Origin of the sequence: Halomonas profundus, assembly GCF_020865425.1 — a bacterium.
GTDB lineage: Bacteria > Pseudomonadota > Gammaproteobacteria > Pseudomonadales > Halomonadaceae > Vreelandella > Vreelandella titanicae.
In genome coordinates this window covers 4,473,308-4,530,978 of sequence record NZ_CP086344.1, presented here as the reverse complement: position 1 = coordinate 4,530,978, position 57,671 = coordinate 4,473,308, and the positions used below count along the sequence as shown (strand labels likewise).

Genomic DNA, 57,671 nt, shown 5'->3' with positions numbered 1-57,671 from the left:
TGGAAGCCGATGCAGGCTTTATTGCGTTGCTGCATACTTCACCCCAGGGCGATGAAAATGTCTATGGGCAGGCAACGACTGTCAGCATGGTGGTTGATGGGGCTCAGCGAGAACAGCACACCTTTGCGCTGCGAGGCTCGCCCAGCGAGCAGGTAGTGTTGGAGCGTGAAGCAGTCATGCATGATGGTTCGCCGCTGTTATTACCAGGCACACTGCTACCCACAAGAGCATGGATTGGGCGGCGTTTGGATAATGCCAACGGCGAGGCCATTGGCGTGATGATGGTATTTTATCGACAGCCGCTGACCACCAATGCGTTCGCCACCTCTGTGCTGCAAATTCTTTCGACCGGTGCTGCAGCAGAGCTTGAGCGTCGGCGCGACCATCGGCACATGCACCAGTTAGCCTATACCGACAGTACCACCGGTTTACCTAACCGCGTCCGTTTTATGGAGTTGCTAGCGCAAATGTGGCAAGAAGCCCAGCAAGGCGAGCATGGGCTTTCACTGCTGTTATTGGATATCCGCCGTTTTAAAGAGGTCAACGACCTGCACGGTCACCAAGTGGGCGATCAACTGCTGGTGACAGTGGCTGATCGTTTAGCGAAGATCAGCCACTCATACGGCTCGTTGGCGCGTTTGTCAGGGGATGAATTTGCCCTGCTGGTGGCCGATACCACCCCTCGTGACATTGGCAGCCTTGTGGAGCAGCTACGCTTAGTGGTTAAGCCGCCGCTTCATCTGGAGCGGCGTGTTTTTCACCTCGATGTCAGCATCGGTTTTGCTCATTATCCGCAGCATGTGAGCGAGGCGGGCGAACTATTTAACGCTGCCAGCATTGCTCTCCACCACGCCAAGCGGCGCGAAAATAGTATCTGCCCCTACTCCCAAACGATGCGCCACGCGCTACATCGACGCCAACAGATGACCGAGCGACTCAGCGCGGCAATTACTGAACACAAGTTAGAACTCTACTTTCAGCCCCAGGTGAACCTTACCAGTGGTCAGTTGACCGGTGCAGAAGCCCTGTGCCGCTGGCACGATGCCGAGTGGGGTTGGGTGAGCCCCGGCGAGTTTATTCCCCTGGCCGAAGAGCGCGGTTTGATTCGTGCCTTGGGAGACTGGGTGCTGGAAGAGTCCGCAAGGCAGCTACTGGCATGGCGTGAACAGCCTGAGGGTGGGCTGCCAGGGAGGCTATCGATCAATATTTCCGCCCAACAGTTTGCCGATCCTGAGCTGACCCACCACATTGCGCAACTCACCGCCGGCGTTTCGTCGAGCGCTATCGCCCTGGAGCTCACTGAAAGTGATTTTATGCGCGACCCAGATCAGGCCGTTGAGATCACCCACGCCATGCGACAAGCGGGCTATGCTCTCTCTATCGATGATTTCGGCACCGGCTATTCTTCGCTTTCCTACCTACGGCGCTTCGCTGCCGACGCACTGAAAATTGATATTTCCTTTGTGCGTGAAATGCTCGAAAACAAAAATGACCGCACCATTGTTCAGGCCATCATCGCCATGGCAAAAGCGCTAGAGATGAAAACCGTGGCGGAAGGCGTTGAAACGCGCGACCAAGCGAATTTGCTTGCCGCAATGGGTTGCAATGAGGCACAAGGGTACTGGTTTGGCCGCCCGCTGCCTGCCGATGAGTTTGCGACGCAGTGGTTAACTACTTAGTCTTCTAGTTTGCTCATCGTCGTCTTCTATTAGCGTCATCGTCCTGTCATCACCTTTGGCATACCCTACGCGCCGCCAACCCGCGATGAAAGGAGTGCTCCCATGCGCCTGGCCCTGTTTGATCTTGACGACACCCTCCTGGACGGAGACTGCAGCGACCGCTGGAATTTATGGATGATAGAGCAAGGCTGGATCAGCGATGCCGAAGCGTTTATGGCGCGGGCGGAGAAAATGCACCAGGCCTATCACGCGGGGAAGCTAAAGCTTGAAGAGTATTTGGCCATGACCCTAGCACCGCTGCGAGGGCGCAGAGTGAGAGATGTGCAAAAAGAGGTCGAGCGCTTTGTTGCCACGCACCTGCAACCGCGTATTTTTGAACAAGCTTGGGCCTGTCTGGAAGCGCACCGCCAGGCAGGCGATACCCTGGTACTGATTTCCGCCTCGTCACGGCATCTGGTCGAGCCGATAGCGACCACTCTGGGTATTGAACACGTGCTGGCGGTAGAGCTAAGCGTGGAGCACGGCATCAATGAAGACGCGCGCTATACCGGCGGCAGCGAGGGTATTTTTTCTTATCGTGGCGGTAAGGTGCTGCGCTTAAAACAGTGGTTGGCCGAGCAGCAGTTCACCCCTAGCCACACTACTTTCTACTCAGACTCCCGCAACGACCTCCCGCTGTTGCAGTACGTGGATTGCCCTGTAGCGGTCAATCCCGATCCAGTGCTCGCTGAGGTGGCTAGCGTTGAAGGTTGGCGGCGCTTAGACTGGCGGGCGCCCTCAAGCGCTTCGTCACCTAATGCTCTGCCAGGAAAATCGGCGCATGTCTGATGCCTACTATCTAAAGTTAACCGAACAGCTTCGTATTTTGATCGACCAAAATGCTGCCCTGTGGGAAGGCAAGCTTCCCGCAGAGCGGTCATTGGCCGAGCGTTTTGCCACCACTCGTGTGACCCTGCGCCAAGCGCTTTCACAGTTGGAAATGGAGGGCTTAATCCACCGCAGCAACCGGCGCGGCTGGTTTATTTCTCCTGCCCGTTTAGTTTACGACCCCACCCGTGACGCGGGCTTTAACGACTATGTACGTGCACAGGGGCGGCAGCCACGCACGGCAGTATTGAAGCTGGAAACCCGTGCCCATCTGCCTGCCGCGCGGGCACTGAATCTGCCGGATGACCAGCCGTTTCAGCATATTCGCCGCCGCCGCTACGTGGATGACCGCGCGGTGCTGGTGGAGTCGCTGTGGGTGGTGCCCGAGCGTGCCCCAGAGTTGCTAGATATCTATAGTGGGCAATCGCTTTGGGGGCTGTTGCGCGAGCGCTGGGGGCACTACCTGGCCAATCGCTCTATTCGCATGGTCTCAGAAGCGCTTTCGCCAATGGATGCCGAAGAGCTATTCGTTGCGCCCGGCACTGCCGGGTTAAATATTAACCGTGCCATTTTAGACGACCAGCAGCGCCCTATTGAGTTTGATGAAGAGCACTGGCTGCACGATTCGCTGTGTATCAGTGTGGAGCTATCCGGTCAGCGCTAGCGGAAACGACCTAGTCGTGGTCATCATCAGTTAAAAAAACGGTCAAACAAGCGTCATCGCAGTGTCATTTAAAGCCTGCAGACTTCTGGTCTATACCAATTAGCCAGGAGCCCACCATCATGATGTCACGCCGTTTATTCCCCTCCACCTTGCTTGCAGGTGCCGCAGCCGTTGCACTTGCTTCAAACGCCCAGGCCACTGAATTAACCGTGTATACCGCCGTTGAGTCAGATGACCTGCAAAAATACGCCGAACGCTTCAGCGCGGCGCACCCGGATATCGAGATTAACTGGGTGCGCGACTCCACCGGCGTGATTACCGCCCGCCTGCTGGCCGAGAAAGACAATCCCCAGGCTGACGTGATCTGGGGCCTGGCCGCTACCAGCCTGCTGGTGTTGGAAGAGGAGGACATGCTGGAGCGCTACGCTCCCGCTGGTGTTGAGAATCTCGACCCCAAATTTGTCGATGTGGCCTATCGTGATGGTGAAGACCCGGCTTGGGTGGGTATGGACGCCTGGGTCGCTGCTATTTGCTACAACACCATTGAGGGCGAGCGCCAGGGCGTGCCGATGCCGACCTCTTGGGAAGACCTTACCCAGCCTGAGTTTGAAGGCCATGTGATCATGCCTAACCCCAACTCGTCGGGTACCGGCTACCTGGATGTAGCCAGCTGGCTGCAGCTATGGGAAGAGGATCAGGGTTGGGATTATATGGATCGCCTACATAACAACATTGCCCGTTACACCCATTCGGGCTCCGCCCCTTGTAGCCTGGCGGCTACCGGTGAAACCGTAGTGGGTGTGTCATTTGCCTTCCGCGGTGCGCGCTTGAAATCCCAGGGTGCGCCTATTGAAGTTATCTTCCCTGAAGAAGGGCTGGGCTGGGATATGGAAGCCGCCGCTATTGTGGCCGGTACCGACAAGCAGGAAGCCGCGCAAACGCTGATGGATTGGGCAATCTCCCGTGAAGCCAACGAACTGTATAACGAAGGCTATGCGGTGGTGGCTTACCCAGGTGTGGCACAGCCGATTGAAAACTACCCTTCCGATATTACTGATCGAATGATCGACGCCGATTTCCAGTGGGCTGCCGTCAATCGTGAACGCGTGCTAGCCGAATGGCAGCGTCGCTACGATGGTAAAACCGAACAATAAGCCGCGATCAGTTGCCCCGGCCGGTTTGCCGGGGCTTGGAGAGGTTATGCACACGACAATGACATCGCTGCTGGCGGCCGACACACCAACGGTGATGACTCCCACTACTCCCCATTTAACCATTGAAGCAGTCACTAAGCGTTTTGGTAGTTTTACCGCGCTGGATGGTATTTCCCTAACCATAAACGAGGGCGAATTTGTCTGCTTTTTGGGCCCCTCCGGATGCGGCAAAACCACCCTGTTACGCACGATTGCAGGGCTGACCCAGCAAACGACGGGCACGCTTATTCAGCGTGACAAGGATATCTCCACGCTGCCCACCCAGGCGCGGGATTTCGGCATTGTGTTCCAGTCCTATGCGCTGTTTCCCAACCTCACGGTGTTCAACAACGTGGCCTATGGGTTGCGCAACCGGCGGGTAGAGCGGTCACGCATCCAAGCACGGGTGGGTGAGCTGCTCGCGCTGGTGAACTTGACGGGCAGCGAAAACAAGTACCCGGCGGCGCTTTCCGGCGGGCAGCAACAGCGCGTGGCGCTGGCGCGGGCATTGGCCACCGAGCCTGGCCTGCTGCTGCTGGACGAGCCGCTTTCGGCGTTGGACGCCCGGGTGCGGGGCCACCTGCGCAGCCAGATTAAAGCCCTGCAGGCGCGCCTCGGGGTGACCACCATCATGGTGACCCACGACCAGGAAGAAGCGCTGACCATGGCCGACCGCATCGTGGTGATGAACCACGGCGTGATCGAGCAAGTGGGTACCCCGGCGGAGATCTACCATCAGCCTGCCAGCGCCTTTGTGGCCTCGTTCATTGGCAGCATGAACTTCCTGGAAGTGACCGCTCAGGACGATAACCAAGCGCTGCTGGGTACCATGCCCTGCGCCTGCCTATCGCATACCTTAAAAGTGGGTCAAGCCGCCCAACTGGCTATTCGGCCCGAAGCAGTGGCACTTAGCCGTCAAGCGGGAGCGCTGAACGGTGAGGTGATCGGCATCGAGTTTTTAGGTCCCTTTCAGAGGGTCACTTTGCGCCTAACGGACGTTGACCAAACGCTAATTGCCGATGTGCCTAGCCGCGATAGTACCGACTTAAACCTTTACCAGGGGCAGGTTCTAGGCATTCACCTGCCCGCCGAAGCCGCCCGTCTTTATCCCGCCGGGAGCAGTCAGCAATGATCGCCGAGAGCTTTGTAAAATCGGCGACCAAGCCGTCGCTAGAGTCGCTGATCCGCTTGTTGGCGTTACTCGCTGGCGTTGCATTGCTGGTGGTGGGGCTGCTGTTCCCACTCGTGACCATGCTGATCAAGAGCCTGCAAGACCGCGCCGGCGACTTTATCGGCCTGGCTAACTTCGCGCACTATTTTCAAACCCCGGCGCTGGTCAATTCAATTGCCAACTCGTTGCGGGTGGCGTTGATGACCACCGGTGTGGTGGTCGGATTAGCGTTTCTATGCGCCTACGGGATTACCCGTACCTGCATGCCGGGCAAGCGGCTGTTTCGCATGTTGGCGATTCTGCCCATTTTGGCGCCATCGCTGCTGCCCGCGATTAGCCTGGTCTATCTGTTTGGCAATCAGGGATTTCTGCGCGATTTACTGGCCGGCCAATCGGTTTATGGACCCATCGGCATTGTCATGGGCATGAGTTTCTGGATATTTCCCCACGCGCTAATGCTGCTGACCACCGCGCTGACCAACAGCGACGCGCGGCTCTACGAAGCGGCTGAAGCGCTGGGAACCCCTAAGTGGCGTACATTTTTGACTATTACCTTGCCCGGCGTGCGCTACGGGCTGATTTCCTGCCTGTTTGTGGTGTTTACCCTGGCGATTACTGACTTCGGCGTGCCTAAAATTATCGGTGGTCAGTTCAGCGTATTGGCCACCGACGTCTACCGCCAAGTGGTAGGGCAGCAGAACTTTCAGATGGGCGCGGTAGTCAGCGTGATTCTGCTGCTGCCCGCGGTGCTCTCGTTTATCGTTGACCGCTGGATACAGCGGCGCCAAGTGGCGCAACTCTCGGCACGGGCCGTGCCGTGGCAGCCTAGCCCCAGCCCGCTGCGGGATTGGATATTTACACTGCTGTGCTACGCGGTGGCGGGGGCCATTGTGCTGGTGATCGGCACAGCGGTGTATGCGTCGCTGGTGCAGTTCTGGCCCTACAACTTATCGATAACCTTTGAGCATTATACCTTCCAAGGCATGGCCGATGGTGGTTGGGGGGCGTGGTTTAACTCGCTCAAGTTAGCGTTTAGCGTGGCCTTGGTGGGCACGTTAGTGATCTTCTTTAACGCCTGGCTAATCGAAAAGAGTGAAGGCTTTCGCCCGCTGCGCCAAGGGCTGCACTTTATGGCCATGCTGCCCATGGCGGTGCCTGGCATGGTGCTGGGGCTTGCCTATATCTTCTTTTTCAATCAGGCGGGCAACCCGTTTAACTGGCTGTACGGCACTTTGATGATTCTGGTGCTCAACACGTTGGTGCACTTTTATACGGTGTGTCACCTCACCTCGGTAACCGCGCTTAAACAGCTCGACCCTGAGTTTGAAGCCGTCGGGGCCTCACTGAAAGTACCGTTTTGGACAACCTTCTGCCGGGTAACGCTGCCGGTGTCGCTGCCCGCGGTACTGGATATATCGGTTTACCTGTTCGTCAATGCGATGACCACGGTATCGGCAGTTGTGTTCCTCTATAACAGTGACACGCGGCTGGCCTCGGTGGCGGTGCTGCACCTGGATGAAGCCGGTTACTTTGCCAGCGCTGCGGCCATGGCCGTGCTGATTTTCCTCACGTCTCTGGTGGTGAAGCTGCTCCACACCGCACTCACCCATGTTTTATTAAATAACGCCCAGCGCTGGCGCCATGCGTGCTAGCTGACACCTAGACAGCCGCTGTGCTTACTATTAAAGTGTTTTAAAAATCTGGTATATACCAAAATGACCGATAACGTGAGCAAGGACATAAAAGACCCCTATTTACTAACCCCCGGGCCGCTGACTACTTCCCATGCGACCAAAGCCGCCATGCTGCGTGATTGGGGCTCCTGGGATGACGACTTTAACCAAGTGACTGCCGGCATTCGCACCCAGCTGCTTGCCATGGCCGAGGCAGCAAGCGACGAGTACGCCTGCGTGCCTATGCAGGGCAGCGGCACCTTTGCTGTTGAGAGTGCGCTGGCTTGCGCCACTGATCCCAACGGTAAAGTACTGGTGCTGATGAATGGTGCTTACGGCAAGCGAGCCGGCCAACTGCTGGATACCATAGGGCGCGTCTATATCACCTTGGATAAAGGCGACTATCTGCCACCCCAGCCCAATGAGGTGGCGGCGCTGCTGGAGCAATATCCTGATATTACAGCGGTATTTTTAGTGCACTGTGAAACCAGCTCGGGCATTTTGAACCCGTTAGAGGCGATTGCAGAGGTGGTGAACGCTCATGGTAAAACGCTCATCGTCGATGCGATGAGTTCCTTTGGCGGCGTACCCATCAGCCTCGCGAAAACACCCATCGATGTGCTGGTTTCCTCTGCCAACAAGTGCATCGAGGGCGTGCCTGGATTTGGTTTTGTGATTATTCGCAAAGCGCTGCTTGAAGCAGGAAAGGGGCGCGCCCACTCACTGAGCCTGGATCTGCACGACCAGTGGTCGTATATGGAACGCACTGGTCAGTGGCGCTTTACGCCGCCCACTCACACCGTGGTGGCCTTTCAGGCCGCACTTGCCCAGCACCGGGAAGAAGGCGGTGTGCCAGGGCGCTGCGCGCGCTATACCCGCAATCGTGATGCGTTGGTAAAAGGCATGCGGGCGCTAGGCTTCAGCACGCTGTTAGAAGACGAATGGCTATCGCCGATCATCACTACCTTTTTAAGCCCTACCGACCCAGCGTTTGAGTTTAACGCTTTCTACGCGGCGCTAAAGGCGCGTGGGTTTTTGATCTATCCCGGCAAGTTGACTGAAGTGGAGAGTTTTCGTATCGGCTGCATTGGTCAGCTAGGCACCACGGTGATCGCGGAACTGCTAAGCGCCATTCAAAACACACTTGCCGAGATGGGCGTTAGCCTTTTTCCAGGCCTATCTTCACAATCAGGGAGCGCCTAATGCAGTATCAATCTCCCCAATGCTTGCAAGCGGTTATCTGTGACTGGGCAGGCACGCTGGTCGACTTTGGCTCCTTTGCGCCTACCCAGATATTTGTCGAAGCCTTTGCTGAGCTGGGCGTGGCGATTAGCCTGGAAGAAGCTCGCGGCCCCATGGGTATGGGTAAGTGGGATCATATTCGGACACTCTGCAATCACCCGGACATCGCCGAACGCTTTGTTCAGGCGGTAGGCCACGTGCCTTCTGATGACGATGTAACGGCGCTTTACGAGCGCTTTATGCCGCTGCAGATTGCCAAAATTGCCAACCACTCGGCGGTGATTCCCGGCGCGCTCGACACCTTAACTACGCTGCGCGCCCAGGGGCTGAAAATCGGTTCCTGCTCTGGCTACCCGGCGGTGGTGATGGAAAAAGTCGTCGCTTTGGCTGCGGATAACGGCCTGCAGGTGGATCATGTAGTGGCTACTGATGACGTACCCAATGGTCGCCCACACCCCGCCCAGGCGCTGGCGAATGTGATTGCTTTAGGCATCAGCGATGTGGCTGCCTGCATTAAAGTGGACGACACCACGCCGGGCATTCTGGAAGGGCGCAGCGCGGGGATGTGGACGGTGGCGCTTACCTGCTCGGGCAATGCTCTGGGGCTGACCTATGCGCAGTATCAAGCGTTGAGTAATGCCGAGCGCCACGCCGCCCACGAGCGGGTGGCCGCGCAATTTGCCCCCTCAGCACCACACTACTGCATTGAGACCATTGCCGAGCTACCTAGCGTGGTCGATGCCATTAATACACGTCTTCAACAGGGAGAGCATCCTTGAGTCCAGCCGCGCTTGCTCTGGTGCTGGTCTCGGTATGCATGCACGCCGGATGGAACGTGTTGGGCAAACGCAATGCGCCGTCGCTCTCTTCTTTTACCCTGGCTTACGGCGCGGGCGGGGCGGTGATGCTGCCGCTGGTGTTGCTTGAGCCGTCGCTCACAGCATTACCAAGTGCATTCTGGGGCTGGTTGGCGCTTTCTGGGCTGTGTCAAATGCTCTACATGGGCGGGTTAGCCTGGGCCTACGCTAGAGGGGACGTTAGCGTACTCTACCCCATCGCCCGTGCATTGCCGGTAGTGTTAGTGCCGCTGGTATCCATTGTGCTGTTGGGTAGTCGGGTGCTGGATCGCTGGGACGGCCTTGGTATGGTGCTAGTCGTGGCAGGCGCGCTCTGCCTGCCGCTTAGCCATCCGCAGGCGCGCAGGTTATCCACCTATCTCACGCCCGCCATGGGGTTTGCGTTGCTGGCAGCGGCGGGTACCGTTGGCTATTCACTGATCGACAAGCAGGCCCTGGGGCTAATGCAGGGGGCAGGGCATAGCGGGTTAACCGCCGGGGCGGTGTTTATGGTGCTGCAAGCGCTGATGACGCTAACCTGGTCGGTACCGCTACTGGCGTTGCTACCGGCAGAGCGCCGCCGCCTGCCTGCACTCCGCCAACAGGGGCTGACCATGCTGGTCGTTACCGGGCTGATGATGACCTGCACCTATGGCCTGGTATTAATCGCCATGGCGCTTACCGACGAGGTGAGTTATGTGGTGGCGCTGCGCCAGCTCTCCATTCCAGTGGGGGTGCTAATGGGTGTGCTATGGCTGAAGGAGCCCGCATCCAGGGCAAAAGCCATCGGTACGCTGGTGATGTTGGCGGGGCTGGTGCTGGTGGCGCTTTAGGCCATTACGCTGGCGGCGCTATTGGCACCGCCAGCGTGAGGTGATCTAGCCAGCCATCGTCGTTGTTTTCGGCTGCCAGCGGATTGTCAGTTCTTCGATGCTACTGGGCATCCCCAGCTGATTCCGCTTGGGGGCTGTCATTTGGTTGATAAGCAGTGGAATATAAGATGGTCAGAATAATAGCAGTGAATACATATATGAATGTGTTTACTAGTGGGGTTATCAAAGCAAAGGATGTCAGGCTAAAGAATTGACCACCAATCAAGCTAGAAAAAAGTCCAATGCAATATTCAAAAGTAAATAGTAAAGCGATTAATAAGGCAAGTGAAAAGAATAGCGACCATTGGCAATTTTTAGTCATGCTCAAAGATTCTCTCAACGATATGCTCCTATCAATCGCTACACCTACAAAAATAAGTGACAGCCTTAATGTGAAAAATAAAGTGACTAAGAAAAAAGTTAAGGGAATAACGCCCATCAAGATGTTGTACATGATAAGGGTTAAAGAAGCTCCGATAAACATGCTTGGTATTATCCATAAAGCCAGAAATCCAATGCTATACAAGAGGTATTTTATTTCGCGTCTTTTAAATTTCAATTTAAAAGCTTTTGGCTGTTCGTCGAGTAAAATTGTTCGCATTGTGTTTATTGAGATAATCGTCAGAATGGCCATGTCAGCAACAAAGAAAAGCATATATAAAAGTGAGCTGGCACTGCCATATGAAAATCCTGTATAAGCTGATCCGTAGCGTACCAATTGAAGCAAGATATACAAAATTAAAGGCAAGATGACGCCTTTTAGTATAGCGCTACGATATTGGTTGATAAGATACAGTGAGCCGAGGGTGAATTTTGCAAACATGCAATTTCCTTAGTGTTTAAGATGTTGTCTAAAAGATAAGTCCCGAAAAATCAAGGCCACACTGTCGATAAAGGTTGTCACGAGAGATTTTTCTTTTCGGTCAACAGATGTTTTGAATGTTTTATGAAAATAAGTGATTGATTTTAATATCGTTGATGCTTTGGATGCTGTGCTTATTAGTTGAATTAAGGCGTTGAAGATTTTTGCTCATATCCTTCGCCACAAGTCCTTATCCGAAAAATAAGCGAACCCTAGTGTCAATGATATGAATATTTTTTGGATTTCAGAGAATGCAGTTACCAATGGTGTTGCTACGAAATAACCCCCTACTAAGCCTTCTATAACCCATAGTATCATGCTGATAAGAAGCACATTACGGAAAAAACGTGGCTTAAAACACATTCCTAGAATGCCTATGATCTCAACTATCATAATTATTATATTTAAGTTTCTCAAGCTTTCGTAATCAATAATTGAAAAATAACCTTGCCAGTCAAGTAGTCGGATATGCTCATCTGGCATGAGTTCAGCCATCTTCCAGCCAAAGTAATTCAGAGTAAGAGTGCTGAGAAATGAGGCAGCTATCAACGATCTGAAAAGAGAGCTTCTAATCATGTAAACCTAACCTTTAGTTATGATGTCACAGATATTTGCGTCATCGTTAGAGTTTTGCGTCTCATGTCTGTCAATTTCTCTGAGAGCTCTCTGAAGGTCAATAATTAATGTGTTATCCACATCATCCTCATGCTCTAATAGTCTATCGAGTGTTTCATAATAGAACATATTGTCTAAATACCTTCCTGAGAGAGCAAAGGATGAAACAAAAAACAATAAAAAAACAAGAGATGTTACTGTTATTCTAATGATTATCATTCTTGCCACCGTATAACTTTTCTTTTGCCTAGCTCATCTATTTCATTTTGTATTAATTCAATAGCAAACGCTGGGTTGTCAGGAAGAAGTTTTTCGATTTCACTGCATACTTTCTCACGTTTATTTTTAGCATTTTCTTCAACTTGCGCTTTGTGCACTTTAAATGACTCCTGTGCTTGGGAGGATGTCGTCAAATATGATGCCGCCAGACCTAATAGCAAAGCTATTAATGCCGGGATTAGTATGACTTTAGTTATTGTCACGATTTTCTCCTACTTAACCCTTGATCTATGAAGGGTGTAGCGATGAGGGCGAACTACACTCTCAGTACATTCTAATCCTTCAGGCATATCATCAGGTACCGGTGGATAGGGCTCTTGATCCAAAGGAATCAATTGCGGGTAACTATCATCTAAGTACTCAATTTCCCCTTCCCCTGCGTCATTGTCATAGGTGGCTTTAGTGCACATCATATGGTCATCCGGTAAACAGTCACCATAGGTTGCACATTTTAATTCTTCTAAAAAACCTCCCAAATAACCCCAATGCGTTTCTTTATCAGCAGTATCAGGCATCCTCTGTGAGCTATTAGGGGAAGGTTGCGTACTTGAGAGTCTCCCTCTCAACCCCCACGGATCCACCATCCCCGTCGGATTCGTCACATACCCATACAAATTCGTGCCGCCGTTAAGACCAATCGGATCCTGGCTAATATACCGCCCCTGCTGCGGGTCATAATAACGGTGGCGGTTGTAGTAGAGGCCACTTTCTTCGTCGTGCCATTGGCCCTGGAACCGGATCGGCTGGGTGAGGTTGCGCACGGCGCGTTGGTTTTTGACTGCCGCCCAGTCGTCGGGTTCGGCCAGCCAGCGGGGTTGGCCGTTGGGGGTGACCAGTTGCATCGGGGTGCCTAGGGCATCGGTGATATAGGCGCTGAGCACTTGGCCTTGTTCAGTATCATCAATACGCAGCATGGGCACAAAACTACCGGGCTCGTAGACCACGGTAGTGCGTTGGTTATCCGTTTCTTCCCGTACGATGCGATCACCGTCCCAGCCGTAGTGGGTGGTGGCGGTGGTGCCGTTGGTATGGCGTACTGTTTTGCTGATGCGTCTTCCTAGGCCGTCATAACGGTAAGTGGCTTCGCGGGTAGCTCCCAGCTCGCTGGCGTGGATCAGGTGCACTAAGCGGTTGGCGCCGTCGTAGCCAAGCGTTAGGCGTTCGCCGTTGGGCTGTTGGCGTTCGACCAGGTTACCGGCACCGTCGTAGCGGTAGCGGGTACCGTTTAACTGCCCCAGGCGATTATCAGACAGGGCCTGTTGGCCTTCTAACCGGTTACCGGCCGCGTCCACGCTATAGCGGTGGGCGTGGTCGCCGTGCTGGCTGCCGATCAAGCGACCGGCAGCGTCGTAACTGTAGGCGATGACTTTTTCTGCTGGATCGCCTTGCAGGCTGCGGAAGCTCATCCGGCCCAGGGCGTCGTATTGGTAGTCCTGCTGGCTAGTGGTGTCCGGGCTGCGCAGCGTGAGGTGGTCTAGCTGGCCCAGGTTCGTGTACCCGCGCTCCAGCACTAGCGGCTGGTTGTGCGCATTGGCACCGGTGCTAAGACGGCGCTGGGTCTCCCGGTGCAGGGCGTCGGGCTCCAGAGCAATTTCCAGATCCAGGCCGGGGGCGCTTAGGCCATGCAGGTGGCCGCTGCCGTAGGTGTGCCAATTAAGCGCGGGTAGGTCGCCGAACTGGCTGGCTTCGGGGGCGCCGTTGGCTGTGAGCGTGTGCTGGTGCTGCCACTGCCAGCCACTCTCACCTGCTAGGCCCGCATGACTCTGCTGTTCGCCGATTAAGCGCTGGGCTTCGTCGTAGCGGAATGTGACTTCACCATGATCGTTGGTGACGCTGAGGAGCTGACCATTGGTACCCCACTGGTACTGCTCCGTGCTGGTCGGGGCGTGCTCGGTGGCGGGCAGGTGTCGGGCGGTGAGGCGGCCGGCTTCATCGTAATCGTAACGGGTGACCAGCGGCTGGCCGTCCGGGCCTGGGCGGTTGGCTTCCACCCGCTCGATCAATTGACCGGCTTCATCGTAGCGGTACTGCTGTTCCCGGCCGTCGGGGCCGGTCTCGCTGGCGAGGCGATCCATCTCGTCATAGGCAAAGCGGTAGACTGCGCCGTTACCCAGGGTCAGCTCGCTGAGGCGGCCAATGTCATCGTAGGCGGTAAACTGTTGACTGCCATCGGCCTCGATGCGCTGCACCGGTCGGCCGTGGTCATCAAAGAAGAACTGCTGCCTAAACCCTTGGGGGCCTTCCAGCTCCACCAGCCGCCCAACCGCATCCACATGGTGATGCCAGTGGGTGCCGTCCGGCAGTTGCGTGGCGAGCCGCCGGCCCATCTTGTCGTGCTGGGTGCGGGTGGTCTCGCCCAAGGCGTTGGTGGCGCTGGCCAGATAGCCGTGGCGGTCGTAGCTATAAGTGGTGCGCTGCTGAGAACAATCGATCTGGGCGGTAACCTGACCCAGGGCGTTCCACTCGCGCTGGTGGGTAGCACCCACTGCATCGGTGACAGTGGTAGGTCGGTCAGGCAGGTCGGTATTGCCGTAGGCGAAGGCGGTAGTGCCTTCCGGCCCAGTGACTTCCACTGGAAGCCCCCGTTCGTTGCGCGTTATTTGCCACGTTTGATCCTCAGGCCCTTCGATACTCACCGGCTGGCCCAGGGGATCGCGCTCAATCGCCCAGCGGGTGCCGTCCGGGCCGGTCTGTGCAATCACTTGCCCATGCTCATCCCGCTCAATCAGCGTCTCGTGGCCTAGCGGATCCACGGTGGCTACCTTGAGACCCGCACGGTCGTAGCGGAACTCGATGCGCGAGCCGTCGGCGCGGGTATGGGCCGTCCAGCGGCGACCGGGCCCACTGCCCACGAAGTGGTAGCGCTCCTCCCGGCCTAGGCTGTCGGTGACCAGGGTGTGATCCATCTGGTAGCTGTACGTCCGCGCTAAACCGCCGGCTTCCTGCTGGCCGACCACCCGGCCATCCGGGGCGTGGCGATCCCAGGTGTAGTGGGCTTCCATGCCCCCGGGGACCCGGTGGGCGGTCAGCATATGATCCTGCCACTCGAACTCGCGCACCACCTCGCCGTGGCGGTGGCGCACCGCAATCAAATCCCCCGCGGGGCTAAACGAGTAGCGCACCAGCCAGTCGTCCTGGGCGCTGCCGTCGTGCGCTTGCACCAGCTTGACGCCGGTTAGGCGCTGCCCGGCATCGTCGGGCTGGGCAGGAAGCAGGCTGTCGTAAACGAATTGGTAGTGACGCTGGGCGCTGTCGATTACCGTGACCAGCAGACCGGCTTCCCAGTGGTACTGGGTGGCATAGCCGTTGCGGTCGCGCTCTTCGATTAAGGGCCAGCGAGCAGCGTTATCTTTTGAACTATCACCTGAAGGCGTATCCGTGGTGGACGCCGCGTCTGCTGGATGGGCAGAGGTTGGGCTGGCAAACACATAGTAAAGCCCGCTGGCGTCGCTTAACACGATACGCTCAGGATCACTGCGTAACGTCTCGTCCAGGGCTTGCCAGCGGGGCGCGTTGCTCTCTTCAGCGGTTGTGGCACCCCCACGACGAATCCATAGCTGCTCGGTAGGGGAGAAGCGCGTCTGGCCGGGGGCCAGTGGCCCAAAGGTAATTTGACGCCCCTGGGCATCGTGAACAATGCAGGCATCATCGTTAAGGGTAATGGCCAGGGACTCGCCTGGGAGCGACCAGCCTTGACCCAGGGCGCCTACCGCTCCGTTGCTGGAGAGATAGCCACGGCTAAACACAAAGGGCCGTGGCGCCGGTAGCGCAAAATCGGTCTCCGCGGGCAGCAACTTGGCGCCCAGCAGCGGGTTCACCGGGCTACCCACCGCGGGTTGGCAGGCGCTGCAGTCGTCGGCTAAGCCATCGGTGATATCGATATCGTCCAGCGCTAACGGCGTGGCGGCGGCAATCTCGCTGCTCAGCAGCGGCGTCTGGTGCGGTTCGAGGGTAACGTTCTCGCTCTCCTCGGGCTCGGCCTCCCCGGGTAAGCGGGGCAGTACAATCGCCTGGCCCTGGCCACGCCCGGGGCTACCGCCGGAGTTGATCTTGACCTGGGGGCCGACAATGGTCACGCCGCCGGGGTCGAGCTTGATAAAGCTGCCGCCCGCCTTCAGGGTGATCTCGCTGCCTGCTTCCAGGACGATCTGGCTGCCCGCTTTGTGGTGCAGCTCGCGGCCGGTCTCGACCAGTTGGGCTTCACCGTAGACCTCATGGCGGGTCTGATCGACCTGGAGGTGGTCATCGCCCTTGATCTGAGTGTAGCGCTTGCCGTGTACGGTGAGATGGTCGTCGTTATGGATTTCGCTCAAGCGGTTGCGGTGGAGCTTAAGGTGGCTGTCCCGACGGATCTCCTCGGTGCGGTCGTTAAGGGTGAGCAGCTCCAGGTCTTTCTGGGCATGCAGCCAGATCTGCTCTTCGCCGGTGGCGTCCTCAAAGCGCAGTTCGTTAAAGCCTTCCGACTTATGGCTCTGGGTGCGGATCACCGTGCGGGTCTTGTTGGCCGGCAGTGGATAGGGCGGGGTATTCACCGCGTGGTAGGTGCGCCCGGTGACCAGCGGCTGATCGGGGTCGCCCTCTAAAAACGAGACAATGACCTCGTGGCCGATCCGGGGGATCGCCATGCTGCCATAGCCACCGCCGGCCCAGCCCTGGGCGACCCGTACCCAACAGCTCGCCGTCTCATTAGGTTCGGCGTAGCGATCCCAGGGGAACTGCACCTTAACCCGGCCGTGTTCGTCGCAGTAGATCTCTTCACCTTCCGGCCCCACCACAAAGGCCACCTGGGGGCCGTCGACGCGAGGTTTAGGGTTGGGCACCGGGCGAAAGGTCTGATCCCGGGGCATGATCACCACGTCGTTGTGGTAGCGGGTCATCAGCTCGCCTGCCTGAGCTGAACTGGCTCCACTCCCATTGCCGCCCCGGGCCATACCATCTTCTTCCAGGGCCTGGGGCTGCTCGCCGTGGTGAACCACCGAGACCACTTGCCAGGCGCGGTTAAGGCTGTCGATATCGTGGTCGGTAAGGGTAAAGCAGATCCCCGGGGCGAGCTCGGGGAGGTCACTCTCGGCCTCGGCGGTGGTGGCGTCGGCGCGCAGTGACTCTAACCGGTGGCGAGTAAAAGGCTTACCGGAAGCGTCCTTCTTGTAGCGGCCGGGGTAATCAAAGTGCTCGTAATCCTCCCGCTGGGCGTGTTCGCCCAGCCCTGGCGCCAGGTGCTCATGGATCTGCGCATAGGGCGGGTTTTTAAAGGTGTAGTCCTTGAGCATCGCCGAGGCGGGACGCACGCGGTTGGCCTGACGCAATTTACGCACGTGGCGTCGGGGCGGCGTGCCCCCGGCGCGGCCGTGGTAGGTGCGCTCGCCCACGCTGGGCAACACCACCGTGGCGTCCGCAAATACCAGCTGGTGTTTGCCGCCCTCGGCGTTCTCGAACTCATGGAAATAGAAGCAGCCCTCTTCGGCGGCTAAACGCTCGATAAAGGCCAGATCGGTCTCGCGGTACTGAACCAGAAACTCCCGATCGGGGGGCGTGCGGGTGGTGGCAAAGCCGATATCGGTGAGGCTGCGCTCATTAGCGAGGGTGGTGATGGCGTCAAAAGGCGAGGTGTCCTGAAAGATCCGCGAATTATGGCGCAGCGATAGCCGCCACAGCGCGGGACGAATCTCGACCCGGTAAAAGCTGCGGCGGTGCCCCCTATCGCCGCGGTGAAGCTCTGAAATCATCCCATGCACGCGGCGTAGCGGCTCGCCGTCCTGCCAAATGGTCAGGGTGGCGTTTTGATCCAAGCAGTCGCTGGGCGATAGGTTGTGGGTACGGCTGGCAAACTCAACCGAGAGCGCAAACGGCTCCGACAGCGCCTCGTGATGGGTAAAGCGCACCACGGCGGTGTCATCGGCCCCGGGTAGGGTCAGGGTAAATTGCAGGCCCGTTTTGTCCGCCATCGCTCCGCTCCTTGGATCAAGTAAATGAGAAACGATCAGGGTAGCGGGCCGGGGCCAGAGAGCAAGGCCTGGAAGGCAAGTGACAGGGATCTCTTACACGTTTGTAAGAGATCGCTTACAAAATTTTAAGCGATGTCTTACAGCTTAAACGCTCAAAGAATGATCGTATGAAAAATGAGCTGCACTCCGTACTGAATACCATCCTATTTCAGCGCCTGCCAAATCAGATTAAAACCGACTAAAAACATGGCAAAAATCACCAGTCGGTAGAACAGCGTCTCGTTGACGCGGCTTTGCAGCCATAGGCCGTTGCGTACACCGATCCAGGCGATGGGTACGAGCAGCAGCGAGGCCCAGGCGCTGGTGACGTTGATTTCGCCAAGCCACATATAAGGCGCTAGCTTGATAACGTTGACTACGGCAAAGGTCACCGCACAGGTGGCAATAAACGTCTCTTTCGATAGTTTGCGCGGAAGTAGATAAACGTTTAGTGGCGGCGCGCCCGCATGGGCCATAAAGCTGGTAAAGCCGCAAACGCTTGCCGCTGGCAATGCCCAACGGGTGGAGATCGGTTTCTTGGCAACGGGCTTGAGCAGCATGTAAGCGGCGAACAGCAGGGTGATAACGCCGAGAGTCAGGCGTAAGCCCTGTTCACTCAAACCGCCAAACAGCAGCGTCCCTACCGTCACGCCGATAAATAGCCCTGGCACAAAGCGCCAGACCTCAGTGGCGTCCTGCTTGCCCCACCATGCTTTTACCGCAAACACGTCCATCACCAACAGTAGTGGCAATAGTAGCCCGGCCGCCTGGGCGGGGCTGATCGCCAGCGCCATTAGCGGCACCGAGAGCGTGCCAAAACCACCCGCAAAGCCACCTTTTGAAACGCCGGTCAGGTAAACGGAAAACGCAATTAACAACCAGGCGATGAGGGAGTAGTCGGGGAGCATAGGGCCTCTATGGTCTTTTATTAAAGGTAATGCACAAAAAAGCCCCGCATCGGCGGGGCTAGTTAGCATAGCATTAGATAAACGTTAGCGGGCGAAGTGTCGATCTATCCAGCGTTCATCAGCCATTCGTGATCGGGGTCGTTGTGGAATTGCCACGCCCGCTTGGGCCCTGCCATCACATTTAAGTAGTAGAGTGAGTAGCCATGCGCCGCGCCCACTGGGTGGTAGCCCTTGGGCACCAACACGCAGCAGCCGTTCTCCACCGCCATGGTTTCATCAAGGCTGCGGTCATCGGTATAAACGCGCTGGAAGGCAAACCCTTGTTCAGGGTTAATGCGGTGGTAGTAGGTCTCTTCCAGATGTGATTCGTGGGGTAAGTTATCCAAATCGTGTTTATGGGGCGGGTAGCTCGACCAATTGCCCGCGGGTGTGAATACTTCGACTACTAATAGGCTATCGGCGGGCTCGGTTTCCGGCAGAATATCGTGAACATGGCGGGTGTTAGTGCCCTGGCCACGGGTGCTTTGTTTGATGTTGTCTGGGGCTATCAGCCGTGGGGCGTGGTTACCATGACCTGGGGCGGCGCACACTGCTAGCTCTAAATCCGTGGTCGCTTCCACCGCGTAGCTAACATGGTCAGGCAGATAAACCGCGTAGGGAGGGATCTGTTCAAAAATATCCATGCGCTCGCCGATGTCTTCAAAACGGTGCTCGCCGCAGACCACAGTGGCACGACCGGAGAGCAGCACTAGGCAGACTTCCTGGTCATCGCTGCTGGCCTCCAGACGCTGACCCTTGGCGAGTTTATGCACCCGAAAGCCCACGTGCGTCCAGCCAGCCGATTCAGGAGTAATGTCAATTACGGTGCCTTGGGTGTCTGGGGCGGTGGGGCGTACCAGTAGGGAAGCCATATGTCGCTCCTTCTGATGGCTAGCTGCTCGGTCGGCAGCTAATCGTTTACGATATAAAAGGTATTAAAAACAGACACGCTGGTGTCTGTTTACACCGAGGCGTCGAGCAGGATTTTGCGACCTTCACGCAATGAACGCTCCGCTGCATCGGCTAAGCGCAACGCCTCTAGTCCATCTTGAGCACCTGCGAGTGGTGCACGTTTCTCTTGCCAGGCGGCGACAAAATCACCAATTTCAAGTTGATAGGCCTGGGCATAACGCTCTAGGAAGAACCACTTGGGTTTGTCTTCTACCTGCCCTGTTTCGCCAGTAAAGCGCAGCCGGGTGTCGCTCTCGTTCTGGGCTTGCAGCATGCCTTGGCTGCCAAAGGCTTCGATACGCTGATCGTAGCCGTAGCAGGCGCGTCGTGAGTTGCTGATCTGGCATAGCTTTCCGCTGGCCGTGGTGAGAGTGACCATGGCGGTATCCACATCTCCCGCTTCGCCAATCGCTGGGTCGATGATGCTACTGCCAACGGCAAAGACGCCTTCAATCGGTTCATCGAGAAGCCAGCGCGCCATGTCCAGATCGTGAATCATCATGTCCCGAAACAGGCCGCCGGACTCAGCCACGTACTCGGCGGGCGGGGGAGAGGGGTCGCGGCTGATGATGGTCAATGTTTCCAGTGCGCCTATACGCCCTTCGGTGATGGCCTTTTTAAGCGCAGCAAATTGAGGGTCGTGACGGCGGTTAAAGCCTAATGCGCAGGTCACCGGATGTTCGCTAAGCACTTGAAGGGCATCGCGAGTGCGGGCTAAATCCAGGGCGATGGGTTTTTCGCATAGAATCGCCTTGCCCGAGCGTGCGGCACGCTCCAGATACTCCGCGTGAGTAGGCGTGCTTGAGGCAATCAGCACCGCGTCAATATCATCATCTGCGAAGATTTCATCCACAGAGGCCGCTCGGCTGGCGTACTGCTCGGCCAACGCTTCTGCGGCAGGCTGATGAAAATCGGCCACGGCGGCCAGGGTAACGCTTGGGTGCGAGTGAATGGCCTGGGCATGCACCTTGCCGATGCGTCCAGCGCCGATGAGTGCGAGTTTCATAAGCTCTCCTGTTTTGTTTTTACTGTTGGCTTGCTTTGGGTGTTTAGGCCTTACGTTGTTTGTCCTGGCCCTTTTCTTTGTCGCGTGTTTTGTCTTGCCGCACCCCCAGGGCAATTGCCAAGGTCTGGGTCAAGCAGAGCGACGCGGTCAAACTACGGAAACTTTTCACTTCGGCTTCGTTGACCACGAAGACGACATCCGCGAAGCGGGCCAGTGGGCTAAGGTTCGAATCGGTAATCACCACAATAGGTAGACCGCGCTGATGGGCGTCTTCGCAGGCTTTTTGGCTCTCTTCGGCATAGGGAGAAAAGCTGATGGTCAGTAGGGCGTCGTGTTGGCTCATAGCGCGCAGCTGCTCGCCGTACATTCCCCCCAAACCATTAACCAGCAGCGCAGGCTTATCCACATGGGCCAGGGCATAGGTCATATAGCTGGCGACCATAAAACTTCGCCGTGCGCCCATCACATGAATCGCATGAGCCTTTTCAAAAATATCCAGCGCCTTCTCCAGACTCTCTGGATTAATGCGGCTGGGAAGCTGCTCAAGCACGGCACGGTTGGCGTCAGCGAACTCCCATAACAGCTGGGTGCTGTCGGGTGTTTCCCCGGTGGCGCTGCGTACCGCGCGAATTCGCTCGGTGTAGTTAGGCAACTCATCGACCAGGCGGCTGCGAAACAGTTGCTGCATTTCGGAAAAGCCCTTAAAGCCCAAGCTATTGGCCAAGCGAATTAAGGTGGATGGAGTGACATCCGCCTGTTCGGCAATTTTGGCCACGGTCGCTAAAGCAACCTCCTGGGGGTGATCAAGCATAAAACGCGCGGTTTGCTGCAAACGTTTGCTTAGCGTGGCGTACTCGGCGGTGATCAGCGTTTCCAGCTCACGGTAGCTTTGTGGGGGCTGCGGCATACAAATTCCTTAGCGTTAACTCATGTACCACTCATTCACTCATGTACGGCTGGGCAGTAGCACTGAGCAAAGTGGCTGGTTGTTATGCAGTCTAGTTGATTGAAATAAATATTCCATTTATACAAAAGTATAGAATAAATAATTTGCAATAATTGCTATTTGGAATCTATATTTCATAGCGCCAAGGCATTTAATGCCACTTCCCTACCAACAACGATAACGTTATGAGGAATTCTTTATGGCACGTCTATCTCAATGGCTTCTAGCCTCTGCCGCCACCACGGCATTAATGGCAGGTGCCGCACAAGCACAGGAACAAGAACAAGAAGCGAGCCGTTTCGTCATGGTGACCCATGGTGTCCCCTCTGATCCTTTCTGGTCAGTGGTGAAAAACGGCGCAGAGGCAGCCGCTGATCTCGTAGGCGCTGAGCTGGAGTACCGTGCACCATCGACCTTTGATATGGCCAAGATGCAGCAACTTGTACAGGCAGCGGTGGCATCGGATCCGGATGGTTTGATCCTCTCTTTTACTGACGAAAATGCCCTGGGCGGCGCTGTCCAAAATGCTGTCGATAACGGCATCCCAGTGATCACCATTAACTCCGGTGGCGACGTGGCGAGAGATTATGGTGCCCGGCTGCACATTGGGCAGAGTGAATACGAGGCGGGCAAACAGGCCGCCGAGCGCATGCAGGAACTGGGCGTTGAGAAAGGCGTCTGCGTTAACCATGAGCAAGGCAACCAGGGACTTGATCAGCGTTGTGATGGCTTTGTCGAAGGCTTCGACGGCAATGCCGAGCAGCTAGCGACCACCTACGACCCCACCAATATTCGCAATGCCATTGTTGCTTACCTCAACGAGAACAGTGATGTGCGTGGAGTGCTGACCTTGGGCGCATTGGCCGCTGATCCAATGATTCGGGCCATGCGCGAGCAGGGGGCAACCGATATGTTCACCCTCGGTACCTTTGATCTTTCACCCGGCATTTTGGAAGCCTTGGATGCGGGTGAGCTGGACTTCGCGATCGACCAACAGCAGTACATGCAAGGCTATTTGCCCGTCATGTTCCTAGATCAGTTCGTCAAGAATGGACTGCTACCCGCAGGGGATGTTGCCACCGGCCCAGGGTTTGTCACTCAAGAAAACGCTGCACAGGTCATTGAGCTGAGTAGCCAGGGCATCCGTTGATAACTACCTAATCTAAAAAGGCTCGGCGCGGTGTCGAGCCTTGGGGGTCGATCGCCATGAATTCTACTGAAACGAAACAATCGGTTGCGCCAGCAGCGGCTGATCAAGATGAGCGTATCCAGAGAGTCTCTTTCTGGAAGAAAGCGCTTAATCGCCCGGAGTTGGGGGCGCTGGCCGGTGCCGTGTTGGTGCTTGCCTTTTTTATCGCTGCTTCCAGCGGTACCGGGATGTTTACCCCAGCGGGTATTATTAATTTCCTTGAAGTCGCCGCTCAGCTCGGCATTATCGCCACGGCGGCTGCGTTGCTGATGATCGGCGGAGAGTTTGATCTTTCGATTGGTTCGATGATTGGCTTGGCAGGCATTCTGATTGCCATCCCTGCGGTGGAGTATGGCTGGCCGCTGTGGGCCGCAATTTTATTGGCGTTCGCCTGTGCGGGGCTAGTGGGCTGGATTAACGGTAATCTGGTCAATAAAACGGGGTTGCCGTCATTTATCGTTACTCTGGGCTTCCTTTTCATTCTGCGTGGCTTGGCTATCGGTACTAGCCGGTTGTTGACGGGACGTACTCAGGTGGGGGGAGTGCAGGATCATATCCCCGGAGATTGGTTCGCGGCGCTTTTCTCTGGAGAAGTCGCTACGGGACTATTTAGCTGGATGGCGGCAAATGGCTGGATGGCGACCAACTTTGCGGGCAACCCCACGGTCACCGGTATTCCCGTCTCAATTGTCTGGTGGCTGGGCTTAACCGCTGTAGCGACTTGGGTGCTGCTGTGCACGCCTTACGGCAACTGGATCTTCGCCAGCGGTGGTGATGCCAATGCGGCGCGCAATTCGGGCGTCCCCGTCCACCGCGTCAAGATTTCACTGTTCATGTTCACCGCTTTCTCCGCCACCATCTTTGCCTGCATACAGGTCATGGATACCGGTTCGGCGGACACCATTCGAGGTTTATTAAAAGAGCTGGAGGCCATTATCGCAGTGGTCATTGGCGGCGCTTTGCTGACCGGCGGCTATGGATCTGCCATTGGTGCGGCCCTCGGTGCGCTGATTTTCGGCATGGTGCAAATGGGCATTTTTTACACCGGCGTTAACACGGATTGGTTCCAGGTTTTCCTGGGTGTGATGTTGCTGGTGGCGGTGCTATTCAACAATTACATGCGCAAAAAGGCGATGGAGGCTAAATAACATGACTGCACGCACTCCAATGATTGAAATGCGCAGTGTCAGCAAACACTTCGGCAGTGTCATCGCCATCAGTGATATCTCGATGCAGGTCTATTCCGGTGAGGTTATGTGCCTGCTGGGGGATAACGGTGCTGGCAAGTCAACGTTGATTAAAACCCTTTCCGGTGTTCACCAGCCCACCCATGGCGAGATGCTACTGGATGGCAAGCCCGCTCGTTTCAAGTCCCCGGCTTACGCGCTCGACGCCGGTATCGCGACCGTTTTCCAGGATCTGGCGATGGTGCCGTTGATGTCGATTACCCGTAACTTCTTTATGGGCCGCGAACCGACGGTGGGGTGGGGGCCTTTAAAGCGGATTGATTGGAAGTATGCCGACCGGGTTGCCAAAGAGGAAATGGCTAAAATCGGTATCGATGTACGCGACCCAAGCCAGCCAGTGGGCACGCTTTCTGGTGGGGAACGCCAGTGTGTAGCGATTGCCCGTGCCGTCTATTTTGGCGCTAAAGTGCTGATTCTTGATGAGCCTACGTCAGCGCTTGGGGTTAAGCAGGCCTCTGTCGTACTGCGCTACATTGCCAAAGCCCGCGCGGATGGCCTGGCGGTCATCTTTATTACCCACAATGTTCACCATGCTTACCCAGTGGCCGATGCGTTCACCTTATTGTCACGCGGCGGCAGTTTGGGCTCCTTCCGCAAAGAAGAAGTCAGCCGTGAAGAAGTACTCAACATGATGGCGGGTGGCGCTGAGCTTGAAAGCCTGGATGCGGAGCTTGCGGAATTCCAGCGTGACGATAAAGCCAAGAAGGCCAACTTAGCCGAACAAGACACTCAACCATCGGATGAAACAAGCAGCACTGAACCCCCTTCACCGCGAACGGCGAGCGGCTATTAAGGAGCCATGATGAATAAACCTACCCCATCATCCCCGTTCACGCTGGCCGTTTGCGCTGAAATGGTGTTCCGCCACTTGCCCGTGTTGGAGCGTGTTAAGCGTATTTCTGAACTGGGTTTTCAGGTCGAAATCTGGGACTGGACTAAGCACGATATCGAGGCACTGGCCAATAGCGGGGCGACGTTTTCATCCATGACCGGCTATGTCACCGGCACCCTGGCGGATGCCGCCGGTGCAGATGAACTGCTACGCACCGCCGCTGAGTCGGTTGAGGTGGCCAAACGACTGGGTATTCCACGTCTCAACCTGCACGGCACAGGGTTGGATGGCGAAGGTCTTCCCGTGAAACCTTGCCAACAGATGACCGGCGCGATGTGGTTAAAAGCACGCGATACCCTCAATCGGCTGGCGGATCTCGGCGAGCAGAACGACGTCACCTTTGTGCTTGAAAATCTCAATACCGACGTTGATCACCCAGGAGTGCCGTTTGCGCGCTTGGAAGATGTTCTAGCGCTGGTGGAAAGTGTTGATCGGCCCAGCTTGCGCATTATGTTGGACGTTTATCACGCCCAAATTGGCGAAGGTAATTTGATTGAATTGATTCGCCGCTGTGGGCCGTACATTGGTGAAGTGCAAGTGGCTGATGTGCCAGGGCGCTGCGAACCGGGAACCGGCGAGATTAACTACCCGGCCATTGCCAAAGTGCTGAACGACATAGGTTATCGCGGCACCGTAGGACTGGAAGGCTGGGCCTCTGGGGATGACGACCTCGCGCTCGACCGATTCCGTGCCGCCTTCACACTTTAATCCACGGTTGATAAGCCTTATCGATTGCCAGCCAAGACGCTTTTATGCCCAGTGCCATCCTGTGACTAGTACCACGAATTTGTGACGTGGGGAGACATTTATGCTGAATAACAATAGTCAACACCGACCGCTTGACCTGATTTGTCTTGGACGCGTGGCGGTCGATCTTTACGCCGAGCAGATTGGCAGCCGTTTAGAAGACGTGGCCAGCTTTGCCAAGTACCTAGGCGGGAGCTCGGGCAATATGGCTTACGGCACTGCGCGCCTAGGATTGAAATCCGCCATGCTTTCGCGAGTCGGCGACGAGCAGATGGGCAACTTCGTGCGCGAAGAGCTGGACCGGGTGGGGGTAGATACCTCCGCGCTTCAAACCGACCCCGAGTGCCACACCGGCCTGGTTCTGCTGGCTTTAAAAGACCGTGAAAGCTTCCCGCTGCTATTTTACCGCCGCGACTGTGCTGATATGGCCATCGACGCCGAGGCCATCGACCCTGAATTTATCGCACGGGCCAAGGCGCTGGCGATTACCGGCACCCATCTTTCTACCGATACCACCCGCCGGGCGTGCCGCAAGGCACTGGACGCCGCCGCCCATTATGGCGTGAAGCGGGTGCTGGATATCGACTATCGCCCCGTGCTGTGGGGTCTGACCAACCCTGACGATGGTGAAACCCGCTTTATCGCCGACGAAACCGTCACCACTGACCTGCAGCGCTGGCTTCCGGATTTTGACCTGATTGTGGGCACAGAAGAGGAGTTTCATATTGCCGGCGGCAGCACGGACACCTTAGCGGCTCTGCGCGCGGTACGTGAGGTTAGCGAAGCCACTCTGGTATGCAAGCTGGGGCCCATGGGCTGTGTGGTGTTTGAAGGCGCCATTCCTGACCGTATTGAAGACGGCATTTTAGTTAAGGGCGTACAGGTCGAGGTGCTCAATGTGCTGGGTGCCGGGGATGCCTTTATGAGTGGCTTGCTACGCGGCTGGCTGCGCAATGAACCCTGGCAAATCAGCGCCGGTTATGCCAATGCCTGCGGCGCGCTGGTGGTCTCCCGCCACGGCTGTGCCCCGGCCATGCCCACCGAAGATGAGTTATTCGATTACCTGGAACGCCGCGATGAGGTACCCCGTCCGGATATCGATCAGCGCCTAAACCATTTACACCGCGTCACTACCCGAGTGCCCGTTCAGTGGCCCGAAGTATTGGGGTTGGCATTTGACCACCGCCGCCAGCTCACCGATATGGCACGCGAAGAGTATGCCGACAGCGCGCGGCTGCCAGCACTTAAAAAACTCCTGGTCACCGCCGCCGAAGAGGGTGCCAAACTGGGCGGTATTTCCACGCCCGCGATCCTGGTAGACGACGTGCTGGGTCAGGACGCGCTCAATCAAGCCAGTGGAAAAGGCTGGTGGATTGGTCGACCGGTGGAGCTTCCTGGCTCACGACCTTTGCGCTTCCAGCATGGCGATGATTTAGGTGCCTGCCTGCGCAACTGGCCTAGAGAACAGATCATTAAATGCCTGGTGTTCTACCACCCTGACGATGAAATCTCACTGCGCCTGGAGCAAGAGGAGCGGCTGCGCCAGCTCTATCAGGCGGCCTGTGCTTATGGGCTGGAACTGCTGATTGAAGTCATTCCCCCTGCCGATATGTCCAATGACAACACCACTTTGCCGCGCAGCCTTCAGCGGCTCTACAACCTGGGCATTCGTCCAGACTGGTGGAAACTACCTGCCATGTCAGACGCTGCCTGGCAGGCGGTTGGCGACACCATTGAGCGGGAAGATACCTACTGCCGTGGGGTTGTGCTGCTTGGGCTAGACGCCCCCATGGACGACATGAAACGCGGTTTCGAAGCAGCGGCCAATCATGCCTGCTGTAAAGGCTTCACCGTTGGGCGCACGCTATTTGCCAGCGCGAGTCGCGACTGGCTGGCCGGGCGTATCGACGACGCCAGCTTGGTAGAGCGGGTCGCCCAGAACTATGCCGAACTGATAAAGGCGTGGCGACAATTACGGCAGGCGCAGCCGCAAACGTTGCCCCACACGGAGGAGGCGTAAAATGAGCACCATTCGACTCACCATGGCCCAGGCGTTGGTCAAGTACCTTGCTGCACAACGTATAGAGGTGGATGGCCAAGAAGTGGCGCTGTTTGAAGGCGTGTTTGCGATTTTTGGTCATGGCAATGTGGCCGGAATGGGGGAAGCGCTTTACCACGTGCAAGACACGCTTCCGACCTTTCGCGCCCACAACGAACAGTCCATGGCCCACGCGGCGATTGCCTTTGCCAAAGCCAATAATCGCCAGCGCTTAATGGCCGCGACCAGCTCGATTGGCCCAGGGGCGACCAATATGGTCACCGCCGCCGCGCTCGCCCACGCCAACCGTTTGCCGATCCTACTGCTGCCGGGGGACACCTTTGCCACCCGCGAACCCGACCCGGTACTCCAGCAGGTGGAGCATTTCGGCGACCCGACCATTACCGTCAACGACTGTTTTCGCCCGGTGTCGCGCTACTTCGACCGCATTAACCGTCCCGAGCAACTGCTGACCAGCTTGCCCCAGGCGATTGCCACCCTGCTTGACCCGGAGCACTGCGGCCCCGCGACCCTGGCGCTGCCCCAGGATGTGCAAACCTTTGCCTACGATTACCCGGAGGCCTTTTTTGCCCCCAAGGTACATCGCATTCGCCGCTCGCCGCCGGATGCTTACGAGCTTCGCCAAGCCATCGCCGCGCTGCAACAGGCTAAACACCCGCTGATTATCGCCGGTGGCGGTGTACATTACGCCGCTGCCTGCGACGTCTTGGCCGAGTTTGCCAAAGCACGGGGCATCCCGGTCGCTGAAACCCAGGCGGGCAAAGGTGCACTGGCCGATAGCCACCCCTGCGCGGTGGGTGCCATTGGGGTGACCGGCAGCGCAGCTGCTAACCAATTGGCGGAGCAGGCGGATGTCATTCTGGCGGTGGGCACGCGGCTGCAGGACTTTACCACCGGCTCCCGAGCGCTGTTTGAGGGCAACGATAAAACGCTTATCGCCCTGAACGTTGGCCGATTCGACAGTCTGAAGCATCAAGCGCTGCCGCTTAGCTGCGACGCCTTGATCGGGCTTGGCCAACTCGATGCGGCACTGGGCGAGTGGCGCGGCGGCGATGAATGGCGCGAGCAGACCGGAACGCTTAAACGTGAATGGGCCGAAATAGTGCACAACGTGACCGCCGATCAAGGGCTGGCGCTGCCCACCGATGCCCAGGTGATCGGCGCCGTCAATCGCCAGGCAGGTAACGATACCACCGTGGTATGCGCCGCCGGTGGCTTGCCCGGCGAGCTGCATAAGCTCTGGCAATGCTCGGGCCCTGGCAGCTACCACGTGGAGTACGGCTTCTCCTGTATGGGCTATGAAATTGCGGGCGGGCTGGGCGTCAAGATGGCCAAGCCAGAGCGGGAAGTAGTGGTGATGGTCGGCGACGGCAGCTACCTGATGCACAACTCGGAGCTGGCCACATCGGTGATGCTGGGCCATAAGCTGATTGTGGTGGTGTTGGATAACCGCGGCTATGGCTGTATCAACCGTTTACAGCAAGCCACCGGCGGCGCGGGGTTCAACAACCTGCTGCAAGATTGCCGCACTGTGGAGGCCGGCGCGCCCAAAACCGATTTTGCCGCCCACGCCAAATCCCTGGGCTGTGAGTCTGAATCGGTGACCGGTATTGCGGAATTGGAGCAGGCGCTGGTGCGTGCTCGCAAAGCCACCTCGACCTATGTGATTGCCCTGGATACTGACCCGTTACCCAGCACCCAGGAAGGCGGTGCCTGGTGGGAAGTGGCCGTGCCCGAGGTTTCCGAGCGTGAAGCCGTCCATAAAGCCTATCAAGGGTACCGCGAAGCCAAGCAGCGCCAACGCCATTAATACCAACAAACATAATCACAAGGAATACGCTATGCCAACGGTTACTTTAGGCATCAACCCGCTCACCTGGACCAATGACGACTTGCCCAGCCTAGGCGGCGCAACACCACTGGAAACCTGCTTGCAAGAGGGCCGCGAAGCGGGGTTTAGCGGCTTTGAATTAGGTAACAAGTTTCCCCGCACGCCTGACGCCTTGAACCAGGTGCTTAGCGCCCACGACTTGGCGCTCGTTTCGGGCTGGTACTCCGCGCAGCTGTTGGAGCGCACTCCTGAAGAAGAGATTGATGCCATCCAGGATCATATGAACCTGCTCAAGCAGTGCGGTGCCAAGGTGATGGTGCTGTGCGAAGTCACCCATTGTGTACACGGCGATCAGGAGCGCCCGCTTTCCCAGCGTCCGCACCTTTCCGAGCAAGAGTGGCAGCGACTGCTGCATGGCCTGGATGTCGTGGGCGACTACCTGAAATCCCAGGGCATTCAGCTGGTGTATCACCACCATTTGGGCACGGTGATCGAAAGCCAGGCAGACGTTGAGCGATTAATGGACAACACCGGCGAAGGCGTGGGGCTGCTGCTTGATTTTGGTCATCTGCGCGGTGCGGGCGGCGACCCGCTCGCCATCGCCAAACGCTACAGCCAGCGTATCCATCATGTGCACTGCAAGGACCTGCGCTCCCCAGTGCTGGAAGCGGTACGCAACCGCGACAAAAGCTTTTTAAACGGCGTGTTAGACGGCCTGTTTACGGTGCCGGGAGATGGCAATGTGGATTTCCTGCCCGCCTTAACCCACCTGTGCGAACAGGGCTACCAGGGTTGGTTAGTGGTTGAAGCCGAACAAGACCCGGAAGTCGCCCATCCGCTTACTTACGCCCGCCTGGGTTACCGCAACTTACGTCAACTTGCCGAGCGGGCAGGCTTCGACGTTGCCAGCTAAACAGCGCCAGCGCCGCCTTTTAATCAGGAGCCTATATGCAAACGTTATCCCACTATCTTAATGGTCAGCTCTCCGCCGGTCAGAGCCAACGTACTTCGCCGGTTTACAATCCGGCCACCGGTGAGCAGAGCGCCCAAGTGGCGCTGGCCACCGCCGATGAAACCCGCGAAGCAGTGCGCATCGCCGACGAGGCCTTTGTCGCTTGGTCTAAAACTTCGCCGCTAAAGCGCGCGCGAATTCTGTTTAAGTTCAAGGCGCTGGTCGAGGAGCACACTGATGAGCTGGCACGACTGGTCTCCAGCGAACACGGTAAGGTGTTTTCTGACGCCAAAGGCGAAGTGACCCGCGGCCTGGAAGTGGTCGAGTTTGCCTGCGGCATTCCCCACCTGCAGAAGGGCGAGCACTCCATGAACGTCGGCACCGGCGTTGATAGCTACTCAATGATGCAGCCGCTGGGCGTGTGCGCCGGTATCTCTCCGTTCAACTTTCCCGCCATGGTGCCTATGTGGATGTTCCCCATCGCCCTGGCTTGCGGCAACACCTTCGTCATGAAGCCTTCAGAGAAAGACCCCTCTACGCCGCTGCGCTTAGCCGAGCTGCTTAAAGAAGCGGGCCTGCCGGATGGCGTCTTCAATGTCGTCAATGGCGATAAAGAGGCGGTGGATGTACTGCTTACTGATGAGCGTGTTCAAGCGGTTAGCTTTGTGGGCTCTACCCCAATTGCCGAGTACATCTACGCTACCGCATCAGCCCATGGCAAGCGTGTTCAGGCTCTGGGCGGCGCCAAAAACCATATGGTGATCATGCCCGATGCGGATCTCGACCAAGCCGTGGGTGCCCTGATGGGCGCGGCCTATGGCTCGGCAGGCGAGCGCTGCATGGCGATTTCGGTGGCCGTGCCCGTGGGCGAAGAAACCGCCAACCGCCTACGCGAGAAACTGGTGGTCGAACTGGATAAACTAACGGTCGGGCCTGGCCTGGTCGATGGCCCGGATAACGATATGGGGCCGCTGATCACCCGCGAGCACCGCGACAAAGTGGCAGGCTATATCCAAACCGGCGTGGATGAAGGCGCAGAGCTAGTGGTCGACGGTCGCCAGACAACGATTGACGGCGCAGGCGATGGCTACTTTATCGGCGGCAGCCTGTTTGACCATGTCACGCCCAGCATGTGTATTCACTCCGAGGAGATTTTTGGCCCGGTGCTGGCCATTGCTCGCGTGGCGAGCTTCGACGAGGCGGTCAGCATGATCAACGCCCACGAATACGGCAATGGCACGGCGATCTTTACCAGGGATGGTGATGCGGCGCGCCAGTACTGCGAGCAGATCCAGGTCGGTATGGTCGGCGTTAACGTGCCGATTCCGGTGCCCATGGCGTTCCACAGCTTCGGTGGTTGGAAGCGCTCGCTGTTTGGCCCGCTGCATATGCACGGCCCGGACGGTGTGCGTTTCTACACCCGCATGAAAACCATCACCCAGCGCTGGCCCAGCGGCATTCGTGAAGAGACCAACCACTTCACCATGCCGACCATGTAAACAGGCTACGGGGCACGACACCATTCAACGCCGGGCCCAGCCCGGCGTTATTGTTTTAAAACAGGGATAATCACAATGAAAACCCTCAAAATTGGCCTCATCGGCACCGGCTTTATGGGCAAAGCCCACACCATCGCCTTTAATGCGGCGCCCAGCGTTTTTGAACTGCCCGCTAAACCCGTTTGCGAACTGCTGGCGGATGTTAACCTTGCCTCCGCGGAGAGCCGGGCGCGGGCCTGGGGATTTGCCCGCGCCACCGACGATTGGCGCGCCTTGGTGGAAGATAGTGAGGTGGACGTGGTGGATATCTGCGCGCCCAACTTCCTGCATAAAGAGATGGCCCTGGCCGCCATTGCCGCTGGTAAGCATGTCTACGCCGAAAAGCCGCTGGCGCTGAGCACGGCAGACGCGAACGAAATGGTCGCCGCGGCTGAAAAGGCGGGTGTCAAAACCCTGGTGGGCTTTAACTATATTCGCAATTCCGCTACCCAGTTGGCCCGCCAGATTGTCGCTAGCGGTGAAATTGGTGAGCTGATTCATTTTCGTGGGCGGCACAACGAGGATTACCTGCTAGACCCGCAAAAGCCCCACGACTGGCATACACAGCGGGCGACCGCAGGCGCCGGTGCGCTAGGCGATGTGGGCTCGCATATTCTCAATATGGCCGAGTTTCTAACCGGACAGCGCATTAACGAGGTTTGCGGCCAACTACAAACCGTCATCCCCACTCGGCCCAAGGCCGACGGCAACGGTATGGCGGCGGTAGAGAACGATGATCAAGCCCAGGCCATGCTGCGTTTTGATCAGGGGTTAATCGGTAATATCGAAACTTCACGGGTGGCGGCTGGCCGCAAGATGGGCTTGGCCTACACGCTAACGGGCACCAAGGGTGCCATTGTGTTTGACCAGGAGCGCATGAGCGAGCTGCAGCTATATCGCCACAGCGATGCCCACGGCAGGCGCGGCTTTACCACCCTGTTAGCAGGCCCCGAACACCCTGACTATGCCGCTTTCAGCCCCGCACCGGGGCACGGTCTGGGCTATAACGATCAGAAGATTATCGAGGTGCGTGATCTGGTGGAGGGAATCATCAACGACCGCCCCCTCTATCCAGACTTCCGCGAAGCCGCGCGGGTTAATCGGCTTATTGAGGCCATCGAAGCATCAGATCGGATGGGGCAGTGGGTGATGGTATCGTAGTTGCTTCTGCCTTGAGCGCCTGGGCTTTTCAATAAACGCCCAGGCGCCTGCCGGGAGGAAAAAGTTACAGAATAATCAGCGTCGCGAGCCCAAGGAATGATAAAAAGCCGACCACATCGGTCACGGTCGTCAAAATAACCGCGCCCGATAGCGCGGGGTCGATCTGCAGCTTTTTCAGCACCATGGGAATTAATACGCCGGATAAGTTAGCGAGACTCATATTGATAAAGATGGCCAGGGTGATCACCAGCGTGATCATGGCGTCGCCAAACCAGATATGGGCAATCAAGCCGACCACTAATGCCCAAACCAAGCCGTTACTCATACCCACCCACATCTCTTTGTTATATAGCCAGCGGACGTTGTTACCCGCCAGTTGGCCCAGCGCCAAGCCGCGTATAACCACGGTGAGGGTTTGGCTACCGGCAATACCTCCCATGCTTGCTACCACTGGCATCAAAATGGCCAGGGCAACAATTTGATCTAATGCCGCTTCAAATTGCCCGATAACGAAGGCGGCTAAAAAAGCCGTTAACAGATTAATGCCCAGCCAAATACCGCGACTTTTCGCGCTGCGTAAAACGGGCGTGAAGACTTCCTCTTCGTTACTGACGCCGGACATATGCTTTAACGTCATGTCCGCGTCGTCTTGGGTGATTTCAAGTACGTCGGCGGCGTTTAGCTGGCCTACCAATAACCCATCGCTATCGCACACAGGCACAAAGTGCAGCTCTTTAGAGCGCAATAACGCCGCCGCATCACTGACTTTCATTTGATCATTTAGGGTGAAAAAGTCATCCATATAATCATCAACCACGGCATCTTGCGGCTGTTTGATTAAATCAATCAGGGTCAAGGTGCCGAGTAAGCGTTTATCCTTATCCGTAATCATGATCTGCTGCGACTCATCGTCGAGAAGATGGTGGATGCGGATATAGCGCTGCACGGCCTCTAACGACACGCCTTGCTTTACATTGACCGTTTCAGGATCCATGTAACGGCCAACCACGTCATCTTCATAGGCGTGAAGATTCTCAACCTGGGCGCGGATCTCTTGCTCTAAGCTGGCGTAGACGCTGGTTTTTATGGCTTCATCAGCAACATCCAAAACTTCAGCAACTTCTTGAGCATCCAAGCCTTTAACAATTTCTTCTACATCGCTGGCCGATAAGTCTTCGATGTAGTCAGCACGGATGTCTTCGTCAACTTCGGCGAGAACTTCGCCAATTAAATCGTCGGGAATATACTCCCAAAGAAAATCTCGCGTTTTGGCCGGGAAGGACTCCAGTGTTCGCGCAATGTCTAAAATATCGAGTTCAGAGAAATACGCTTTTAGTGCCGTTGTGTCTGGGTCATCTAGCAGGTTTTGAAGGTGGAGTAGCTGCTCTTCGGAATTGGTGTATTGTTCATCATCGCGCATAGAGTCCGTCCTTATTGGAAGCTAAGTGTTAAAAAAGTGCAAACTCCTGGCGGCTCGCTTTATGAATGTTATAGACAGGTATGGTTGAACGCCACGCGAACACCTTAGGCCATGCGCTGCTGGGCAGAAACGGGCGGTACGTCGGTGCCAATCATCTCATCATCGGCGCCGGCCCAGGTCAGCGTGCCGTGGGTGAAATCCAGCGGCGCTGGGTAGTGGGCAAGTTCGTCAAGGGTGAGGTGTGCGGGAAGCGTTGAAGACATGGCGTATCCGTGAACATCTTATACGCCAAGACTAAAGGGTGTGCATTATTTGTACAGCAGTAACCGCCTGATCGGCGTCATTGAGGCGCTGGATCAGACGGTTCGAGGTGGGTGTTTTATTCCTTATCCATTTCTAAACAGGAAACTATAGGCATTTAGCGCGGGTACGCCGCCTAGGTGGGCGTAGAGTACCTTGGAGCCCGCTGGGAATTCACCGTTACGCACCATGTCGATCATGCCGTGCATGGATTTTCCTTCGTAAACGGGGTCGGTGAGTACGCCTTCCAGGCGGGCGCATAGGCGAATGGCTTCCAGCGTGCCTTCGTTGGGCAGTCCGTACTCAGGGCCGCCGTAGCGGGTATCCAAAATAATATCGTCATCGTTAATACCACCTTCCAATTCCACCAGCTCGGCCGTATTGCGCGCGATGCGTAGGATCTGTTCACGGGTTTGTTCAGGCTTTGCAGAGGCGTCAATGCCAATCACTCGCTGGGCACGGCCATCGGCGGCAAACCCCACCACCATGCCTGCCTGTGTGCTGCCGGTGACTGAGCACACCACGATATAGTCAAACGTAAAGCCCAGCTCTTTCTCCTGCTGACGCACCTCTTCAGCAAAGCCTACAAAGCCTAAGCCGCCGTAAGGGTGCTCGGAACAGCCAGCGGGAATCGGGAAGGGCTTACCGCCTTGCTGGCGAACATCCTCCATCGCCTGCTCCCAGCTGGGGCGAATGCCGATGTCGAACCCCGCGTCATCCAAGCGCACATCGGCACCCATGATGCGTGACATCTCGATATTGCCCACGCGGTCATACACCGCGTCGGAGTAGTTGACCCAGTTCTCCTGTACCAGCACACACTGCATACCCAGATGGGCGGCCACTGCTGCCACTTGCCGGGTCTGGTTGGACTGAATACCACCAATCGATACCAGCGTATCGCAGCCCTGTTCAAGTGCCTCAGGAATCAAGTACTCCAGCTTGCGGGTCTTGTTGCCGCCAAAGGCCAGGCCGCTGTTGCAGTCTTCGCGCTTGGCGTAGAGCTCCACTTCACCGCCTAAATGTTCGCTTAGCCGTTTGAGCGGCGTAATGGGAGAGGGGCCAAAGGTAAGCGGGTAACGTGGGAAGCGTTCGAGGTTCATAGCAATCTCCAGCTTTAAAACATTGGGTGCGATATAGGGCGGCTAAGGTTGTTGTGAACAATTGGCGTGCTCTCTGCTATTCATAGTAAGTGTTAGTCGTGATTTTTGTGTTGCAAAGTCGGCTGGTTTAAAGCAATAAAAGTTGCTACAACATGTTTTATATGGGTTTAAATAGTGTTTATAGATAAATAAGGTAAATAATAGTGCGCTCAAAAACCTCCCGTTCACGCCCTGAGCCTGATGATCAGGCCGCTGAACTAGACCGAACAGATCGGCGTATCCTTAAACTGCTTCAGGACGATGCCACACTCTCCAATGTGGCACTGGCAGAGCAGGTGAACTTGAGCCCGGCGGCGTGCTTACGCAGGGTGGAAAGGCTCAAGCGGGATGGGGTAATCAGCAGGGTGGTGGCGCATTTAGACCCGGAGCAGCTACAGGCAGGTATGGTGGTGTTGATTGGGGTGGTGTTGGATCGCTCAACGCCGGAATCCTTCGCTGCCTTCGAAGAGGCGGCCCAGAAGGTTTCTGGATGTATGGAGTGTCACGTAGTAACGGGGGAGTTTGATTATTTTATGCTGGTACGCACCCGGGACAGCCAAAGCTTCAACAGGCTGCACGCTGAACAGTTGCTCTACCTGCCCGGCGTGCGTCAGATCCGCTCGTTTATGGGGCTGCGACAGGTGGTCTCTACCCATAAGGTGCTGGTTTAATCTTTTGGAAAGCGCGCTTCCAGTTCGGCCACTTGCTCCTGCGTTAGCCCTCGCGGGTTCTCGCCCCGCAGCAATAGGTAAAGCTTGGCGGTCTCTTCCAGCTCTTCAGTGGCATACACCGCCGCTTCGAGATTTTTCCCTGCCACCACAGGGCCGTGGTTGGCCAGCAGCACCGCGCTATGCTTGCCCGCTAATCCCCGCACTGCATCGCCCAGCTTGGGGTCGCCGGGAATGTGGTACGGCACCAACGGCAGCTTGCCCACCCGCATCACATAGTAGGCGGTGAGTGGTGGTATGCAGTCGCAGGGATCCACTTCGGGCAGGCAAGAGACCGCCACCGAGTGAGTGGAGTGCAGATGCACAATCGCACCGGACTGTGGGCGCTCTTCATACATCGCCATATGCAGGAACTGCTCTTTGGTGGGCGAGTCGCCACTCATCAGTTGGCCGTTACTGTCCAGATGAGAGATGCGCGCAGGATCCAGCCGCCCCAAGCAGGCGTTAGTGGGTGTCATCAGCCAGCCGCCATCGTCTAGCCGCACGCTGATATTGCCGCTGGAGCCCATGGTCAGGCCGCGGTCAAACAGCGACTTGCCCAGGGTGCTGATCTGCTCCCGCAAACTGTTTTGGGGATGGCGATGCAAGTGAATGCTCATACCAGCACCTCAAACGCCCGAGTAAAGAAGTCGACGTCACCGAAATTGCCAGACTTCAGCGCAAGCGACAATGGTGCTTCGCGACCCGCCATTGGGGTTTGCGTCCAGGGCACGCCGGGGTCGATTTGCTCACCAATCCGTAGGGTAGTTATCCCTAACGCTGAGACTACTGCACCGGAGGTTTCGCCCCCGGCGACCAGCAACCGGCCCACGCCTTCGTTAACTAGCGCGACTGCTAGTTGGCTCAATGCTTCTTCCACTAGCAGCCCGGCACGCTCTATCCCTAACGCTTGTTGGGCCGCTCCTACTTTTGTTGGGTCTGCAGAGGCATAGATTAGTACCGGCATGCTACTGGATAGACGTTCCAGGGCAAAGGCCAGCGCCTGCTCCCACTGTTTGTTACCTTCGTTAAGCGATAAAGGATCCAGCGCAAAGCCCCCCGATGGGTGGCGTTCCAGAAAATCTGCCACCTGGGCCAGCGTGGCGCGGGAACAACTGCCAGAAAGCACCAGCGCACTACCGGAAGCTGGGGGCAAACGGCCCGGCTCAGTTATGGTGTCTAACCAACTTTGGGCACGATACTGGGCGGGTAGCGCCTGCCCTAAACCAGAGCCGCCGGTAACTAAAGGCATCGCAACGGTAGCTTCAGCCAGGATGTCCAGATCCTGTTCGTCCAAAGAATCACAAATAACATGTCGAACGCTTTGCTCTGCCAGCGCCGATAAATGAGCACGAGTTGCGTTAGCCCCCTGGGCCAGTACGGTACGATTGGCTAAGCCCACTGGGTGTGGTGTTTGGCGGGAGAGCACTCGTACTAGGTCGGCATCCTTCATCGGCGTGAGCGGGTGGTGCTGCATACCGCTGTCGTTGAGCAATCGGTCGCCCACAAATAGATGGCCCTGATAGACCGTACGACCGTTAATCGGGAAGGCAGGCACCATCACCGTTTGGTGCGCGTCCAGGGCTTCCAGCAGCGCATCCGCTACCGGGCCGATATTGCCCTGGTCGGTAGAGTCAAAGGTGGAGCAGTACTTGAAGAACAGTTGCCGAACCCCCTGCTGGCGAAGCCACTCAAGGGCGGCCAGAGAGTCCTCCACGGCTTCGTCCACCGGGCAGGAGCGCGATTTCAGCGCCACGACCACCGCATCGATATCAGCGAGGTCGATCTCTTGCTGGGGCACGCCAATCACCTGCAGGCAGCGCATGCCACCGCGCACCAGGTTATTTGCAAGATCCGTGGCCCCAGTGAAGTCGTCGGCAATAGCACCTAATACAATTGTCATACGTTGTATCCGTTGTCAGGGTTCAGGGAGTGGCGGCTTTCATGCGTGCGCGTTTAATCAGTGGCGAGATAATCGTCACTGCCAACAGTAGTGCTGCAATGGCCAGTAAGGTGGCGCTGATGGGGCGGGTAAAGAAGATCGATATATCTCCCTGGGACATCGACAACGCACGGCGCAGCTCGCTCTCTGCAATGGGGCCTAGTACTAGGCCTAGGATGATCGAAACCAGCGGGAATTTTAGTTTTTCCAGCAGGTAGCCCATGACGCCAAAGCCAAGCATCAACCACACATCAAACATAGAGTTGCGCACCGAGTAGGTACCCACGATGCAACACATAATAATGATCGGGCCGAGCGCCGAGTAGGGCACATTCAATAGCTTGGTGAACAGGGTGATAAATGGCTTGGAGAACAACAAAATCATAAAGTTGACGATAAACAGACCCGCGAACACGGCATAGATTAGGCTGCTGTGGGTCATCATAAACATTGGGCCCGGCTGCAGGCCGTGCATGATAAATGCCCCAAGAATGACCGCTGTGGTGCCACTACCTGGAATGCCCAGGGCAAACAACGGTACTAAGGCGCCCATGGCAGCGGCATTGTTCGCCGATTCAGGCGCTGCAATCCCTTCCGGTGCCCCTTTGCCAAATTTCTCGGGATGCTTAGACCAACGCACTGTTTCGCTATAGCTCACCATAGCGGCTGTGCTTGCTCCAATGCCCGGTAAGATGCCAATAATCACACCAATAATAGAAGAGCGCGTAAGCGTGGTACCGATTTGGCGCAAGATAGGTAGATCAAAGATTTTAACTTTTACTTTCGTAATCGGCTGATGGCTGTCTTGATCTAGAGAGCGTTTCATCACTTCAGAAACGGCGAACAGCCCCACGATCATCGGTATCAGTCCAACCCCTTCCATCAGGTTTAGATTATCGAAGGTATAGCGGCTGGTACCCGTTAGTGGGTCGATCCCCATGGTGGCAATAAACAACCCAATAGTGGCGCCAATCAGTCCGTAGATCAGACGGCCACCTAAGGAGGCCACAACGGTTAAGCCAAGCACTGCAAGGGCAAAATATTCGGGGGAGGAGAACCTTAATGCCATCTTAGCCAGCATTGGGGTAAAGATAATCAACGCAATGGTACCCACTAAACCGCCAATCGCAGAACTCAGCACGCCAATGCCCAGTGCTTTGCCTGCCTGGCCCTGCTGGGTCATCGGGTAGCCATCAAAGGCAGTCATCACCGCCTCTGGCGTCCCGGGGGCACGGTAGAGAATGGCGGTGATCAAACCAGAAAAAACAGTCGCGCCATAGATGGCAGTCAGCAACATAAAGGCAGTAGTGGAGTCCATGCCATAGGTAACGGGTAGCAGGATAACCACCAGAATAACGCCGCTGATGCCGGGTAACGCACCACCGATAAATCCGATAAAAACGGCTGAAGTAAGTAGTAGCAGGTTGAGTGGCTGCATCACTACAGCCAGCCCGCCTAGAAAATTCTCTAGCATCATCAACTCCTAAACAGGTAGCAGTAGCGGTTATCGGCAAACTTCTTAACAATAAGTGTCATAGCGGGATGCCAAGCAGCATGACGAAGACACCCTGCATCAGCAGTGTGGCAACCACCACGGTAATTAGAATCGTGCGCCAGGAGCGAGCCCCAAGCAGCAGCGTACCTACCAATGTGAAAGCGATACTGGCGATTAAAAAGCCCACTATGCTGATTAACCAGGTGTAGATAACGGTGGCGGCAATCAGCCACCAGTGTCGCGTGGACGCTAGGGAAAAGCGTTGAGCCGTGACGGGATCGTTCTGAGGACGAGAAGCTTCTTCTGGTTCATCGTCATAAGTGGTGCCTCGCCGCGCATCACGCCATGTGATCAGTAGCAGTGCGCTACCCAACCCAATAAGCGCAATTACTAGCGTCAGAGGCCATACGCGAGGGCCAATAAAGGTAGAAACCTCAGCGGAGCTGGGAAACTGCAGTGTGGGCACTAAGCTGACCACTGCTAGCAACACCACCGCGAATGCGAAGAGAGAAATCCTGGCGTGCATGATAAACCCCGAAGGGAACGTGGCTGGGTCTATTTGATAACAATAGTCCCAGACAGTGAGTTAAAAAGCAGGCAAATTAATTGCCTGCTTTCACTTAGCACTTAATTCGATTTTTATTGATCGTTATTAAGTAGGCGCGAATAGAGTTCATAGTTATTTTCTAGGCGCTGACGATATTCGTCGCTGCCCATCCAGCCTTCACGATAAGTAAGGTTTACTCGCTCGGCGTATGTCTGGTACTCCTCAGAGTCGTAAACCTTTTTGAAAGTGTCTTCTAAGCGTTTCAGAAGCGGTTCAGGTGTATCGGCGTGGACAAAAATTGCACGGTCATTGCCATCGGTTAGATCCCACTCGTATTCAGCTGTAGTTGGAACATCAGGATAATCGGCCAAACGCTCATCGCTGAATACCAGGATTGGCATCATTTGGCCCGCTTCCATATAGCTCAGCAAAGGGCTAAGTGACGTGGTGGTCGCGTCGATATTGTTGCCCAGAACATTAGCGGTGGCATTGCCTGTGCTGTCGTAAGGAATGAAATTCATATCCAGGCCTGATGCATCACGCAACGACAGAAATGAAACGTGGTCAGGGCTAGCGGTGTGAGTGCCGCCCACAGTGACCTCGCCTGGGTTTTCCTTGACGTATTCCAAGAACGATTCAAAATCCGGGTAACGCTCTGGATTGACGAATAAGGCCATTACATCTGACTGCATCCGTGCCACGGGCGTGAGTTGATCTAAGCCGATTGGGTTCTGCCCTGCGGCTAATGACGTCACTAAAGTGGTGGAAGCGAAATCAAGGGTATGGCCATCTGGGACACCGTTTGCAGTACGCTGGTGGGCCAACGCCCCGGAGGCAGACGGTAGGTTAATCACGTTAATACGTGCATCGCCAAGGGCTTCCTCAAACATCGGGCGAACCACACGAGCGAAGTTATCCGTGCCGCCACCAGCGCCTGCCGCTACCAAAAACTGGATAGTCTTTGTCGGATAATCTGCTGCATCATCGGCGTTGACAGCTGTGGCGACGCTAACCAGCGCGACGCCGAGTGTTGCCATTTTGAGAGTGGACTTAGTGAGCATAGTGTTTCTCCTATCTGATTGTTATTGCTTTTAATTCCCGTTAGGGAAGTTTAATTTAGCGTGCTGTCGATAGCGGCTTTAGGAACTAAGGTATTTTGTTGAAACAACTGATCCTGCTTTTCACGTTGTTGTTTTAAGGTTGATTCAGGCAGTGCCACATCCGCTAAGGTAATTGGCTGATTGGGGGCAATGTCTCGGATCACATGAGCGCCTGGCAGCAGATAAAACGGCACTTTTGCTCCTGGTGCTAGCGCTGCGGCGGGATGCAGCTCTGGACGTAGCCCTTCGATGTGCCGGTGGTGGCCGCGCATTTCGAGGTGCTGGCCTGCTTTAATGGGCTGGGTTGCCCGCGCTGTTAGGTCAAATTTGGGTGTCGTAGCGTGACCACCGCCGGAGGTTTGACCATTGATGACCACATCGAGAAGTGAAATCGGTGCTTCTAAGCCAAGCAGGTGTCGGGGTAGGTAAATCATCGCGCTATTGCCGCTGTGGCTCAGTACATGGCCTTTATCCCGCAGTAGAGTCCATACATGGGGGTCTTCACAGCGCACGACCACAAAAACGCCTCCTGCAAAGCTCAGTTCATCTGGTCGGCGTAGGCAATTAAACACTTCCAAGCGCTCAATCCCTTGCAGTACCCCACCTTGGCTCTGAATGTCCAAAAGGGTCGGTACTTCCGCTGTGCGCAGTACCATGGCATGAAATTCAGGGCGATCAGGACGTAGCCCCGTGGCATTGGCTACGTTGACCATTTCGCACAGATCAGGTACCGAAATTTGCGGGATCGCAGCGAGTAGCTTGCTGCGTGCTTCCACCATATCGCGCTCCTGGCCTGGCGGTAATTCCCAAAGTTCTTTCAAGCCAGGGGCAGGAAAGTCGGCACCGTTGCAAGTAACGGTGTCGCTTGCCTCATCCCAAATAAAGTCATATTCGCTACTTTTACCTGCAGCAATAATCTCAAAGCCAAGGGTTCTGGCCCAGGTGAGTAGGCCAATAAGCAGGCTAGGCTGGTCACCATCCAACGGAGTGAATAGTCGCCCCTGCTGATAAGCCAGGCGGGTTAAATAGGGGCCAACCACCGATTCGGTCTCTTTGGTGGCAATGCCAACGTGCTTACCTGCGAGCAGAGCAGCTTCTGCATAGCGCGCGCCTACATCAGGTATGCCAGTAGATTCCACTAAAATATCGAAAGGCAGCGCTTGAATTGTTTCAAAGGCAGTCGTGGCGATAAACATCCCTTCTTGCCACGCTTTTTCAGCGTCACTTTTAGAATGGCATACCATTATCTGGCCATCAGAAATGCCAGCATGCCGCAACGCTTCGGCTGCTTTTTCAGGATTAATATCGATTGCAATTCGTGCTGATAGTTTTTCCATTTGGCGCGCTTGTCGCAAAACGCCGCGGCCAAAGTCACCAGCACCCGCGATACAGGCCTCAACCACCTTGCCTTTTTCAAAATATTGTAAGTAGTTCATACGGTGTGGGTATTCCCTTTACTGGTCAAACTGCTGCGATGACATTTTCTGTCGTCATGGCGCTAAAGAGGTGAGCTTTTCAGCAATCGTATGTATGGAATGTAGTGGTATACCATTTTGAAGGTCAATTGGTTGGTGTTAATACTTTGGTATCGAACAGGCCTGTTTTTTATTTATAGTATTGATAAGTATGGGTTTAAAAAACCAGCGTTTTAACGCTATTTGTTTGAAAGGATGTTTTTGGTATGCCATTCTTGGCGTTCGCTTACTATGTGAATATGCCAATGGAAGAAGTCGCCCAGCCAAATCAGCCCGGACTTGTGGAGAAAGTCGCGAATTATTTACGTGAACATATCGTGATGGACCATTTTCAGCCTGGTCAACGTTTGCCCGAGCGAACATTGGCGGTTGAGCTTCAAGTATCCCGTACCCCGTTACGAGAGGCTCTGAAGATTCTTGCTGCGGAAGGGCTTGTGGTGATATCGCCAAACCGGGGGGCCGTGGTGGCGGATGTAAGTCCCGCTGATATGAAAGAGAAAGCGTATGTCTTGAGTGTGCTTGAGCAGGCCGCAGCAGAGCTGACGTGCGCCAACGCCAGTGATGATGATATTGCGGAGTTGCAGGCGCTTCATTATGAGATGAAGGCTTCATTCTTACGACGTGACCGACAGAACTATTTTCGCCTAAACCAAGATATTCACAACCGAATTGTGGCGTTGTCGGGAAATACGACGCTGATTGATATGCATGCCAACCTAAGCCGTCAGCTATATCGTGTCCGCTACCTTTCAAATCAAAAAAATGAAAAATGGGCAACGGCAATGGAAGAGCACGAAGCCATTCTTGCTGCTTTGGAAGCGCGGGATGGTGAACGTGTAGGCCACGAGCTACGTAATCACCTGGGCAAGACATGGGTTAAGTATGCTAATGGGGAGTCGTTGGCTTAGCACTGTTCGGTGTGTAGCACGTTTATTCGGTGAGAGCTCTACTGATGAACTCCAGAAACCGGTGGTCGTTGGCATGGGCAATATTAATGCGCATTGAATTGGCATCGGTGCTGTCGGGGCGCAGTGAAAAAATGGCGCCTGGTGCAATAAAGATGCCTTTTTCAGAGGCACGTTTAGCTAGCTCGGTGGTGGTGATATAGCGCAGGCGGAGTTGACCAAGCTACTTCCTAAACCTGAATAAAATGGCTTGAATACGCAGTGCAAGCATGCGCGAACCTTACTCTGCAGAAGACGAAGGCTCTGGCCGAGTAGCCAGCCAAACGGCAATCAGCATCAGTAGAGCGATCACGCCCCAGCGAGTCCAGCCAGGGCCGAGTGACCAAGCGGTGATCAGAGCACTCAACGCTATCATGCTAACAGCCGCCAACTTAGCGTGCCGGGGGATGGCGCGCTCTTGCTCCCAGGTAACCAGCAGTGGCCCGACATAGTGGCGGGAGCGGATCCAGGCCTCAAAGCGCGGTGAGCCTTTGGAGGCACAGTAAACAGCCATTAGCATAAACACGGTGGTCGGCAGCAGGGGCAGAAAGATGCCTAATACACCGATGCTAAAACTCATCCCTGCCAGCACTACCCACATGAGGCTGATCAGTCTCATTCTTGCTCCCCAATTGGCACACGGTGATGCATATATTGCCCGTTACGTATGGATAAGTATGGACTTATATGAGGGCTTTGCCACTCGACTCGTTGGCTGCTGAAAGCTGTCTTAAGGCGCCAGGGCGAGCAGGGGCTTGCCATGGGGGCCGCCCTCAATGTGCTGAAGTTCGGCTGCGTAAATCTTCGCAATGGTCGCGGGGTTGAGCACCTGGCTGGGTAGTCCGTGGTCAATACGCTGCCCTTGATGCAGCAACCATACCCGGTCAGCGTAGGTGCTGGCGAGATTAAGGTCGTGGAGTACGCAAACAATCGCCATGCGATGCTGTGCGGCCCAGCCGCGTAGTTGCCGCATCAAGCGCTGCTGCTGGCCGATATCCAAGGCACTGGTCGGCTCATCCAGCAATAAAATACCACCATCCTTGGCGGTGGGAGAGCCCCTTGAGAGTAGTTGGCAGGCGCCCCGTGCGATCATCACCCGCTGGCGTTCGCCACCGGAAAGCGAGAGTACGCTGCGCTTGGCGAGGTGGGTTAGATCCAGGTCGTTAAGTAGCGCTGCGACCAGTGATTTGGCCGGGTTACTGCCTAGACTCAACAGTTCGTCGGTTTGCCAGTCAAAGCCGGGGAGTTCCTGCTGGGCGACCAGGGCACGCCGGTTGGCAAGTTCGGCGATGGGCCATTCACGCAGGGGTTTGCCATCCAGATGTAGCTCGCCCTGCTCGGCAGGGCGAAAGCCTGACAGCATGCTGAGTAGCGTGCTCTTGCCCGCGCCGTTGGGGCCGACAATGGCAAGTAGCTCGCCAGGGCGAATTGTGCCGTCTAGTGGGGCGATAGCGGGGGTGGTGGTTAAACCAGCCTGATGGAGCGTTAGCATGCTCGGTTTCTGCGCATCAGTAGGTACAGGAAGTAGGGGCCGCCCAGCAGGCTGGTAAGCAGTCCCACGGGTATCTCCGCCGGGGCAGCAACGGTGCGGGCTAGCGTATCAGCCACGACTAGAAGCAGCGCGCCACCGAGCATTGAGGCGGGCAGCAGCAGCCGATGGCCAGGCCCTAACCAAAGCCGTAGGCAGTGGGGTACCAGCAGGCCCAAAAAGCCAATTACTCCGGTGAGCGCTACACACAAACCTACGCCCAGCGAGGTCGCGACCACCACCCGGCGTTTTAAGCGGCTTGCATCCAGCCCCGCCGCATGCGCGGTAGCTTCGCCCAGCTGGAGCAGGTCGAGTTCACGTGCGCTGCGCATTAACAGCCACAGAGCAGCGGCAATCAGTATCAGGGCTAGCGCCGTGGTGCGCCACAGGGCGTTAGTCAGTGTGCCCATGCCCCATAAACTAAGCTGGCGAAGCTGCTCATCGCTGGCGATAAAGGCTAAAACCCCACCGCTAGCCCCGGCGAGAGTGTTGATGGCCAAACCAGCTAGTAGCAGGGTCATCACAGCGGCACTGCCGCCGCCCTGACGCTTGGCGATGCCAAAGACAATCAAACAGACGCATAAGGCGCCTAAAAAGCCTGCCGCAAACTGACCGTAAAGGCTGCCTGCGCTGCTGTCTTGAAAGAGCACAATCCACACTGCTACGAAAAGCCCAGCACCACTGGCAAGGCCGAGCAGGGTCGGGTCGGCCAGCGGGTTACGAAACAGCCCCTGCATGGCGGCGCCGCTACCGGCAAGCATCGCTCCCACGGCCACGCCCAGCAGTAAGCGCGGCAGGCGCAGCTGCCACCACACCTGCACGCTGAGTGGATCGGCTTGGCCGCGGAGTACTCCCCAAGGGGAGATGCCCAGTGCGCCAGAGGAGGCCGCCCAGCCTAAAGCCAGTAGCAACGCAGCGGTTAATCCGACGAGAACGCGGGTAGTGCGGCTAACCGGCAGCCGCACCCGGAAACGGTAAGTGTTAAGAATGGCTATCATGGGCTTAGCTGGGCAGTGCTGTTTTGAGCGGTACTGTTTTGAACGGAACTGTTTTGGACAGAATTAGCCTGGGCGCTAGTCGGTGCGCCCAATAGCGCTTCAACGTCCTGGCGCAGGGTGAGTAGCTGATCGGGCGTGCGCGGGCCAAAGCCAAGCAGCGCTTGGTCATCAATGACAATCAACTGCTGCTCTCGGCCTGCGGGGGTTAACGCCATACCGGGTAACTGCCATAGAGCGGCTTCGCCACCCATTGCCGCCAGGCCCCGCTCGGAGACAATCACAACCTCCGGCGCTTGCCGGGCCAGGGCTTCGGCACCCACGCTGTGGTAGCCCTGCATCTCGGCGAAGGCATTTGCCAGGCCCACCGCTTCGAGCGTGCTATGCGCTGCCGTGTCGCTGCCCGCCGCACGGGGGGTTAAGCCGCTATGCTGCATGATAAACATAGCGCGGGTCGTCGGTAGGGCGGGCAGGTTGGCTAGCCGGTCAAGTTTCTCGTTCAAGGCGTCTGCTAAGGCCTCTGCCGCGTCGCGACGGTCAGTTAATCGGCCGACGGCGCGGACTTTATCGGCGATGGCATTGAGGGTGGGTGGGGCGTTGATAATCTCTACGCTGACACCGACAGCCGTCAGCTGCTCCAGCACTTCCTTGGGGCCTGCGTGCCCGGCGGCTAACACCTGGTCAGGTTTAACCGATAGGACGCTTTCAGCGGAGAGCTGGCGCAGGTAACCCACCGAGGGCAGCTCCGCCATGGCGGGTGGATGCACGACTGTGTCATCCCGAGCAATGACATTGATATCGGCATCTAACGCGGCCAGGGTTTCCGCGATATCGCCGCCCAGCACCACCCAGCGCTCGTCAGCATGGGCCAGAGGTGTTCCAGCCAGTAGCCATCCCAGTACGACGATCCCCAACAAGCGTGTCTTTACATGGTTGAGGGTCATGCCACCGCCTCTTGGTTGCCGAGCTCACTTAGTAACTGCCTCCACTCGCGACGCTCCACACGGCCCTCCTGACGCTCTGCGTAGAGTTGCAGCACTAGCGAACCTTGGGCATCGAAGGCCTCAATGCTGGTCACGCCGCCGTCGCGGTTGGGTTTGCTGACTTGCCATACTTGGTCAATCGCAGTGTCATCAAGGTGCAGGGTGAACTGCTCGCCAAATAGATTCAGCCAGCCGCGGGCGCGTTGAGGGGGGGGCAATGTGCCGGTGCGGATCTGTACGCAGCCGGGGCTGGCGACAAACAGCATCAACGGCAGCGCGCGAAGGCTGGCGTGCTGAAGCACTGTTTCCAGGGCATTGACGGGCAGCGTTTGGGTATAGCGTCCCTCCATTAACTGGTTGGCCTCAATACGCTCCAGATGATGGCGCTGGAGGAGGGCAAAGAACTGGTGCACATCGCGCATCGCGCCCCACTCGCTAGCGAGGGTCGGCGCTTCGGGCAGTGGGCGCTTCAAGCGAGGCATGCTCTGGGTAAACGCTGGCGTATCCCGAGTGCCCAAGGCCGCTAAGGCACCCCAGGGACGCGGCAGAGGGTTCTCCAGGGCAAAGCATTTGTGAACGGCGCAGCCATGTTGATTGAATATCTGCAGGCTCCAGCGCCACTGCGCCTCTTGAGTACTGGTGGCAGGCATAGAATCACGAATCAGGCAGGCCCAGTGCCAGCTCGTATAGAGCAAGCGTAGATCCAGGCCACCTGGGTCGAGTAACAGGCCTGTTTGTGGCCCGCCGCTAAGTTCAGGGTAGTCGCCGGTTTGCTCTAGCACGGCCAGCCGGGAACGGGTCAACGCTTTAACCCGCCCCAGTTGGGGCAGGTAGGCGGCGATATCGCTGGGCGAGAGCGGCAGCGTCCATACGTCGCGCCCTAAACGAGCGGCCTGCAGCTCGCCTTCACTGATCGATAAGCGTTCGGCAATCTCAATCGCAGGTAGCCGCGGCTGCGCGGCGCGCGCCGCGTCAAAGGCTTCGATAATCGCGATCTGTTGGGATGTAATCATGACGCACCTCTATCGGGTTGACTGCGTGGATTTACCACTGCCAGTTGAGGGTGGCGAACAGGCTGCGCCCATCGCCCAGGCTGCCGTCGGGGCGGTACCACACCTTGTCGCCAATATTGGCAAGGCGCAGCGAGGTATCCACGGCCGGGGTGATTTGCCAAGCGAGATGCACATCGTGCAACCCATAGCCGGGCAGGCGCTCGTCATCGCCCTGCTTATCGAAAGATTGGGCAAAACGCGCTTGCCAGCCCAGGCGGATATCGCTGTTATACAGAACCACCTCGCTTCCCAGGGTGGCTTCCAACGGTGTTTGACTGCCTAGGGGCTCGCCAGAATCGCGGTCTTTACCGGAGACTTCCGAAAGGCCCACAAAGCTTGTGAGTAGCGGGAAAGTGCTGGGCTGCCAGGTCACCCGGGCGTCATAGCCCCATAGCTGGGCGCGCTGAACGTTCACTGCCTGGGTGGTGCCCGCCATGATGTCGACGTGGGTGTCGATAAAATCGTCGGCGCGGGTGTCGAAGTAGCTGGCACGAACCTGCCAGTCGCCCTGATGCCAGACCACGCCGCTTTCCCAGGTGTGGCTGGATTCAGGCGAGAGACTAGGGTTGGGAATCCAGTAATTGTCCGGTGTGCAGAAGGCTGGCCCGGCGCAGAAACCGGCAAAGTGGCGCTCGTTGGCGTAAAGCTCGGATAGGCTAGGAGCGCGGAAGGCCTCAGCGTAGCCCGAAAACAGCATCAAGGCGTCATCGGGCCGCCAGGCAAGACGAAAGCGCGGTGACACTTGGTCGTGGACGCTATCGGATTCATTTTGGCCGCTGGCGTCGTAACGGTCGTAGCGGGCTCCCAGGCCAATATCAAACTGCCCGGCGCCGCCATCAGCTAAATAGCGCCCAGCGGTAAGCGTAGTGTCGAGATAGGCTGACTGGGTATCGATATCGGCTTTAGGAAAGCCATTCGCTTCGCCATCTGGCCGTTGGCGGGCCTGCTCCAATTCGGCGCCGAACACCAGCGTTTGCGAAAGCCAGCCGTGATCCATGGTGTGGAAGCCGTCGCTCTGAAGACCGGCCCGCTCTAGGGTACGGTTGGCCTGGGGCTCGTCGATATCCTGCTGGCTAAAGGTAAGCTGCGAGGTGACTTCGGTGGCAGCGCTGGGCTGCCAGCGGTGGCCCAACTGGACGTTGTTGCTTTCCACATCGCGATCGCGCAGCGGATTGCTGGCATCGGTTGAAAGCTGCTGTGGGTTGGCGGGCTGGGTGGCGCGTTCGTCGTAGTGCTGCCAGCTGATAAATAGCCGCTGGTCGTCGCTTGGCTCCCAACCGCCTTTTAGCAGCAGGCTATTGAGGGCGGCATCCTCTTCGGCTTCATCGCCCCCCGCGCGGCGAATATCGCCGGATTCACTGCGGCCGATTGAAAACAGGCCATCCACCTGGCCGTTGGCGGTATTGCGGCGGCCGAAGCCAGTCAGGCTCCCCCGCATTTCGTCGCTGGCCGTCGCACCGCCTATGGAAAGGCGTACGCCGCTATTTTCGCCGGGGGCAAGCAGGTCGTTGGCATTCACACTGGTGAAGCTGACGACACCGCCCATGGCATTGCTGCCGTACAAGCTGGAGAGCGCACCGCGTGCTATCTGTACTTCTTGAATCAAGCCAGGGTCGAGAAAGAAGTTACCGATGTGGCCGGTGGAGATATCCTGACGAACGCCATCCAAACGTACCAGAACACCTTTGCTGCCAAAACCGCGCATACTTAAGGTTTGGCCATTTCGGCGCCCTTGGCCAGCCACATGCAGGCCGGGTTGGCGGCTAAGCACGTCTTCAACCCGGCTGGCGGTGGCCAGCACAGCATCATCACGATCAATAATATCGATAATCAGCGGTGCCCGTGAAAGGTCCGTAGGTGCTCGGGTGCCGGTGACCGTCACTGGGTTAAGCTCGGCGTCGTCTGCTTGGGCGGTTAACAGTGGAAGCAGCGTTAAAAAGAGGCCACCAAAAGCGCGTGTGTGGTTCATAAGCCAGAGATTTCCAACAGGGATAAGTGGAAGAGGTCGCTGGCTGGGTGCGATGGGCTACCTGGCTGGCTTTGCCGTATAAATCTTTAAATTAATCAGGGGCTGAAATATTAAGAGCTTTAGGCGTTAAGAATTAACTTGCCGCTTTTAGTACGGCGCAACACATAGCGGCGCTGTTCATGGTGGATAACCAACTGGTCTGAGTTGCCAAGTAATTCTTTGCTATTCACCTCGTGGGCCACCTCGCGGGTCGTCGAGGCCGACGTATCTCCCTGGCCAGTGCCCTTAGCGGGTAACTGCATGAGAGAGCAACTCCTGTGTTAATGATAACTATTAGCGTTAATTTAGCAGAGTTGCAGACATCCCTCAATAGGGTTTGGGGAGTAAAAGTGACTAGCATTCGACCTTTCTTCATCTAAATGCAGGCGCTCCGTCATCGTGCTGTCATTAAGCTTCTTTAGTGTCTCCTAACGTTCAATCGTTGACCTACAAACGATCAGGGGGAGACCAAAATGAGTAAAGAGATCGAAGATCATCGCCTGTTTAACCACAGCGGCAACCAACCTTTCGCGGAAGTATTGGCGCGCCATGTATCCCGGCGTGATGTGATGCGCGGTGGTTTGAGCATGGCGGCTGCCTCGATGCTTAGTTTTGGTGGCGCTGCTCAAGCGCTTGCCTCAAGCAGCAGCCAAAAAACACCCCTGACACTGGCGTTTGAGGCGGTTCAAGGATCACGCACCGATGCCGTGGTGGTGCCGGAAGGTTATGTGGCCCAAGTCTTGGTGCCGTGGGGCACGCCGCTGAACCAAAATGTTACCTGGCAGCCCGAGCAGCCGATGACCGCTGAGCGTCAGGCGGAGAGTGTGGGCATGCACCATGACGGCATGGCCGGTTTTGCCCTGGATACCGACAACGCCTCGCGCCGTTTTGTGCTGGCGCTCAACAATGAGTATATCGACCAAGCAGCGCTATGGGCGCCCCAAGGAGGCCCCACTAATGCGGATGAGGGCCAGCGGCCAGCAGCTGAGTCGCGCACTGAGATCAACGCTCACGGTGTCACCCTTGTTGAGGTCGAAAAGAACGCCAGTGGCCAATGGGCGCATGTGCCGGGTTCGCGTTATAACCGTCGCCTCACCAGTGCGACGGTGATGGAACTTTCCGGGCCAGTGGCGGGCAGTGACTACGTCAAAACGCGCTTTTCGCCTGAGGGTACCCAAACCCGTGGTACCAACAATAACTGTGGTAACGGGGTAACGCCCTGGGGCACCTATATTGCCTGTGAAGAGAACTGGCCCAATGTGTTCGTTAATCATGGCGAACGCTTCCAGGACGACGCGCGGATTGGTATTCCCACCGCTAAAAGCCGCTATGGTTGGGATACTTCGGCGGGAGACGCCTCTGAACAGAATGACGAATTTGCTCGCTTCGACATTACCCCGCGCGGCGAGCGTGCTGAAGATGATTATCGCAACGAAGCACGCACGTTCGGCTACCAGGTGGAGGTCGACCCCTATAGTGATGCATTGGCGGTTAAGCGTACGGCACTTGGCCGTTTCCGCCATGAAGGGTGTTGGTTAGGCAAGCTGGAAGCCGGTCAGCCAGTGGTTTACTACTCGGGGCACGATTCCCGCAACGAGTACGTATATAAATATGTTTCTGATGCTGCCTGGGATCCCGCCGATGCCAACCGTCCAGGGGAAGAGTATGATCGTCTTGCCATTGGCAACAAATATTTGGATAACGGCACCCTCTATGTGGCTCGTTTCCATGCCGATGGCAGCGGTGAGTGGCTACCGCTAACGCCTAGTGCTCAAACGCGCGATGGCCGCACGCTGGCGGCGGCGTTGGGGCTAGCCGACGACGATGCGGCAGGTATCATCATCAACACCTGCGATGCAGCGGATTTGTTGGGTGCCACGCCAATGGACCGCCCTGAGTGGGCTTCCGTCGATCCTGCCTCCGGCGAGGTGTATCTCACCCTAACCAATAACACTCAGCGTACCGCTGAAGAGACAACCCCAACTTACACTAATGACGGTGAGCATCTGGAACAAGTAGGTGTTGGTTACGATTTAGCGCCCACCAATGCCGCCAACCCTCGCGCCAATAACGAAGCAGGGCATATTATTCGCTGGCGCGAAAGCCGGTTGCCCAACGCCTTTACTTGGGAAGTGTTTGTGTTTGGCGCGGCCGCTGACGATGCCGATAATCACTCGGGCCTGACAGAAATGAATCAGTTCGCCAGCCCCGATGGGCTCTGGTTCGACGAGCGAGAGGACGGTCAGGGTATCCTCTGGATCCAAACCGATAACGGTTATGATGGAGTAACCGAGTACACCAACGACCAACTGCTTGCCGTGGTACCTAACGGGCTCGACGATATTCAAGGCACCGGCCCGGTAATTAACAGCAGCAACCAGCAGCAGCTGAAGCGCTTTGCGGTAGGGCCGAACGGCTGCGAAGTGACAGGTATTTTTGCCACGCCGGATAAAACCGCGCTGTTTATTAACATTCAGCACCCGGGTAACTGGCCCGCGGATGGTAGTGAGCTAGTGCAAGACGCCACTGTTGCAGCCAGCGGCCAAGTACGCCCTCGGGCGTCAACCGTTGTTATTCAGAAACGCGATGGCGGGCCGATAGGAGTTTAAAAGCAGGCGTTGAGCACAAAGCTTAGTAACTAACTATATGAGATGCTTAAAACGCTATTAAGGGCTTCATTAAAAGCTTCGAACCTGGGAGAGGTTCGAAGCTTTTTTGATTCTAGGCCTGCTGAACTTGCCGCTTTTTCTGCCGGGCTTCTAGCGCGTGAATGGCATCGACCTTCAATGGGAGCTGGTTGGCCCAGAGAATATCTTCTCGACAATGGCCAATATCCAACAGTACGTGGCCATCGTAGGCTAGTAGCGGCAGTATATGGCGGCGGAAAAGCCAACGCCGCCGGTAACGCCACCAGGCCATATCGAGCGTACGAATTAACCTCATCGACGGCATGGCAGGCATGTAAAAATGCAGTGCTGGTGGCTTGGGCGGCGGCGCCAGTTGGCGAGCTTTTTCCCAGGCGTTATGGGCATGTTGGGCTGGGCATTCACACTTCATCGCGCACCTCCTTTTATTCACAACGGCTGTACAGTCAATGGCGCCAGGGCGCTAACTGGGCAGCTGTGATCAGTGATTAATAAGTGGGAGGGTCGCGACCTCTGGTTATCAGCTTGGCGCTTTGCCTTGGATCAATCAAACGAAAAGATCTACACTGAGTGTTAAGATTTTCTGAAAGGTGGGCGTGATGAATCAACTATCGAGCATAGCTCCCAGCCGGGCTGCCTTGCCGCTACTGGATAGCGAGGTGCTGCGCACCTTTGTGACAATTGCGGAGAGCGGCAGCTTCACCCGCGCCGCCCAGCAGTTGTTTCGTACCCCTTCCGCGCTAAGCATGCAGATCAAACGCCTGGAAGAAACGCTCGGGCAAACGCTGTTTGTGCGCGAGGCGCGCTATGTGCGGCTTACTGCCGAAGGTGAAGTACTCCTGGGCTACGGACGGCGGCTGCTTAAGCTCAATGCCGAAGCCGTCACCCAGTTTTTAGCCCCCACCATAGAAGGGCGCGTGGGGCTAGGGATAACCGACGACGTGGTAGGGCGTATCCTGCCCACTGTGTTGGCTCAGTATGCTCGCCCGCACCCGGCGGTGCAGGTCGATGTCGTGGTGGGACGCAGCAAAGATTTGCTCGCCCAACTGGATGATGGAGAGCTCGATCTTGCGTTGGTGATGAGCGTGGAGCCTGGTCAGGCGCCGCGCGGCGACATTGTTCATAGCGAACCGTTAGTGTGGGCGGGCCGTGAGGATGGTGTTGCCGTACAGCGAACGCCACTGCCGGTGACCTTGGCCCAACAGGGGTGCGCGTGGCGCAGAATTACCCTTAATGCCCTTGATCAAGCGGGGATTGCTTACCGAATCGCTTACTCCTGCGACCACTGTGCCGGGCAGGAAGCGGCCATGCTGGCCGATCTGGCCGTGACGGCTTTTCCAAAAAGCTTGATTCGACCACCGCTCAAGCGTCTCCACAACGAGTCACTGCCACCGCTAGGGGATTATCAAGTAGCGCTGGTGAAGCGTGCAGGCAGTGGTGATGCCAGCGAGGTATTGGCTGAGCGGGTGGTGGAGGCGTTTCGTGAGGGGTGAGTGGTAATGAATTATCATTAGCTTTTGAGCGGTAATGATTTTTTAGCGTGATGGTGCTAAAGATTACATGACCACACTCTTGCTTAGTGAGGCCATGTAATAGGGTAACGAAAGTGGTTAGGCAACCTGACTTTCAAACTCGTTAGGAATCAAAAAACCGCGCAGAATTTTCTCCATTCGTTTGCGTGCATCAGCATGCTCAAGGTCAAGAAAATGCCCTGCATTGGGCACGACTTCGAACTCGCATTTCGGCATATAGTCGTCGGCAATCAGAATGTCTTCCGGCGTTGTGTACTCATCCAGTTTGCCATTCACGAACAGCGTCGGTATCTCAATATTACCCAGGAGCTGTTCATAGTCGGTGTCGTTCATGGAGAGTATTTGTTCGATATGAAAGCAGACCTGTTGAAGCTCTTGATCATCTAACCGTGAGAGATGCCGGTAATTAATATATTTTAGTAAGCGGGGTAAGTATTTTCCCACTTCTTCATTAAGCAGGTTAGCCGCGGTTTTAACATCGCCAATTTGAATATAATGGCGAGCACCATTGATATAGCGCAGCATGCCGTCGTTAAGCTGAGTTGAAAATGAGGCTAGCACCGCTCTTCTAATGGAGGTGGGGGATTGCGCCAATGCCATCATGGCGGCATAGCCTCCCCAAGAAACGGAAAGTAACGACGTTGGTTGGTAACGTTCAATCAGAGCTAGGAGGATATTGACTTCATCCTCCTTGGTAATGATGCCACCTACAGGGTTATGTGGTTTTGACTGACCAGCAAAAGGCAAGTCAAACAGGATAACGTTTAACCCGTCACTCAAATATTTGACACAGTTGGTAAAAGAGGCGGTAGTAGCTAGCGCGCCGTTGACCATAATAATACTTTCAGTATTTTGTGGCTGTTGATAGATTTCTACATGCACGCAATGATTGCCTATCTTAACGAGCTCGGTGTTGGCTTTCATGATGTTTTCCTTGCAGTAATTGGGTCAGTTAATGCGAGTCTAGTGCGTGCATGTCTGCGTAATGGGTTCTGAACCTAATAAGTTCATTAGCTGTCACAAGTGTGCAAGTTTTTTAGTATTTCTTTATTTGTGTTTACCTGATTGTTGAAGGTATAGGCGACTGCGTATGTAGGATATTGCTGACAGCATTTGTAAGAGATTCGCTATACTTATGTAAGAAATGTCTTATAAGTAATTTTTTAATACACAGTTGTTAAGTAATGTGTGGTCAAGTGAGATTGGATTAATTAACATTGTTAAATATGACTGATGGTTTTACGGCGATGAACGATAAGTTCAGCAAAAAGGTGAAAGAGTAAATAGATGAGGGTAACGGGAAAAGGGGGGGGGGGAATAGAAGAAAGAGGCAACCCCTCACCTATCTCCAGTGAGGGGCATAACGACTTAAATAGCGACTTGATCAGTACGCGACGCAGAAACGTTGGTTGGTGTTATGTGGGTTTTCCAGCTCATCAATCATGGCGATGGCGTAATCCTGCACGGAAATACGGCTGTTGCCTTCGCTATCGGTGAGTAGCGTATCGCCGCCAAGCCGGAAACTACCCGTGCGCTCGCCGGGGAAAATCTCGGCGGCGGGAGAGAGAAACGTCCACGCTTGCGCCGTTTGCCCGCGCAGCGTTTCAAGAGCCGTTTTCGCCCCTTCCGCCGTGGCCCGGTACTCTGCTGGAAACCCCGGTGCATCTAACAAAAGCTTACCCGGCGCTACCTCGAGCGTCGCCGCGCCACCCACTATCAGTAGCCTAGGCACGGAAGCTTGTTGAGTGGCTGACAAAATCGAGTGAAAGCCTTTGAGGTAATAGCCGTAAACATCCTCTTGGGCATGGCCACTAAAGGCGCTGATAACGGCCTCGGCACCGCGTAGCTGCTCTGCAAGTGCCTCGGTATTTAACACATCACTTTTAACGGTAGTGAGATTCTCCTGTGGCGCTACCCGTTCAGGCCGAGTCACTAACGCCGTCACGTGATGGCCGCGGGAGAGCGCTTCGGTTAATAGGGCGGATCCAATGAATCCGCTAGCGCCAATCAGTGCAATCTTCATAACAGTTCTCCTTAAGTGGGTTGTCGCTGCATTGTCGGACGCTTTATTGATTTGAAAAATAGCGATTAACGTAATTTACTGTTATCGATTTCATAACAGTAGGGCGATGAATGACCACCGCCAACGAGTTCGATTTAAACGGTTTGCCGATCTTTGTCGCTCTGGTGGAAGCCGGCAGCTTTACCAAAGCAGCGGAGCGGCTAGGCTGCACGAAAACCCGTGTCAGCCTGCAAATTCGGCAGCTGGAAACGCGCCTGGGTGTCACGCTGTTCCTACGCACCACGCGGCGGGTTCAGCTCACTCAGGCCGGAGAGGCGCTCTACCATCAGTGCCACCCGCTGTTAATAGATCTACAGGGGGCGCTTGCCAGTGCTGTGAGCGACACCCAACAGCTGCACGGCGAGTTGCGTATCACGGCTCCCGAAGATTA

The 57,671-nt window shown here is 56.2% G+C and carries 48 protein-coding genes and 2 pseudogenes (2 of these 50 running past the window's edge); 23 read left to right on the top strand and 27 right to left on the bottom strand.

The window, feature by feature from the left end; genetic code table 11:
• From LMS44_RS20625 to LMS44_RS20585, 9 genes are all read left to right on the top strand, one after another.
• On the top strand, positions 1-1,679 hold the 3' portion of the coding sequence (locus LMS44_RS20625) for a bifunctional diguanylate cyclase/phosphodiesterase (RefSeq protein ID WP_159177532.1). The gene continues 997 nt to the left of window position 1, outside the view; only the last 1,679 of its 2,676 coding nucleotides appear in the window; the start codon falls outside the window, past its left edge; it ends in the stop codon at positions 1,677-1,679.
• Positions 1,680-1,781: 102 nt separating this feature from the next.
• On the top strand, positions 1,782-2,507 hold the full coding sequence (locus LMS44_RS20620; protein ID WP_022521550.1) for an HAD family hydrolase: 726 nt from the start codon (positions 1,782-1,784) through the stop codon (positions 2,505-2,507).
• Entirely contained in the window at positions 2,500-3,210 is a 711-nt protein-coding gene (locus LMS44_RS20615; RefSeq protein WP_141440532.1) for a UTRA domain-containing protein, read from the top strand. The genes LMS44_RS20620 and LMS44_RS20615 overlap by 8 nt, the downstream gene beginning before the upstream one ends.
• Positions 3,211-3,329: 119 nt before the next feature.
• Positions 3,330-4,364: a putative 2-aminoethylphosphonate ABC transporter substrate-binding protein gene (locus tag LMS44_RS20610; protein ID WP_141440533.1), complete on the top strand. Its 1,035-nt coding sequence runs from the start codon at positions 3,330-3,332 to the stop codon at positions 4,362-4,364.
• A 46-nt stretch (positions 4,365-4,410) separates the two neighbouring features.
• Positions 4,411-5,535 (top strand): P-loop NTPase family protein, encoded by a 1,125-nt coding sequence (locus tag LMS44_RS20605; protein WP_498946330.1) that lies wholly within the window; start codon positions 4,411-4,413, stop codon positions 5,533-5,535.
• On the top strand, positions 5,532-7,226 hold the full coding sequence (locus LMS44_RS20600) for a putative 2-aminoethylphosphonate ABC transporter permease subunit (protein ID WP_027957160.1): 1,695 nt from the start codon (positions 5,532-5,534) through the stop codon (positions 7,224-7,226). The genes LMS44_RS20605 and LMS44_RS20600 overlap by 4 nt, the downstream gene beginning before the upstream one ends.
• A 63-nt stretch (positions 7,227-7,289) precedes the next feature.
• Positions 7,290-8,450 (top strand): 2-aminoethylphosphonate--pyruvate transaminase, encoded by a 1,161-nt coding sequence (locus LMS44_RS20595; protein ID WP_190374458.1) that lies wholly within the window; start codon positions 7,290-7,292, stop codon positions 8,448-8,450.
• Positions 8,450-9,268: a phosphonoacetaldehyde hydrolase gene (gene phnX / locus LMS44_RS20590; RefSeq protein ID WP_278369298.1), complete on the top strand. Its 819-nt coding sequence runs from the start codon at positions 8,450-8,452 to the stop codon at positions 9,266-9,268. The genes LMS44_RS20595 and phnX overlap by 1 nt, the downstream gene beginning before the upstream one ends.
• On the top strand, positions 9,265-10,158 hold the full coding sequence (locus LMS44_RS20585) for an EamA family transporter (RefSeq protein ID WP_278369299.1): 894 nt from the start codon (positions 9,265-9,267) through the stop codon (positions 10,156-10,158). The genes phnX and LMS44_RS20585 overlap by 4 nt, the downstream gene beginning before the upstream one ends.
• A gap of 100 nt (positions 10,159-10,258) precedes the next feature.
• Here the strand turns inward: LMS44_RS20585 and LMS44_RS20580 are convergent, their stop codons facing one another.
• The 8 genes and pseudogenes from LMS44_RS20580 to LMS44_RS20545 form a co-directional block, all read right to left on the bottom strand.
• Positions 10,259-11,020 carry a hypothetical protein gene (locus tag LMS44_RS20580; RefSeq protein ID WP_278369300.1) on the bottom strand — a complete coding sequence of 254 codons (762 nt, stop codon included), beginning with the start codon at positions 11,018-11,020 and terminating at the stop codon, positions 10,259-10,261.
• Positions 11,021-11,889: 869 nt separating this feature from the next.
• Entirely contained in the window at positions 11,890-12,156 is a 267-nt protein-coding gene (locus LMS44_RS20575; protein WP_027957153.1) for a hypothetical protein, read from the bottom strand.
• A gap of 9 nt (positions 12,157-12,165) precedes the next feature.
• Complete coding sequence (locus LMS44_RS20570) at positions 12,166-15,771, bottom strand: RHS repeat-associated core domain-containing protein (RefSeq protein ID WP_498947308.1); 3,606 nt, start codon at positions 15,769-15,771, stop codon at positions 12,166-12,168.
• A 108-nt stretch (positions 15,772-15,879) separates the two neighbouring features.
• A pseudogene (locus LMS44_RS20565) lies at positions 15,880-17,898 on the bottom strand (type VI secretion system Vgr family protein); the annotation flags it as partial.
• Positions 17,899-18,101: 203 nt separating this feature from the next.
• Complete coding sequence (locus LMS44_RS20560) at positions 18,102-18,845, bottom strand: sulfite exporter TauE/SafE family protein (RefSeq protein ID WP_476488609.1); 744 nt, start codon at positions 18,843-18,845, stop codon at positions 18,102-18,104.
• Positions 18,846-18,949: 104 nt separating this feature from the next.
• The gene (gene iolB / locus LMS44_RS20555) at positions 18,950-19,756 is read right to left on the bottom strand and encodes a 5-deoxy-glucuronate isomerase (RefSeq protein ID WP_476488608.1); all 807 of its coding nucleotides are present in this window, start codon (positions 19,754-19,756) and stop codon (positions 18,950-18,952) included.
• Positions 19,757-19,845: 89 nt separating this feature from the next.
• The gene (gene iolG / locus LMS44_RS20550) at positions 19,846-20,841 is read right to left on the bottom strand and encodes an inositol 2-dehydrogenase (protein WP_476488607.1); all 996 of its coding nucleotides are present in this window, start codon (positions 20,839-20,841) and stop codon (positions 19,846-19,848) included.
• A gap of 43 nt (positions 20,842-20,884) precedes the next feature.
• A complete protein-coding gene (locus tag LMS44_RS20545; RefSeq protein WP_041158772.1) occupies positions 20,885-21,748 on the bottom strand; it encodes a MurR/RpiR family transcriptional regulator in 864 nt (287 codons plus the stop codon).
• A 238-nt stretch (positions 21,749-21,986) separates the two neighbouring features.
• Between LMS44_RS20545 and LMS44_RS20540 the strand changes: the two genes are divergently transcribed.
• From LMS44_RS20540 to LMS44_RS20500, 9 genes are all read left to right on the top strand, one after another.
• Positions 21,987-22,937 carry a sugar ABC transporter substrate-binding protein gene (locus LMS44_RS20540; RefSeq protein ID WP_009285993.1) on the top strand — a complete coding sequence of 317 codons (951 nt, stop codon included), beginning with the start codon at positions 21,987-21,989 and terminating at the stop codon, positions 22,935-22,937.
• Positions 22,938-22,993: 56 nt separating this feature from the next.
• Complete coding sequence (locus LMS44_RS20535; protein ID WP_035560679.1) at positions 22,994-24,124, top strand: ABC transporter permease; 1,131 nt, start codon at positions 22,994-22,996, stop codon at positions 24,122-24,124.
• Position 24,125: 1 nt separating this feature from the next.
• Positions 24,126-25,016: an ATP-binding cassette domain-containing protein gene (locus tag LMS44_RS20530; protein WP_476488606.1), complete on the top strand. Its 891-nt coding sequence runs from the start codon at positions 24,126-24,128 to the stop codon at positions 25,014-25,016.
• Between the two features lie 9 nt (positions 25,017-25,025).
• On the top strand, positions 25,026-25,823 hold the full coding sequence (locus LMS44_RS20525) for a TIM barrel protein (protein WP_476488605.1): 798 nt from the start codon (positions 25,026-25,028) through the stop codon (positions 25,821-25,823).
• Positions 25,824-25,923: 100 nt separating this feature from the next.
• On the top strand, positions 25,924-27,882 hold the full coding sequence (locus tag LMS44_RS20520; RefSeq protein ID WP_498946326.1) for a 5-dehydro-2-deoxygluconokinase: 1,959 nt from the start codon (positions 25,924-25,926) through the stop codon (positions 27,880-27,882).
• Position 27,883: 1 nt separating this feature from the next.
• Positions 27,884-29,731 (top strand): 3D-(3,5/4)-trihydroxycyclohexane-1,2-dione acylhydrolase (decyclizing), encoded by a 1,848-nt coding sequence (gene iolD, locus LMS44_RS20515; protein WP_476488603.1) that lies wholly within the window; start codon positions 27,884-27,886, stop codon positions 29,729-29,731.
• Between the two features lie 31 nt (positions 29,732-29,762).
• A complete protein-coding gene (gene iolE / locus LMS44_RS20510; RefSeq protein WP_476488602.1) occupies positions 29,763-30,665 on the top strand; it encodes a myo-inosose-2 dehydratase in 903 nt (300 codons plus the stop codon).
• A gap of 35 nt (positions 30,666-30,700) precedes the next feature.
• Positions 30,701-32,203 (top strand): CoA-acylating methylmalonate-semialdehyde dehydrogenase, encoded by a 1,503-nt coding sequence (locus LMS44_RS20505; RefSeq protein WP_476488601.1) that lies wholly within the window; start codon positions 30,701-30,703, stop codon positions 32,201-32,203.
• Between the two features lie 75 nt (positions 32,204-32,278).
• Complete coding sequence (locus LMS44_RS20500) at positions 32,279-33,403, top strand: Gfo/Idh/MocA family protein (RefSeq protein WP_476488600.1); 1,125 nt, start codon at positions 32,279-32,281, stop codon at positions 33,401-33,403.
• Positions 33,404-33,467: 64 nt separating this feature from the next.
• On the opposite strand, the gene mgtE is transcribed toward LMS44_RS20500, so the two are convergent.
• The 3 genes from mgtE to LMS44_RS20485 all read right to left on the bottom strand — a co-directional run bounded on the left by mgtE (position 33,468) and on the right by LMS44_RS20485 (position 36,226).
• Positions 33,468-34,823, bottom strand: coding sequence for a magnesium transporter (gene mgtE / locus LMS44_RS20495; protein WP_498946323.1), 1,356 nt, complete (start codon positions 34,821-34,823; stop codon positions 33,468-33,470).
• 104 nt (positions 34,824-34,927) lie between these two features.
• Entirely contained in the window at positions 34,928-35,086 is a 159-nt protein-coding gene (locus LMS44_RS20490; protein ID WP_414119895.1) for a hypothetical protein, read from the bottom strand.
• Between the two features lie 123 nt (positions 35,087-35,209).
• Positions 35,210-36,226, bottom strand: coding sequence for an aminocyclopropane-1-carboxylate deaminase (locus LMS44_RS20485; RefSeq protein ID WP_498946321.1), 1,017 nt, complete (start codon positions 36,224-36,226; stop codon positions 35,210-35,212).
• A gap of 203 nt (positions 36,227-36,429) precedes the next feature.
• On the opposite strand from LMS44_RS20485, the gene LMS44_RS20480 reads away from it, so the two are divergent.
• Positions 36,430-36,936, top strand: coding sequence for an Lrp/AsnC family transcriptional regulator (locus LMS44_RS20480; RefSeq protein WP_089691877.1), 507 nt, complete (start codon positions 36,430-36,432; stop codon positions 36,934-36,936).
• Here LMS44_RS20480 and otnC read toward each other — a convergent pair.
• The 6 genes from otnC to LMS44_RS20450 all read right to left on the bottom strand — a co-directional run bounded on the left by otnC (position 36,933) and on the right by LMS44_RS20450 (position 43,492).
• Entirely contained in the window at positions 36,933-37,592 is a 660-nt protein-coding gene (otnC, locus tag LMS44_RS20475; protein WP_498946319.1) for a class II aldolase/adducin family protein, read from the bottom strand. The two genes, LMS44_RS20480 and otnC, sit on opposite strands and share 4 nt — an antisense overlap.
• Positions 37,589-38,875: a four-carbon acid sugar kinase family protein gene (gene otnK, locus LMS44_RS20470; RefSeq protein ID WP_498946317.1), complete on the bottom strand. Its 1,287-nt coding sequence runs from the start codon at positions 38,873-38,875 to the stop codon at positions 37,589-37,591. Before otnK ends, otnC begins: the two co-directional genes overlap by 4 nt.
• 22 nt (positions 38,876-38,897) lie before the next feature.
• The gene (locus LMS44_RS20465; RefSeq protein ID WP_498946316.1) at positions 38,898-40,388 is read right to left on the bottom strand and encodes a tripartite tricarboxylate transporter permease; all 1,491 of its coding nucleotides are present in this window, start codon (positions 40,386-40,388) and stop codon (positions 38,898-38,900) included.
• Positions 40,389-40,446: 58 nt separating this feature from the next.
• Entirely contained in the window at positions 40,447-40,935 is a 489-nt protein-coding gene (locus LMS44_RS20460) for a tripartite tricarboxylate transporter TctB family protein (RefSeq protein WP_498946314.1), read from the bottom strand.
• Between the two features lie 113 nt (positions 40,936-41,048).
• Positions 41,049-42,017 (bottom strand): Bug family tripartite tricarboxylate transporter substrate binding protein, encoded by a 969-nt coding sequence (locus tag LMS44_RS20455; protein WP_498946312.1) that lies wholly within the window; start codon positions 42,015-42,017, stop codon positions 41,049-41,051.
• A gap of 50 nt (positions 42,018-42,067) precedes the next feature.
• Positions 42,068-43,492: a flagellar biosynthesis protein FlgA gene (locus tag LMS44_RS20450; RefSeq protein WP_498946311.1), complete on the bottom strand. Its 1,425-nt coding sequence runs from the start codon at positions 43,490-43,492 to the stop codon at positions 42,068-42,070.
• A gap of 245 nt (positions 43,493-43,737) precedes the next feature.
• Here LMS44_RS20450 and LMS44_RS20445 point away from each other — a divergent pair, with 245 nt between their 5' ends.
• Positions 43,738-44,439, top strand: a complete 702-nt coding sequence (locus LMS44_RS20445; RefSeq protein WP_498946309.1) for a GntR family transcriptional regulator — start codon at positions 43,738-43,740, stop codon at positions 44,437-44,439.
• A gap of 277 nt (positions 44,440-44,716) precedes the next feature.
• Here LMS44_RS20445 and LMS44_RS20440 read toward each other — a convergent pair whose 3' ends face one another.
• The 7 genes and pseudogenes from LMS44_RS20440 to hemP form a co-directional block, all read right to left on the bottom strand.
• Positions 44,717-45,094: a YbaN family protein gene (locus LMS44_RS20440; RefSeq protein ID WP_230803323.1), complete on the bottom strand. Its 378-nt coding sequence runs from the start codon at positions 45,092-45,094 to the stop codon at positions 44,717-44,719.
• A gap of 111 nt (positions 45,095-45,205) precedes the next feature.
• Positions 45,206-45,907 (bottom strand): annotated as a pseudogene (locus LMS44_RS20435) (ATP-binding cassette domain-containing protein); the annotation flags it as partial.
• A gap of 53 nt (positions 45,908-45,960) precedes the next feature.
• Positions 45,961-47,001: a FecCD family ABC transporter permease gene (locus tag LMS44_RS20430; protein WP_190374481.1), complete on the bottom strand. Its 1,041-nt coding sequence runs from the start codon at positions 46,999-47,001 to the stop codon at positions 45,961-45,963.
• Positions 46,998-47,942, bottom strand: a complete 945-nt coding sequence (locus tag LMS44_RS20425; protein WP_190374482.1) for a heme/hemin ABC transporter substrate-binding protein — start codon at positions 47,940-47,942, stop codon at positions 46,998-47,000. The genes LMS44_RS20430 and LMS44_RS20425 overlap by 4 nt, the downstream gene beginning before the upstream one ends.
• Positions 47,939-48,994: a ChuX/HutX family heme-like substrate-binding protein gene (locus LMS44_RS20420; protein WP_498946306.1), complete on the bottom strand. Its 1,056-nt coding sequence runs from the start codon at positions 48,992-48,994 to the stop codon at positions 47,939-47,941. Before LMS44_RS20420 ends, LMS44_RS20425 begins: the two co-directional genes overlap by 4 nt.
• Positions 48,995-49,025: 31 nt before the next feature.
• Positions 49,026-51,002, bottom strand: coding sequence for a TonB-dependent receptor (locus tag LMS44_RS20415; protein WP_498946304.1), 1,977 nt, complete (start codon positions 51,000-51,002; stop codon positions 49,026-49,028).
• 119 nt (positions 51,003-51,121) lie between these two features.
• Positions 51,122-51,304: a hemin uptake protein HemP gene (gene hemP, locus LMS44_RS20410; RefSeq protein WP_141440563.1), complete on the bottom strand. Its 183-nt coding sequence runs from the start codon at positions 51,302-51,304 to the stop codon at positions 51,122-51,124.
• 210 nt (positions 51,305-51,514) lie between these two features.
• Between hemP and LMS44_RS20405 the strand changes: the two genes are divergently transcribed.
• Positions 51,515-53,650, top strand: a complete 2,136-nt coding sequence (locus LMS44_RS20405) for a PhoX family protein (protein WP_141440564.1) — start codon at positions 51,515-51,517, stop codon at positions 53,648-53,650.
• Positions 53,651-53,762: 112 nt separating this feature from the next.
• On the opposite strand, the gene LMS44_RS20400 is transcribed toward LMS44_RS20405, so the two are convergent.
• Positions 53,763-54,098, bottom strand: a complete 336-nt coding sequence (locus LMS44_RS20400; protein ID WP_498946302.1) for a hypothetical protein — start codon at positions 54,096-54,098, stop codon at positions 53,763-53,765.
• 187 nt (positions 54,099-54,285) lie between these two features.
• Between LMS44_RS20400 and LMS44_RS20395 the strand changes: the two genes are divergently transcribed.
• Complete coding sequence (locus LMS44_RS20395) at positions 54,286-55,179, top strand: LysR family transcription regulator (RefSeq protein ID WP_498946300.1); 894 nt, start codon at positions 54,286-54,288, stop codon at positions 55,177-55,179.
• A gap of 117 nt (positions 55,180-55,296) precedes the next feature.
• On the opposite strand, the gene LMS44_RS20390 is transcribed toward LMS44_RS20395, so the two are convergent.
• Positions 55,297-56,142, bottom strand: a complete 846-nt coding sequence (locus LMS44_RS20390; RefSeq protein ID WP_498946298.1) for an alpha/beta fold hydrolase — start codon at positions 56,140-56,142, stop codon at positions 55,297-55,299.
• A 460-nt stretch (positions 56,143-56,602) separates the two neighbouring features.
• Complete coding sequence (locus tag LMS44_RS20385) at positions 56,603-57,241, bottom strand: NAD(P)-dependent oxidoreductase (RefSeq protein WP_022521617.1); 639 nt, start codon at positions 57,239-57,241, stop codon at positions 56,603-56,605.
• Positions 57,242-57,351: 110 nt separating this feature from the next.
• On the opposite strand from LMS44_RS20385, the gene LMS44_RS20380 reads away from it, so the two are divergent.
• Positions 57,352-57,671, top strand: partial view of a LysR family transcriptional regulator gene (locus LMS44_RS20380; RefSeq protein ID WP_278370568.1) — the start only. It continues 586 nt past the right edge of the window; the window shows 320 of its 906 coding nt (coding positions 1-320); it begins with the start codon at positions 57,352-57,354; its stop codon lies beyond the right edge, outside the window.

What these genes read in the sequence shown, in the direction of transcription:
- iolE (WP_476488602.1), top strand. Translation starts at nt 29,763, where the DNA reads ATGCCAACGGTTACTTTAGGCATCAACCCGCTCACCTGGACCAATGAC.
- LMS44_RS20505 (WP_476488601.1), top strand. Translation starts at nt 30,701, where the DNA reads ATGCAAACGTTATCCCACTATCTTAATGGTCAGCTCTCCGCCGGTCAG.
- LMS44_RS20445 (WP_498946309.1), top strand. Translation starts at nt 43,738, where the DNA reads ATGCCATTCTTGGCGTTCGCTTACTATGTGAATATGCCAATGGAAGAA.
- hemP (WP_141440563.1), bottom strand. Translation starts at nt 51,304, where the DNA reads ATGCAGTTACCCGCTAAGGGCACTGGCCAGGGAGATACGTCGGCCTCG.
- LMS44_RS20530 (WP_476488606.1), top strand. Translation starts at nt 24,126, where the DNA reads ATGACTGCACGCACTCCAATGATTGAAATGCGCAGTGTCAGCAAACAC.
- LMS44_RS20415 (WP_498946304.1), bottom strand. Translation starts at nt 51,002, where the DNA reads ATGAACCACACACGCGCTTTTGGTGGCCTCTTTTTAACGCTGCTTCCA.
- LMS44_RS20420 (WP_498946306.1), bottom strand. Translation starts at nt 48,994, where the DNA reads ATGATTACATCCCAACAGATCGCGATTATCGAAGCCTTTGACGCGGCG.
- LMS44_RS20430 (WP_190374481.1), bottom strand. Translation starts at nt 47,001, where the DNA reads ATGATAGCCATTCTTAACACTTACCGTTTCCGGGTGCGGCTGCCGGTT.
- LMS44_RS20440 (WP_230803323.1), bottom strand. Translation starts at nt 45,094, where the DNA reads ATGAGACTGATCAGCCTCATGTGGGTAGTGCTGGCAGGGATGAGTTTT.
- LMS44_RS20500 (WP_476488600.1), top strand. Translation starts at nt 32,279, where the DNA reads ATGAAAACCCTCAAAATTGGCCTCATCGGCACCGGCTTTATGGGCAAA.
- LMS44_RS20535 (WP_035560679.1), top strand. Translation starts at nt 22,994, where the DNA reads ATGAATTCTACTGAAACGAAACAATCGGTTGCGCCAGCAGCGGCTGAT.
- LMS44_RS20520 (WP_498946326.1), top strand. Translation starts at nt 25,924, where the DNA reads ATGCTGAATAACAATAGTCAACACCGACCGCTTGACCTGATTTGTCTT.
- iolG (WP_476488607.1), bottom strand. Translation starts at nt 20,841, where the DNA reads ATGAAACTCGCACTCATCGGCGCTGGACGCATCGGCAAGGTGCATGCC.
- LMS44_RS20525 (WP_476488605.1), top strand. Translation starts at nt 25,026, where the DNA reads ATGAATAAACCTACCCCATCATCCCCGTTCACGCTGGCCGTTTGCGCT.
- LMS44_RS20400 (WP_498946302.1), bottom strand. Translation starts at nt 54,098, where the DNA reads ATGAAGTGTGAATGCCCAGCCCAACATGCCCATAACGCCTGGGAAAAA.
- LMS44_RS20605 (WP_498946330.1), top strand. Translation starts at nt 4,411, where the DNA reads ATGCACACGACAATGACATCGCTGCTGGCGGCCGACACACCAACGGTG.
- LMS44_RS20450 (WP_498946311.1), bottom strand. Translation starts at nt 43,492, where the DNA reads ATGAACTACTTACAATATTTTGAAAAAGGCAAGGTGGTTGAGGCCTGT.
- LMS44_RS20390 (WP_498946298.1), bottom strand. Translation starts at nt 56,142, where the DNA reads ATGAAAGCCAACACCGAGCTCGTTAAGATAGGCAATCATTGCGTGCAT.
- phnX (WP_278369298.1), top strand. Translation starts at nt 8,450, where the DNA reads ATGCAGTATCAATCTCCCCAATGCTTGCAAGCGGTTATCTGTGACTGG.
- LMS44_RS20405 (WP_141440564.1), top strand. Translation starts at nt 51,515, where the DNA reads ATGAGTAAAGAGATCGAAGATCATCGCCTGTTTAACCACAGCGGCAAC.
- iolD (WP_476488603.1), top strand. Translation starts at nt 27,884, where the DNA reads ATGAGCACCATTCGACTCACCATGGCCCAGGCGTTGGTCAAGTACCTT.
- LMS44_RS20460 (WP_498946314.1), bottom strand. Translation starts at nt 40,935, where the DNA reads ATGCACGCCAGGATTTCTCTCTTCGCATTCGCGGTGGTGTTGCTAGCA.
- LMS44_RS20455 (WP_498946312.1), bottom strand. Translation starts at nt 42,017, where the DNA reads ATGCTCACTAAGTCCACTCTCAAAATGGCAACACTCGGCGTCGCGCTG.
- iolB (WP_476488608.1), bottom strand. Translation starts at nt 19,756, where the DNA reads ATGGCTTCCCTACTGGTACGCCCCACCGCCCCAGACACCCAAGGCACC.
- otnK (WP_498946317.1), bottom strand. Translation starts at nt 38,875, where the DNA reads ATGACAATTGTATTAGGTGCTATTGCCGACGACTTCACTGGGGCCACG.
- LMS44_RS20490 (WP_414119895.1), bottom strand. Translation starts at nt 35,086, where the DNA reads ATGTCTTCAACGCTTCCCGCACACCTCACCCTTGACGAACTTGCCCAC.
- LMS44_RS20610 (WP_141440533.1), top strand. Translation starts at nt 3,330, where the DNA reads ATGATGTCACGCCGTTTATTCCCCTCCACCTTGCTTGCAGGTGCCGCA.
- LMS44_RS20600 (WP_027957160.1), top strand. Translation starts at nt 5,532, where the DNA reads ATGATCGCCGAGAGCTTTGTAAAATCGGCGACCAAGCCGTCGCTAGAG.
- LMS44_RS20540 (WP_009285993.1), top strand. Translation starts at nt 21,987, where the DNA reads ATGGCACGTCTATCTCAATGGCTTCTAGCCTCTGCCGCCACCACGGCA.
- LMS44_RS20560 (WP_476488609.1), bottom strand. Translation starts at nt 18,845, where the DNA reads ATGCTCCCCGACTACTCCCTCATCGCCTGGTTGTTAATTGCGTTTTCC.
- LMS44_RS20595 (WP_190374458.1), top strand. Translation starts at nt 7,290, where the DNA reads ATGACCGATAACGTGAGCAAGGACATAAAAGACCCCTATTTACTAACC.
- LMS44_RS20620 (WP_022521550.1), top strand. Translation starts at nt 1,782, where the DNA reads ATGCGCCTGGCCCTGTTTGATCTTGACGACACCCTCCTGGACGGAGAC.
- otnC (WP_498946319.1), bottom strand. Translation starts at nt 37,592, where the DNA reads ATGAGCATTCACTTGCATCGCCATCCCCAAAACAGTTTGCGGGAGCAG.
- LMS44_RS20580 (WP_278369300.1), bottom strand. Translation starts at nt 11,020, where the DNA reads ATGTTTGCAAAATTCACCCTCGGCTCACTGTATCTTATCAACCAATAT.
- LMS44_RS20615 (WP_141440532.1), top strand. Translation starts at nt 2,500, where the DNA reads ATGTCTGATGCCTACTATCTAAAGTTAACCGAACAGCTTCGTATTTTG.
- LMS44_RS20545 (WP_041158772.1), bottom strand. Translation starts at nt 21,748, where the DNA reads ATGCCGCAGCCCCCACAAAGCTACCGTGAGCTGGAAACGCTGATCACC.
- mgtE (WP_498946323.1), bottom strand. Translation starts at nt 34,823, where the DNA reads ATGCGCGATGATGAACAATACACCAATTCCGAAGAGCAGCTACTCCAC.
- LMS44_RS20485 (WP_498946321.1), bottom strand. Translation starts at nt 36,226, where the DNA reads ATGAACCTCGAACGCTTCCCACGTTACCCGCTTACCTTTGGCCCCTCT.
- LMS44_RS20465 (WP_498946316.1), bottom strand. Translation starts at nt 40,388, where the DNA reads ATGCTAGAGAATTTTCTAGGCGGGCTGGCTGTAGTGATGCAGCCACTC.
- LMS44_RS20385 (WP_022521617.1), bottom strand. Translation starts at nt 57,241, where the DNA reads ATGAAGATTGCACTGATTGGCGCTAGCGGATTCATTGGATCCGCCCTA.
- LMS44_RS20425 (WP_190374482.1), bottom strand. Translation starts at nt 47,942, where the DNA reads ATGACCCTCAACCATGTAAAGACACGCTTGTTGGGGATCGTCGTACTG.
- LMS44_RS20395 (WP_498946300.1), top strand. Translation starts at nt 54,286, where the DNA reads ATGAATCAACTATCGAGCATAGCTCCCAGCCGGGCTGCCTTGCCGCTA.